The 57,671-nt window shown below is 71.9% G+C and carries 47 protein-coding genes and 1 pseudogene (2 of these 48 cut by a window edge); 26 read left to right on the top strand and 22 right to left on the bottom strand.

Going from position 1 to position 57,671, the window contains the following annotated elements:
• Positions 1–1,043 carry the 3' portion of a MerR family transcriptional regulator gene (locus KME66_RS02535; protein WP_216318436.1) on the top strand. The gene continues 1 nt to the left of window position 1, outside the view, so only the last 1,043 of its 1,044 coding nucleotides appear in the window; only part of the start codon is in view: it crosses the left edge, with 2 bases visible at positions 1–2; its stop codon occupies positions 1,041–1,043.
• A 151-nt stretch (positions 1,044–1,194) separates the two neighbouring features.
• Here the strand turns inward: KME66_RS02535 and KME66_RS02530 are convergent, their stop codons facing one another.
• Positions 1,195–2,412, bottom strand: a complete 1,218-nt coding sequence (locus tag KME66_RS02530; RefSeq protein WP_216318434.1) for a cysteine desulfurase-like protein — start codon at positions 2,410–2,412, stop codon at positions 1,195–1,197.
• Positions 2,413–3,107: 695 nt separating this feature from the next.
• Between KME66_RS02530 and KME66_RS02525 the strand changes: the two genes are divergently transcribed.
• From KME66_RS02525 to KME66_RS02500, 6 genes are read left to right on the top strand one after another with little or no spacing between them, the layout of a single operon-like run.
• Entirely contained in the window at positions 3,108–4,049 is a 942-nt protein-coding gene (locus KME66_RS02525) for a sterol desaturase family protein (protein WP_216329034.1), read from the top strand.
• A 56-nt stretch (positions 4,050–4,105) separates the two neighbouring features.
• On the top strand, positions 4,106–13,510 hold the full coding sequence (locus KME66_RS02520) for a non-ribosomal peptide synthetase/type I polyketide synthase (RefSeq protein WP_216318430.1): 9,405 nt from the start codon (positions 4,106–4,108) through the stop codon (positions 13,508–13,510).
• The gene (locus KME66_RS02515) at positions 13,500–15,242 is read left to right on the top strand and encodes an NAD(P)/FAD-dependent oxidoreductase (RefSeq protein WP_253208211.1); all 1,743 of its coding nucleotides are present in this window, start codon (positions 13,500–13,502) and stop codon (positions 15,240–15,242) included. Before KME66_RS02520 ends, KME66_RS02515 begins: the two co-directional genes overlap by 11 nt.
• Positions 15,239–16,939 (top strand): NAD(P)/FAD-dependent oxidoreductase, encoded by a 1,701-nt coding sequence (locus tag KME66_RS02510; RefSeq protein ID WP_216318428.1) that lies wholly within the window; start codon positions 15,239–15,241, stop codon positions 16,937–16,939. Before KME66_RS02515 ends, KME66_RS02510 begins: the two co-directional genes overlap by 4 nt.
• Entirely contained in the window at positions 16,936–17,991 is a 1,056-nt protein-coding gene (locus KME66_RS02505; RefSeq protein ID WP_216318425.1) for an NADP-dependent oxidoreductase, read from the top strand. Before KME66_RS02510 ends, KME66_RS02505 begins: the two co-directional genes overlap by 4 nt.
• Positions 17,992–18,041: 50 nt before the next feature.
• A complete protein-coding gene (locus tag KME66_RS02500) occupies positions 18,042–19,232 on the top strand; it encodes a cytochrome P450 (protein WP_216318422.1) in 1,191 nt (396 codons plus the stop codon).
• Positions 19,233–19,271: 39 nt separating this feature from the next.
• On the opposite strand, the gene KME66_RS02495 is transcribed toward KME66_RS02500, so the two are convergent.
• Positions 19,272–19,670, bottom strand: coding sequence for a DUF302 domain-containing protein (locus KME66_RS02495; RefSeq protein WP_216318419.1), 399 nt, complete (start codon positions 19,668–19,670; stop codon positions 19,272–19,274).
• 156 nt (positions 19,671–19,826) lie between these two features.
• Here KME66_RS02495 and KME66_RS02490 point away from each other — a divergent pair, with 156 nt between their 5' ends.
• The 3 genes from KME66_RS02490 (at position 19,827) to KME66_RS02480 (ending at position 22,394) form a co-directional block, all read left to right on the top strand.
• A complete protein-coding gene (locus KME66_RS02490; protein ID WP_073223787.1) occupies positions 19,827–21,191 on the top strand; it encodes a rhodanese-like domain-containing protein in 1,365 nt (454 codons plus the stop codon).
• A 97-nt stretch (positions 21,192–21,288) separates the two neighbouring features.
• Positions 21,289–21,654 carry a rhodanese-like domain-containing protein gene (locus tag KME66_RS02485; protein WP_216318416.1) on the top strand — a complete coding sequence of 122 codons (366 nt, stop codon included), beginning with the start codon at positions 21,289–21,291 and terminating at the stop codon, positions 21,652–21,654.
• A complete protein-coding gene (locus KME66_RS02480; protein WP_216318413.1) occupies positions 21,651–22,394 on the top strand; it encodes a sulfite exporter TauE/SafE family protein in 744 nt (247 codons plus the stop codon). The genes KME66_RS02485 and KME66_RS02480 overlap by 4 nt, the downstream gene beginning before the upstream one ends.
• 24 nt (positions 22,395–22,418) lie before the next feature.
• Here the strand turns inward: KME66_RS02480 and KME66_RS02475 are convergent, their stop codons facing one another.
• Positions 22,419–22,706, bottom strand: a complete 288-nt coding sequence (locus tag KME66_RS02475) for a metal-sensitive transcriptional regulator (RefSeq protein WP_216329032.1) — start codon at positions 22,704–22,706, stop codon at positions 22,419–22,421.
• An 81-nt stretch (positions 22,707–22,787) separates the two neighbouring features.
• On the opposite strand from KME66_RS02475, the gene KME66_RS02470 reads away from it, so the two are divergent.
• Positions 22,788–23,363, top strand: coding sequence for a rhodanese-like domain-containing protein (locus tag KME66_RS02470; RefSeq protein WP_073223784.1), 576 nt, complete (start codon positions 22,788–22,790; stop codon positions 23,361–23,363).
• A 169-nt stretch (positions 23,364–23,532) separates the two neighbouring features.
• On the opposite strand, the gene KME66_RS02465 is transcribed toward KME66_RS02470, so the two are convergent.
• Positions 23,533–23,979, bottom strand: a complete 447-nt coding sequence (locus tag KME66_RS02465; protein WP_178379050.1) for a MerR family transcriptional regulator — start codon at positions 23,977–23,979, stop codon at positions 23,533–23,535.
• A 393-nt stretch (positions 23,980–24,372) separates the two neighbouring features.
• On the opposite strand from KME66_RS02465, the gene KME66_RS02460 reads away from it, so the two are divergent.
• Positions 24,373–25,878: a SulP family inorganic anion transporter gene (locus KME66_RS02460; protein WP_216318411.1), complete on the top strand. Its 1,506-nt coding sequence runs from the start codon at positions 24,373–24,375 to the stop codon at positions 25,876–25,878.
• A 70-nt stretch (positions 25,879–25,948) separates the two neighbouring features.
• Here KME66_RS02460 and KME66_RS02455 read toward each other — a convergent pair whose 3' ends face one another.
• The 4 genes from KME66_RS02455 to KME66_RS02440 form a co-directional block, all read right to left on the bottom strand.
• Positions 25,949–26,986, bottom strand: a complete 1,038-nt coding sequence (locus KME66_RS02455; protein ID WP_216329029.1) for a CdaR family transcriptional regulator — start codon at positions 26,984–26,986, stop codon at positions 25,949–25,951.
• A 225-nt stretch (positions 26,987–27,211) separates the two neighbouring features.
• Positions 27,212–27,511, bottom strand: coding sequence for a hypothetical protein (locus KME66_RS02450; RefSeq protein ID WP_253208210.1), 300 nt, complete (start codon positions 27,509–27,511; stop codon positions 27,212–27,214).
• Between the two features lie 58 nt (positions 27,512–27,569).
• Positions 27,570–28,064: a MarR family winged helix-turn-helix transcriptional regulator gene (locus KME66_RS02445; RefSeq protein WP_178379055.1), complete on the bottom strand. Its 495-nt coding sequence runs from the start codon at positions 28,062–28,064 to the stop codon at positions 27,570–27,572.
• 88 nt (positions 28,065–28,152) lie between these two features.
• The gene (locus tag KME66_RS02440) at positions 28,153–29,157 is read right to left on the bottom strand and encodes a PP2C family protein-serine/threonine phosphatase (RefSeq protein WP_216329027.1); all 1,005 of its coding nucleotides are present in this window, start codon (positions 29,155–29,157) and stop codon (positions 28,153–28,155) included.
• Positions 29,158–29,348: 191 nt separating this feature from the next.
• On the opposite strand from KME66_RS02440, the gene KME66_RS02435 reads away from it, so the two are divergent.
• Entirely contained in the window at positions 29,349–29,852 is a 504-nt protein-coding gene (locus KME66_RS02435; RefSeq protein WP_216318408.1) for a nitroreductase/quinone reductase family protein, read from the top strand.
• Positions 29,853–30,040: 188 nt separating this feature from the next.
• On the top strand, positions 30,041–31,372 hold the full coding sequence (gene nhaA / locus KME66_RS02430) for a Na+/H+ antiporter NhaA (RefSeq protein WP_216318404.1): 1,332 nt from the start codon (positions 30,041–30,043) through the stop codon (positions 31,370–31,372).
• Between the two features lie 63 nt (positions 31,373–31,435).
• On the opposite strand, the gene KME66_RS02425 is transcribed toward nhaA, so the two are convergent.
• Both KME66_RS02425 and KME66_RS02420 read right to left on the bottom strand, forming a co-directional pair.
• Positions 31,436–32,293: an aldo/keto reductase gene (locus tag KME66_RS02425; protein ID WP_216318401.1), complete on the bottom strand. Its 858-nt coding sequence runs from the start codon at positions 32,291–32,293 to the stop codon at positions 31,436–31,438.
• Complete coding sequence (locus KME66_RS02420; RefSeq protein WP_216318398.1) at positions 32,290–32,724, bottom strand: cupin domain-containing protein; 435 nt, start codon at positions 32,722–32,724, stop codon at positions 32,290–32,292. The genes KME66_RS02425 and KME66_RS02420 overlap by 4 nt, the downstream gene beginning before the upstream one ends.
• 628 nt (positions 32,725–33,352) lie before the next feature.
• Between KME66_RS02420 and KME66_RS02415 the strand changes: the two genes are divergently transcribed.
• The 7 genes from KME66_RS02415 (at position 33,353) to KME66_RS02385 (ending at position 39,338) form a co-directional block, all read left to right on the top strand.
• On the top strand, positions 33,353–33,706 hold the full coding sequence (locus KME66_RS02415; protein ID WP_216318395.1) for a hypothetical protein: 354 nt from the start codon (positions 33,353–33,355) through the stop codon (positions 33,704–33,706).
• A 290-nt stretch (positions 33,707–33,996) separates the two neighbouring features.
• Entirely contained in the window at positions 33,997–34,866 is an 870-nt protein-coding gene (locus tag KME66_RS02410; protein ID WP_216318392.1) for an arpA protein, read from the top strand.
• Between the two features lie 60 nt (positions 34,867–34,926).
• Entirely contained in the window at positions 34,927–35,772 is an 846-nt protein-coding gene (locus KME66_RS02405; protein ID WP_216318389.1) for a class I SAM-dependent methyltransferase, read from the top strand.
• 20 nt (positions 35,773–35,792) lie between these two features.
• Positions 35,793–37,598: a choline/carnitine O-acyltransferase gene (locus KME66_RS02400; RefSeq protein ID WP_253208209.1), complete on the top strand. Its 1,806-nt coding sequence runs from the start codon at positions 35,793–35,795 to the stop codon at positions 37,596–37,598.
• 98 nt (positions 37,599–37,696) lie between these two features.
• Positions 37,697–38,326, top strand: coding sequence for a transposase family protein (locus KME66_RS34515; RefSeq protein WP_216318383.1), 630 nt, complete (start codon positions 37,697–37,699; stop codon positions 38,324–38,326).
• A gap of 191 nt (positions 38,327–38,517) precedes the next feature.
• Positions 38,518–38,943 (top strand): aspartate 1-decarboxylase, encoded by a 426-nt coding sequence (panD, locus tag KME66_RS02390; RefSeq protein ID WP_073223771.1) that lies wholly within the window; start codon positions 38,518–38,520, stop codon positions 38,941–38,943.
• A gap of 41 nt (positions 38,944–38,984) precedes the next feature.
• Positions 38,985–39,338 (top strand): GNAT family N-acetyltransferase, encoded by a 354-nt coding sequence (locus tag KME66_RS02385; protein WP_216318380.1) that lies wholly within the window; start codon positions 38,985–38,987, stop codon positions 39,336–39,338.
• 85 nt (positions 39,339–39,423) lie between these two features.
• Here the strand turns inward: KME66_RS02385 and KME66_RS02380 are convergent, their stop codons facing one another.
• The 6 genes from KME66_RS02380 to KME66_RS02355 form a co-directional block, all read right to left on the bottom strand.
• Positions 39,424–40,194, bottom strand: coding sequence for a PIG-L family deacetylase (locus KME66_RS02380; RefSeq protein WP_216318377.1), 771 nt, complete (start codon positions 40,192–40,194; stop codon positions 39,424–39,426).
• 680 nt (positions 40,195–40,874) lie between these two features.
• Positions 40,875–42,317, bottom strand: coding sequence for a diaminopimelate decarboxylase (locus KME66_RS02375; protein ID WP_216318374.1), 1,443 nt, complete (start codon positions 42,315–42,317; stop codon positions 40,875–40,877).
• A gap of 73 nt (positions 42,318–42,390) precedes the next feature.
• On the bottom strand, positions 42,391–43,188 hold the full coding sequence (locus KME66_RS02370; RefSeq protein ID WP_073223766.1) for a family 1 encapsulin nanocompartment shell protein: 798 nt from the start codon (positions 43,186–43,188) through the stop codon (positions 42,391–42,393).
• Positions 43,188–44,288 (bottom strand): Dyp-type peroxidase, encoded by a 1,101-nt coding sequence (locus KME66_RS02365; protein ID WP_216318371.1) that lies wholly within the window; start codon positions 44,286–44,288, stop codon positions 43,188–43,190. The genes KME66_RS02370 and KME66_RS02365 overlap by 1 nt, the downstream gene beginning before the upstream one ends.
• 228 nt (positions 44,289–44,516) lie before the next feature.
• Positions 44,517–45,959: an NADP-dependent phosphogluconate dehydrogenase gene (gndA, locus tag KME66_RS02360; RefSeq protein WP_216318368.1), complete on the bottom strand. Its 1,443-nt coding sequence runs from the start codon at positions 45,957–45,959 to the stop codon at positions 44,517–44,519.
• 186 nt (positions 45,960–46,145) lie between these two features.
• Positions 46,146–46,682: a DUF5709 domain-containing protein gene (locus KME66_RS02355; protein WP_216318365.1), complete on the bottom strand. Its 537-nt coding sequence runs from the start codon at positions 46,680–46,682 to the stop codon at positions 46,146–46,148.
• A gap of 301 nt (positions 46,683–46,983) precedes the next feature.
• On the opposite strand from KME66_RS02355, the pseudogene KME66_RS33775 reads away from it, so the two are divergent.
• Positions 46,984–47,237 (top strand): annotated as a pseudogene (locus KME66_RS33775) (RNA polymerase subunit sigma-24); the annotation flags it as partial.
• 51 nt (positions 47,238–47,288) lie between these two features.
• Here KME66_RS33775 and KME66_RS02350 read toward each other — a convergent pair.
• Positions 47,289–47,948, bottom strand: coding sequence for an MSMEG_1061 family FMN-dependent PPOX-type flavoprotein (locus KME66_RS02350; protein ID WP_216318362.1), 660 nt, complete (start codon positions 47,946–47,948; stop codon positions 47,289–47,291).
• A 10-nt stretch (positions 47,949–47,958) separates the two neighbouring features.
• Entirely contained in the window at positions 47,959–48,249 is a 291-nt protein-coding gene (locus tag KME66_RS02345) for a hypothetical protein (protein ID WP_253208208.1), read from the bottom strand.
• 297 nt (positions 48,250–48,546) lie between these two features.
• Here KME66_RS02345 and KME66_RS02340 point away from each other — a divergent pair, with 297 nt between their 5' ends.
• From KME66_RS02340 to KME66_RS02325, 4 genes are all read left to right on the top strand, one after another.
• Complete coding sequence (locus KME66_RS02340) at positions 48,547–49,689, top strand: S1 family peptidase (RefSeq protein WP_178379049.1); 1,143 nt, start codon at positions 48,547–48,549, stop codon at positions 49,687–49,689.
• A gap of 605 nt (positions 49,690–50,294) precedes the next feature.
• Positions 50,295–51,416, top strand: a complete 1,122-nt coding sequence (locus KME66_RS02335) for a DUF1996 domain-containing protein (RefSeq protein ID WP_216318358.1) — start codon at positions 50,295–50,297, stop codon at positions 51,414–51,416.
• A gap of 127 nt (positions 51,417–51,543) precedes the next feature.
• A complete protein-coding gene (locus KME66_RS02330) occupies positions 51,544–53,310 on the top strand; it encodes a discoidin domain-containing protein (RefSeq protein ID WP_216318356.1) in 1,767 nt (588 codons plus the stop codon).
• Positions 53,311–53,448: 138 nt separating this feature from the next.
• The gene (locus tag KME66_RS02325; RefSeq protein ID WP_073223760.1) at positions 53,449–54,216 is read left to right on the top strand and encodes an isocitrate lyase/phosphoenolpyruvate mutase family protein; all 768 of its coding nucleotides are present in this window, start codon (positions 53,449–53,451) and stop codon (positions 54,214–54,216) included.
• Positions 54,217–54,340: 124 nt separating this feature from the next.
• On the opposite strand, the gene KME66_RS02320 is transcribed toward KME66_RS02325, so the two are convergent.
• The 4 genes in view from KME66_RS02320 to KME66_RS02305 are tightly spaced (at most 20 nt apart) and all read right to left on the bottom strand, a layout consistent with a single transcriptional unit that may run on beyond the window.
• The gene (locus KME66_RS02320; RefSeq protein ID WP_216329025.1) at positions 54,341–55,702 is read right to left on the bottom strand and encodes a GH1 family beta-glucosidase; all 1,362 of its coding nucleotides are present in this window, start codon (positions 55,700–55,702) and stop codon (positions 54,341–54,343) included.
• A gap of 20 nt (positions 55,703–55,722) precedes the next feature.
• A complete protein-coding gene (locus KME66_RS02315; protein ID WP_216318354.1) occupies positions 55,723–56,601 on the bottom strand; it encodes a carbohydrate ABC transporter permease in 879 nt (292 codons plus the stop codon).
• On the bottom strand, positions 56,594–57,607 hold the full coding sequence (locus KME66_RS02310) for a carbohydrate ABC transporter permease (RefSeq protein WP_216318352.1): 1,014 nt from the start codon (positions 57,605–57,607) through the stop codon (positions 56,594–56,596). The genes KME66_RS02315 and KME66_RS02310 overlap by 8 nt, the downstream gene beginning before the upstream one ends.
• A gap of 11 nt (positions 57,608–57,618) precedes the next feature.
• Positions 57,619–57,671, bottom strand: the final stretch of a protein-coding gene (locus KME66_RS02305) for an ABC transporter substrate-binding protein (protein ID WP_216318351.1). 1,258 nt of this gene lie beyond the right edge of the window; only the last 53 of its 1,311 coding nucleotides appear in the window; its start codon lies off the right edge, out of view — the gene reads right to left on this strand; the stop codon is at positions 57,619–57,621.

The raw sequence follows: 57,671 nt of genomic DNA, 5'->3' as shown, positions 1-57,671 counted from the left end.
TGGACCCGGCAGGCGACCCGCTCCTGGAAGCCCCGCCCGACGGGGGTCTGACCACCGGTGCGGTGGCCCGGCTCCTGGGCGTCGCACCGACGACGCTGCGTTCGTGGGACCGCCGCTACGGGATCGGCCCGGCCGCACGCCAGGACGGCCGGCACCGCCGCTGGACCGGGGCGGACATCGCCGCACTGCGCCACATGTGCGCCCTGACCAGCGGAGGTTTGCCCCCGGCGGAGGCGGCTCGCACCGTCCTGGCCGGGACGTCCGGCGCGTCAGCGTCCGGCGTGGGGGTGCCCGGCGGGGAAACGCGGTCCGCGGACTCGCCCGGCGAGGTGACGGTGGGCGCTCGGACGTCCGGCGCCCCGCCCCCGCCCCGGTCGGCGCGCGCATCCCGGGCCGCCGGGCCGCTGCCGGTCGGCCGGGCCCGCCAGGAGTGCCGCGGTCTGGCCCGGGCCGCGGTCCGGCTGGACGCGCCGGCCCTGGACGAACTGCTCACGGCGGTGCTCGACCGCTACGGACTCCCGGCCGCCTGGGACGAGGTCATGATGCCGGTGCTGCACGCGGTGGGCCGGAAGTGGGAGGCGGCGGGGGAGCGGTACATCGAGGTCGAGCATCTGCTGTCGTGGCACGTCTCCGGCGCGCTGCGCGGCGTCGCTGCCGGGCGGGTCCCGGCCCCCGGCGCGGGCCTCGTCCTGCTGGCCTGTGTGCCCGGCGAGACCCACACGCTCGCCCTGGAGGCGCTCGCCGCGACCCTCGCCCACCGGGGACGGCCGGTCCGCATGTTCGGCGCCGCCGTGCCCGTCGCGGCGCTGGAGGACGCGGTCCGGCGCACCGGTCCCGCCGCGGTGGTGCTCTGGGCGCAGTCCCGGAGGACGGCGAGCCCGGCGCTCGTGGCCCGGCTGGACGCCATCGAGTGGGGCGTGCGGGGTGCGCGCAGGAGTCCCGTCGTGTGCGTGGCCGGGCCCGGCTGGATCGGGCGGCAGGCGCCGGGAGCCCGGCACCTGTCCGGGCTGACCGACGCGGTGGACACCCTGGCCGCGCTGTAGGGGTGTCCGGCGGCCCCGCCCCTGATCGGCCGGACGTCCCCGGCCCCCGGCCCCCGGCCCCCGGCCCTCGGCTCCCGACTTCAGGCCCCCGGCCTTCGGCTCCCGGCCCCCGGCTCCCGGCCCCCGGCCTCCGGCTCCCGGCCTCCTGCCGTCAGCCCAGGAAGTCCTTCAGCCCCGTCAGGAGCCGCGCCACATCCTCCGCGTCGTTGTACGCGGACAGCCCGACGCGCAGGCCGCCGCTCTCGCCGAGCCCCAGGTGACGGGAGGCCTCCAGGGCGTAGAACGCTCCGGCGGGTGCGTGTACCCCCGAGCGGGCGAGGGCGCGGTAGGCGTCCGTCGCGTCCCGGCCCTCGAAGGTGAGCAGCAGCGTGGGGGTGCGCTCGGCGGCCCGCGAGTGCACCGTCACCCCGCCCAGATCGCGTACCCCCTTCTCGACGCTCTCCCGCAGGGCGCTCTCGTGGGACTCGATCGCCGCGTACGCCGACACCAGCCGCTCACGACGCCCGCCGCGGCGGTGCGCCGTGTCCGCGTCGGTGCCCAGGCCGGCGATGAAGTCCACCGCCGCGTGGGTGCCCGCCATCAACTCGTACGGGAGCGTGCCGAGTTCGAAGCGCTCCGGCACGGCGTCGGTGGACGGCGCCAGTTTGTCCGGGTGGAGGGTGCCGAGGAGTTCGGGCCGGGCGGCCAGCACGCCGTGGTGGGGGCCGAAGAACTTGTACGGGGAGCAGACGAGGAAGTCCGCCCCGAGCCGCTCCAGGTCCACCGCGCGGTGCGCCGTCAGGTGGACCCCGTCCACGTACGACAGGGCGCCCGCCTCGCGGGCCAGTCGGGCCACGGCCGGGATGTCGGGCCGGGTGCCGATCAGGTTGGAGGCGCCGGTCACCGCGACCAGCCGGGTCCGCCCGGTGATCCGCGCGCCGACGGCCTCCGGGGGCAGTTCGCCGGTCGCCGGGTCGAAGTCGGCCCACCGCACGACCGCGCCCACCCGCTCGGCCGCCTGCACCCAGGGGCGGATGTTGGCGTCGTGGTCCAGTCGGCTGACCACCACCTCGTCCCCCGGCTTCCACGTCCCGGCCAGGGTGCGCGCGACGTCGTACGTGAGCTGGGTGGCGCTCCGGCCGAACACGATCCCGCCCGGGTCCGCGCCCAGCAGGTCCGCCATCGCCTGCCGGAAGCCCCGGACGATCTCGTCCGCGTTGACCTCTCCGGGCAGAGTGGAGCCCCGGTTGGACAGCGGACGGCTCATCGCCTCGCCGATCGCGGCCACGACGGATTCGGGGGTCTGGGTGCCGCCGGGGCCGTCGAAGTGCGCCGTACCGGATCGCAGGGCGGGGAACTGTGCGCGCACCGCTTGGACGTCGTACGACAAGGGAGCTCCTCGGGTCGCTCATGGCTGCCGGATCTCGGCGCGATCATCGCAGGGCGGTGCCTTGCGGCGGAAGGCGCCCTCGGGCCTGATTCCCCCTCTGCCCGTACCGCTGAGCAGGCCGCGCCACTGGGCAGCCCGCGGCGCCCGTGCCCCTGAGGAGCCCCTGCGCCGCCCGTACCGCTGAGAAGTCCGGGCCGCCCGTGCGGGCGACGGGAAGGTGCGTCGCCGGCACGGGGGAGGCGCACGTCCGGGCAGCGTTCGCGCGCGGGCGCACGGGATTCCGCTCCGACGCACGCTCGGGCGCGGGAATTCTCCTCCCGGTGCATCAGAATGCGCCGTCGCCCGGTATCGCGATGATCCTACGAAGTAATTCTTTGCCTCGCCATCGCACATGTGGAGTCTCGCTCGGTTGTGCGATCCTTTTCGTATTCCTTTCCCTGGAAAGGCGTCGGTCGATTTCTCTGGGTCGGTCGTGATTAAAGCCGTGGGATCGGGAAATAGATGATCTGGGCTGATGGGGTCGGGGGCATCAGTTCGCGCCACGGCCGAATTTCGTCGAGGCCGGGTGTGGGAAAGGCGTCAGCGCGGGGCCACGGCAGCCCGTGGTTCTCGGAGATCCTCCAGGCCGGTCCGGCCTGCGCTGATGCGGAAGAACTGGTCTCTCTCCCGGTTGCGTTCCCTGGTTGGGGGTCACGTTGAACGAGCGCGAGCGCGCCGCCGATGGCGAAATTCATTCGGTCGAATACGCGGTTCCCGGGAGGGGGGTGACCGGGAATTCCGCGTCCCGCATTCTCTGTGCCGTCGCCTACCCCGTTCTCCTGCTCGCGGTCGTGTGCGTTGCGGCGTCCGCCGTGCTTCTGCGATGGGATCCGGCATGGGTCAGCCCCTTCTTTCTGGTTGGAGTGATCGCCTATCTGGCCCTCCTGGAGCGGCTGATTCCTTACGACCGGAACTGGCACCCGGGAAGGGACGAATGGCGTTGGTACGGCATCTACTTCCTGCTCACCATGGCCGGAAGCGGACTGGCGCAGTTGCTGGTCGCCCTGGCCGTCGGCCGGATCTCGCCCGAGGAGCCGGTCCTCCACCTTTGGGCCGAAATCCCGGGAGCCCTCCTCACCGGATCGCTGGTGAGCTACGCGGTGCACCGGCTGGGCCACCGGAACGCCCTGCTGTGGCGCCTGCACGGAGTGCACCACGTACCCCGGAAGGTCAACGTCGCCAACAACGGGGTCAACCACGTGCTGGACATCGTCCTGGCGCAGAGCCTGGTCCAGCTGGCCCTGGCCGTCGTCGGCTTCTCCCGCCCCGCCGTGCTGGTGGCCGGACTGTTCGTCGCCGCCCAGGGCTACTTCGTCCACGCCAACATCGACGTCCGCATCGGCCCGCTCAACCATCTGCTGGCCAGCCCCGAACAGCACCGCCTGCACCACAGCACCGAGCTGTCCGAAGCCGGCCACTACGGCTCCGACCTGTCCTGCTGGGACCACCTGTTCGGCAGCTTCACCTGGCACCCCGGCCGGGAACCGACCGCCGTGGGCCTCCACGACCCCGCCTCCTTCCCCGGCACCGGCGAGATCCTCGCCGCCTTCCTGCACCCCTGGCGACGCAGCCCCGCCCCGCGCCCCGGCCCGGAGTGACCGCCGCCGGCCCGTGCTTCACCACGACTCGACGCACCACGACCTGAGGAGTTCGAATGGCCGACGCGAACAGCCGGGCGTTACGGAACAAGGTGGCGATCATCGGGATGGGCTGCCGCCTGCCCGGCGGCGCCTCGGACCACCGCGCGTTCTGGCGGAACCTGGTGGAGGGCAAGGACTGCATCACCCCCACCCCGCCCGACCGGTACGACGTCCGCACGCTCGGCAGCCGGTTCCGCGACAAACCCGGGCGCCTCGTCGGCGGCCGCGGCGGATACATCGACGGCTTCGACGAGTTCGACCCCGCGTTCTTCGGCATCAGCCCCCGCGAGGCCGACCACATGGACCCGCAGCAGCGCAAGCTGCTCGAAGTGGCCTGGGAGGCACTGGAGGACGGCGGCCAGCGACCCGCCGACCTCGCCGGGGACAACGTCGCGGTCTACGTCGGCGCGTTCACCCTGGACTACAAGATCCTGCAGTTCGCCGACCTGGACTTCACCTCGCTCGCCGCCCACACCGCGACCGGAACCATGATGACGATGGTCTCGAACCGCATCTCGTACTGCTTCGACTTCCGCGGCCCGAGCCTGTCCGTCGACACCGCGTGCAGCTCCTCCCTGGTCGCCGTCCACCTGGCGTGCCAGGCGCTGCACAACGGGGAGACCGACCTCGCGCTCGCCGGCGGCACCCTGCTCCACATGGCCCCGCAGTACACCGTCGCCGAGACGAAGGGCGGGTTCCTCTCGCCCGAGGGCCGCTCGCGTACGTTCGACGCCGCCGCCGACGGCTACGTGCGGGCCGAGGGCGTCGGCCTGGTCGCGCTGAAGCGGCTGGACGACGCCGTGCGGGACGGGGACCGGATCCACGCGGTGATCCTGGGCAGCGGCGTCAACCAGGACGGCCACACCAACGGCATCACCGTGCCCAGCCCCGACGCGCAGGTCGACCTCATCCGCCGGGTCTGCGCCGAAGCGGGTGTCACCCCCGGCGACCTCCAGTACATGGAGGCGCACGGCACCTCGACCCCGGTCGGCGACCCGATCGAGGCGAACGCCCTGGCCCGCGCACTCGCCATCGGGCGGGCCCCGGGCGCCCGTGCCTATGTCGGCTCGGTCAAGACGAACATCGGCCACACCGAATCCGCCGCCGGGATCGCCGGGCTGATCAAGACCGTGCTGAGCATCGAACACCGCACGATCCCGCCCCACATCAACCTGGAGAACCTCAATCCCGCCATCGACCCGGCGGCCCTGCCGTACGAGATCCCCACCCGGCCCACCCCCTGGCCCGCCCATGAAGGGCCCGCCCGCGCCGGGGTGAACTCCTTCGGCTTCGGCGGAACCAACGCCCATGTCGTCCTGGAGGAAGCGCCGCCGCCCGTTCCGCCCGCCCCCGGGAGCGGCGCGGCCGCCGGGCGGCGCTGGACCATCCTGCCGCTCAGCGCCCGCCGCCCCGACGCCCTGGCGGAGCTGGCGGCCGGGATCCGGGCCGAGCTGGCGGGCGGCAACGGCCCGGCCGTCGCACTCGACGACCTCGGCCACACCCTCGCCCACCGCCGCCAGCACCTGCCCGAACGGCTGGCCGTCGTCCACTCCGACCGCGCCTCCCTCGACGAAGCCCTGGCCGCCCACGAGCGCGGCGAGCCGCACCCCCGCGTCGTGCACGGCCGGGCCCGGGACACCGCCGACCGCGGACTGGTCTGGGTCTTCACCGGCATGGGCCCCCAGTGGTGGGGCATGGGCCGTCAGCTCTTCGCGGAGGAACCCGTCTTCCGGGACGCCGTCACCGCGTGTGACCGCGCGCTGCGGGAATTCGCCGACTGGTCCCTCGTCGAGGAGCTGACCGCCGCGGAATCCGACTCCCGGATGGGCGAGACCTGGCTCGCCCAGCCCGCGAACTTCGCCGTACAGGTCGGACTGGCCGCCCTGTGGCGGTCCCACGGGGTGCGCCCGGACGCCGTCGTCGGCCACAGCACCGGCGAGATCGCCGCCTTCCACGCGGCAGGCGTCTACTCCCTGCGGGACGCGGCCAGGATCGCCGTGCACCGCAGCCGCCTCCAGCAGACCCTGGCCGGCACGGGCACCATGCTCGCCGTCGGCCTCACCGAGGACGAGGCCGAGCGCCGGGTGCGCCCCTACCGCGACCGGGTCTCCGTCGCCGCGGTCAACAGCCCCACCGCGATCACCCTGGCCGGGGACGAGGCGGCGCTGACCCTGCTGGCCGAAGAGCTGCGGGCCGAGCAGCGGTTCGCGAAGTTCCTCACCGTGGAAGTGCCCTACCACAGCGTCGGAATGGAACGCATCAAGACCGAACTGCTCACGGAACTGGCACCGTTGGAGCCGCGCGCGGCGCAGGTTCCGCTGTATCCGACAGGCGTCGAAGCGACCGTCCGGGGCGAGGAACTCGACGCCGCGTACTGGTGGAAGAACGTCCGCGACCGGGTCCGCTTCCGGTCGGCCGTCGACCGCATCGCCGACGACGGCCACCGCGTCTTCCTGGAGATCGGCCCGCACCCGGTCCTCGGCCACGCGATCCGCGAGTGCCTCGACGCGGGCGGGAGGTCCGCGCTCACCCTGCCCTCGATCCGCCGCCAGGAGGACGAGACCGAGCGCTTCGCCGCCTCCCTCGGCGCACTCCACACCCTCGGCGTCCCCGTCGACTGGGACCTGCTCCAGCCCGCCGGCAGGCCCGTCACCCTGCCCCGTCACCCCTTCCGGCGCGACCGGCACTGGACCGAGCCCCGCCCGGTCGCCCAGGTCCGGCTCGGCCACCGCGACCACCCGCTCCTCGGCCGCCGCACCGACGCCACCGCACCCACCTGGCGGGCCCGCCTGGACCCCGAGGACCAGCCCTATCTCGCCGACCACCGCATCCAGGACACCGTCGTCTTCCCCGCCGCCGGCTACCTGGAGATGGCGGCCCAGGCCGTCCTGCGGCTCACCGGCGGCACCACCGCCGTCCTCGCCGGCATCGACCTGCGCAAGGCGCTCTTCCTGCCCGACGGGGAGGACCGCACCGTTGAGGTGTCGCTCTCCCTGGACAACGCCGCCTTCACCATCGCCTCCCCGGCCGGTGAGGACGGCGAACCGGCCGTCCACGCGAGCGGAATCGTCCGCACCGGCCAACGCCGCCGCACCGCCCCGCCGCTCGACGCCCCGGCGATCCGGGCCAGGGCCCACCGCCACCTCGAAGGACCCGCCTGCTACACCGCGCTGGCCGCCCTCGGCTACCAGTACGGCCCCGCCTTCCAGGCCGTGCAGGAGGTCTGGATCGGCGCCGACGAGGTCCTCGCCCGGATCCGGCCGCCCCGGGCGATCGGCGACGACGCCGCCGGTCACCACCTCCACCCCGTCCTGCTCGACGCCTGCTTCCAGACGCTCCTGACCCCGCTGATCCCGGCGGCCCCCGGGAAGACCGCCCCGGCCACCGGGATCAGGCTGCCGCTCTCCCTGGACGAGGTGGCCCTCGAACCCGTCGGGGACCAGCCCTTCTGGGCCCACGCCACCCTCCTCACCGGCGACGCGGACACCACCCTCGGCGACATCGCCCTGTACGCCGACGACGGCACGCCCCTCGGCCGCATCGCAGGCTTCCGCGCCGCCGACGTCGAGAAGGCCGCCACCGCCGTCGCCCGCACCACGATCGACTCCTGGCTCGCCGAACCCGTCTGGACCGACTGCCCGCCGCTCCCGGCCGAGGGCGCCGCGGTCCCGCCCGGGGACGTGAGCTGGCTGCTCCTCGCCGACGACGCCGGCCTCGCGGACTCCTTCGCCGCCCTGGCCGACGCCCGGGGCGAACGCTGCCGCCTGGTGCGCCGGGGCGCGGCCTACACGGCCCCGGCCGACGGCCGCACCTACACCGTCGACCCGGCGTCCGACGCCGACCTGCGACGCCTCTTCGCCGACCTCGACCGCGACGGCGGGCCCTTCCGGGGGACCGTCCTGCACCTGTGGAACCTCGACGCCCCCGCCCTCGCCGCCTGCGACCGGACCGCCCTCGGCGTCCACACCGGCGCGGGCGCCTACTCCCTGATCGCCCTCGCCCGGCTGCTGTCCGCCCGGGGCGAAGGAGGACGTCTGCACATCGTCACCCGGGGCGCCCAGCCCGCCCTGCCCGGCGAAGCACCCGAACCCCTCGGAGCCCCGGCCTGGGGCATCGGCCGCGTACTGCGCCACCAGGAACTGACCGGGCACCCCGGCAAACTCATCGACCTCGACCCCCGGCGAAAGACCGGACCCGACGGCGACCGGGCCGAGGCCGCGGCGCTCCTGGCCGAAGCGCTCAGCGACGACGAAGCGGAGATCGCCCTGCGCGACGGCCACCGCCGCACCGGCCGGCTACGCCCCGCCGCGAGCCTGACCCGGCCGCTGCCGCTCCGCCTGCGGGCCGACGGAAGCTACCTGGTCACCGGGGCGTTCGGCGCGCTCGGCCGGCTGCTGTGCCGCACCCTCGCACGCCGGGGAGCCCGCCGGATCATCCTCGTCGGACGTACCCCCGTGCCGCCCCGGGAGAAGTGGGCCGGAGCCGACCCCGGCAGCGCCGAGGGCCGGGCCGTCGCCCTGCTCCGCGAACTGGAGGCGCTCGGCGCGCACCCGGTTCCGGCGACGTTCGACATCACCGACGAGGACGCCCTGACCGGCTGGCTCGACGCCCACCGGCGCAGCGGAGCGCCGCCCGTACGCGGGGTGTTCCATCTCGCCGGCCAGGTTCGCGACACCCTCGTCGCCGATCTCGACCGGGCGGCCTTCGACGCCGTCCACGACCCCAAGACCGTAGGCGCGCATCTCCTCCACCGGCACCTGCGCGACGAACCCCTCGAACACTTCGTGCTGTTCGCCTCGATCGCCTCCCTGCTGACCACGGCGGGACAGACCAACTACGCGGCCGGGAACGCCTTTCTGGACGCCCTCGCCCACCACCGCCGCGCCCAGGGTCTGCCCGCGCTCAGCCTGGACTGGGGCCCCTGGGCCACCGGCATGATCGAGGAACTCGGCCTGGTCGAGCACTACCTGCACAGCCGGGGCATGAGCTCGCTCTCCCCACAGACGGGTATGGCCGTCCTGGAGCGGGTCATCGGCCAGGACCACGCGCAGCTCGTCGTCGCCACCGTCGTCGACTGGCCGGTCTTCCTCGGCTGGTACCCCTCCCCGCCACCGCTGGTCGCCGACCTCGCGGCCACCGCCACCCCCCGCGCGGAGACCACCTCCTCCGGCGGGTTCCTCGACACCTTCCGCGCCGCCGCCGAGGAGGACCGCGGCGCCCTCGTCGCCGAGCGCTTCGCCGCCCTGGCCGCCACCGTGCTGCGCACCGGCGCCGACCGCGTCGACCCCGCCACCGGACTCGGTGAACTCGGACTCGACTCGCTCCTCGCCATGGAGCTGCGCGCCCGGATCCACGCCGAACTCGGGGTCGCCCTGCCCGTGGTCGCCCTGCTCAGCGGCACCCCCGCCGGAGAACTCGCCACCCAGCTCCACGACGCACTCACCGCGCTGGCCTCGGCACAGGACCCCGCGGGGGCGGCGGGCGCGGTCCACCTCCACAGTGACGAGGGGCAGTACCCCCTCACCCAGAACCAGAAGGCGCTGTGGTTCCTCAAACACCTCAACCCCGACGGACACGCGTACAACATCGGCGGAGCCGTCGAGGTGAACGTCGCCCTCGAACCGGACCTGATGTTCGAGGCCGTCCGCCGGCTCATCGCCCGCCACCCCGCGCTGCGCACCAACTTCCTCCTGGTGGACGGGCAGGCCGTGCAGCGGGTCGCCGACGACGCCAGGACCGACTTCGCCCTCTTCGACGTCCGGGGCGAGGACTGGGAGACCATCCACGCCACGATCGTCGAGGAGTACCGCAGGCCCTACGACCTCGCGCACGACCCGCTGATCCGCTTCCGCCTCTTCCAGCGGGGAACGGACCGCTGGATCATCATGAAGGCCGTCCACCACATCGTCTCCGACGCCATCTCCACGTTCACCTTCATCGAGGAACTCCTCGCCGTCTACGAGGCGCTGCGCCGCAACCGGGAGCCCGAGCTCCCGCCGACCGAGGCCCGCTACCTGGACTTCCTCAACCAGCAGAACACCTTCCTGGCGGGACCCGAGGCCACGGACATGCTCGGCTACTGGCGGTCCCACCTGCCGGCCGAGGTCCCGCTCCTGGACCTCCCCGCCGACAAACCGCGTCCGGCGGTCCAGACCCACAACGGGGCCTCGGAGTTCTTCGTCCTCGACGACGCGCTGAGCGCCCGCGTCCACGCCCTGGCCCGGACGCACGGCGTCACCCCGTTCATGGTGCTGCTCAGCGCCTACTACCTCCTGCTGCACCGCTACTCCGGGCAGGACCACATCGTCGTCGGCAGCCCGGTCACCGGCCGCACCCGGCAGGACTTCGCCTCCGTCTACGGCTACTTCGTCAACCCGCTGCCCCTGCACGTGGACCTGTCCGACGACCCGACCGTCGCCGAACTGCTGCAACAGGTCCGGCGGACCGTGCTGGGCGGCCTGGACAACCAGGAGTACCCCTTCGTCCTGCTCGTCGAGGAACTGGGCCTCCAGCACGACCCGAGCCGCTCCGCCGTCTTCCAGGCCATGTTCATCCTGCTCACCCACAAGGTGGCCACCGAGCAGTACGGCTACCGCCTGGAGTACATCGAACTTCCCGAGGAGGAAGGGCAGTTCGACATAACCCTGTCGGCCTACGAGGATGAGTCGGAGGGCCGGTTCCACTGCGTGTTCAAGTACAACACCGACCTCTTCCTCCCCGAGACCGTGCGACGCATGGCCGCCCACTACACCCGCCTCCTCGACCGGATGACCCGCGCACCGGGCGAACAGCCCGCCTCCCGGCTGGCGATGCTCGGCGACCGGGAGCGGGAGCGGCTCGTGGGGGAGTGGAGCCGCCCCGCCCTGCCGTCTGCCGGTCACCGGGACGGCGACCCGTTCACCCCCGTCCACGCGCTGATCGCCCGCACCGCCGCCGAACGCCCCACGGCCGTCGCCGTCACCACACCCTCACCGCACGGCGGATCACACCGGCTGACCTACGCGGAACTGGAGCGTCGAGCCACCGACGCCGCCGCCCGCCTGCGGACACTCGGGATCGGCGCAGGCTCGGTCGTCGTCCTCCGCCTGGACAAGTCGCCCGAGCTGATCGTCGCCCTGCTGGCCGTGCTCAAGGCCGGCGCCGCCTACCTCCCGCTCCGGCCCGACCAGCCCGCCGACCGGCTCGCCCACCTCGTATCGGCCACGGGAGCGCAGCTGGTCCTCGTCGCCGACGACGCCGGGCCCGGGGCGCCGGGGGCGCCCGGGGCGACGGCCGTGCCCGCCGCCCCGACGCTCACCCTCACCGACCTGGCCCGCACCGAACCCCACCCGCGAGGACCGGCGGCCCCGGTCGCACCGGACGCGCCCGCGTACGTCATCACCACCTCCGGCTCCACCGGCCGCCCCAAGGCCGTACGCGTCAGCCACCGCAACCTGGCCTCCGCCCAGGCCGCATGGCGGCAGGCGTACCGGCTGGACACCGACGTGACGACGCACCTCCAGATGGCCGAACCCGCCTTCGACGTGTTCACCGGCGACCTGGTACGCGCCCTGTGCTCGGGCGGCACACTCGTCCTCGCCGACCGCGACCTCCTCTTCGACACCACCCGCCTCTACCGCACGATGCGCCAGGAGCGCGTCGACTGCGCCGAGTTCGTGCCCGCCGTCGTGCGGGGACTGATGGACCACTGCGAGCGGGAGGGGCTGCGGCTGGACTTCCTGCGGCTGCTGGTGGTCGGCTCGGACGCCTGGAGCGTGGCCGAGTACCGCAGACTGGCCGAGCTGTGCGGGCCCGGAACCCGCCTCGTCAACTCCTACGGCCTCACCGAAGCCACCATCGACAGCGCGTACTTCGAAGGCCCCGTCGACGACCTGGAACCCGGCGCGATGGTCCCGATCGGCCGCCCCCTGCCGAACAGCGCCCTCCACATCCTCGACGCCCACGGCGAACCCGTGCCGCCCGGAGTGCCCGGCGAACTCTGGATCGGCGGCGACGGCGTCGCCCTCGGCTACGCCGGGGAACCCGGGCAGACCGACGAACGCTTCGTCACCCGTACGCTCTCCCGGGCCGTCGGCGCCCGCGCGGAACGGCTCTACCGCACCGGCGACATCGCCCGCTGGGACGCGCACGGCCGGGCCCGTCTGCTCGGCCGGACCGACGGCCAGATCAAGCTGCGCGGCCACCGCGTCGAGCTCGGCGAGATCGAGGCGCACCTGGCCCGGTGGCCGCAGCTCGCCCGTGCCGTCGTCATCCTGCGCACCGACACCCCGGCGGACGCGGCCCTCTGCGCCTACTGCGTACCCCGGGCCGGCGAAGCCCTGGACGTCCGGGCGCTGCGCCGCCACCTCGCCCGCTCCCTGCCCTCGTACATGATCCCGGCCCACTTCACCGAGCTGCCCGCCCTGCCGCTCACCGCCAACGGCAAGGTCGACACGGCCGCCCTGCCCGCCCCGCGGCCCGAGGCGGACGGCCGGCCGCACGAGGAACCCGTGACGCTGTACGAGAAGAGCGTCGCCCGCCACTGGACGACGCTCCTGGGGTGCGAACAGCCCGGCCTGGAGGACGACTTCTTCGAGCTCGGCGGCAGCTCGATCAAGCTCATCGAGCTTCTCCACCTGCTGCGCACCGAGTTCGGCGTCGGGGTCCCCGTCAGCAGGCTCTACCGGGCCACCACCCTGCACGGCATGGCCGCCACCGTTCAGGACGTCCTGCTCGGGGCGAGCGCCGAGGAACTGCCCAGCCTGACCTTCAACGACGGACAGCACGCCACCCTCTTCTGCTTCCCGCCCGCCGGCGGCCACGGGCTCGTCTACCGGGGCCTGGCCGCCCAGCTCCCCGACCACCGCGTCATCGGCTTCAACTACCTCCCCGGCGACGACAAGGTCGCCCGGTACGCCGACCTGATCGAGTCCGACCGGCCCGACGGGCCCTTCACCCTCCTGGGCTACTCCCTCGGCGGCAACCTGGCCTTCGAGACCGCCAAGGAACTGGAGCGCCGCGGCCGGCAGGTCGCCCACGTCGTCATCCTCGACTCCCGCCGCATCCTCACCCCCTACGAACCGGACGCCTCCGGCATCACCGCCTTCGAGGCCGAACTCGCCGACCACGTACGCAAACACACCGGGTCCGACGCCGTCACCCGGGAGACCCTCGCCCACGCCGCCGAATACCTCGCCTTCTGCGGGCGCACCCCCAACGCCGGCACGGTCGCCGCGACGGTCACCGTCATCACCGACGAGGAGAAGGCCGCCCTCTACGCGGCGGGGGAGCACGGCACCTGGCACGGCAGCTCCACCGGCGCCACCGCCGTCCTGCGCGGCTCCGGCGTCCACGCCGACATGCTCGACGCCAAGCACCTGCCCCGCAACGCCCGCCTGGTGCGCTCGGTCATCGCGGGGGAGGCGTCCCATGACGGATGACGGAACGTTCACGACCACGGCCACCGGCGCGGCCGGCCCGGCGGAGCCCGGCGACGCCCCCGACCGCTCCGACTGGACGACCAGGGAGCGCACCCCCGGCACTCCGCCCCGCGTCATCGTCGTCGGAGCCGGCGTGGCGGGCCTCTCCACCGGCTGCTACGCCCAGATGAGCGGCGCCAGGACCCGCGTCTTCGAGAAGCACGTCCTGCCGGGCGGCTGCTGCACCGCCTGGTCGCGGGAGGGCTACCTCTTCGACTACTGCATCGAATGGCTCATCGGCACCGCCCCGGGCAACGACGCGCACCAGGTGTGGGCCGAACTCGGGGCGCTGGACGGCAAGTCCGTCACCAACTTCGAGCTGTTCAACAAGGTCGAGGACGCGGACGGCCGGTCGGTGACGTTCTACAACGACCCCGACCGCCTGGAGGCCCACCTCCTGGACATCTCACCGGCCGACGCCCCGCTCATCCGGGCCTTCACACGGGATCTGCGGCGCTTCACCGCCATCGAGCTGTACCCGTTCCTGACCGCGCCCGCTCTGCGGACCGTACGGGAACGGGCCCGCACCCTGCGCACGGTCCTCCCCGCCTTCCGGCTGTTCTGGCGGACCGCGGCGACGCCGATGCACGTGTTCGCCGACCGGTTCGAGGACCCGCTGCTCCGCAAGGCGTTCCGCAACATCTTCTTCCAGGATCCCGGAGGTTTCCCGCTGCTGCCGTACCTCTTCAACATGGCCGCCGCCCACCACGGCAACGCGGGCTTCCCCCAGGGCGGTTCGCTCGGCCTCGCCCGGTCGATCGAGGAGCGCTACCGGAGCCTGGGCGGCACGGTCACCTACCGGGCACGCGCAGAACGGATCCTGGTCGAGAACGGCCGCGCGATCGGTATCGAACTGCGCGGCGGAAAGCGGTACTTCGCCGATCACGTCGTCTCCGCCTGCGACGGGCACACCACCGTCTACGGGCTGCTGGGCGGCCGGTACACCGGCCCCCGCATCGACAAGCTCTACACCGACCTCCTCCACCGGCCCGGCACCCTCTTTCCCGCCGTCGTCTCCGCCTTCGTCGGTCTGCGCGGCGACCTGGATCCCGGCGAGGCGCACAGCACCACCCACCTCCTCGGCCCGGACGACGCGGACCACCTCCCCGGTGCGCTGCAGGACAGCCTGGTCGTGCAGGCCCGCTCCCGCTACTCGGGAGGCTTCGCACCACCCGGCTGCTCCGTCCTGCACTGCACCTACTTCAGCGACTACGCCCACTGGAAGGACCTGCGCACCAGGAACCGCAAGGAGTACCGCCGCCGCAAACGCGAAGTCGCCGACTTCGTCCGGGACTTCCTGGAGCGGCGTACCCCCGGCATCGCCGACCGCATCGAGATGGTCGAGGTCGCCACCCCCGCCACGACCCACCGCTACACCGGCAACCTCGGCGGCTCCATCCTCGCCTGGAAGGCCTTCTCCGACGCCGACGACGTCGCCGCGCGCCTGGTCGGGAAGGACCGGATGCGACTGCCCGGACTGAGCGGCTTCTCCATGGCCGGCCAGTGGGTCGGCATGGGCGGACTGATCCGCGCCGCCTCCACCGGCCGCTTCGCCGTCCAGTACCTCTGCCGCGAACTGGGCCTGGAATTCCGGGCCTGGGAGAGCAAGGGCGACGAGCCGTGGCACCCCGGGAAGCTGGGGCACCTGCCCCAGCTCGACCGGTGGGCGGCACGGGAGGGCGAGGGCTCATGACGGGCCGCGGGAACACTCCCCGGAAGACGATGATCATCATCGGGGCCGGGCTCGGAGGTCTCTCCACCGGCTGCTACGCCCAGATGAACGGCTACCGCACCCGCATCCTGGAGATGCACGAGATCCCCGGCGGCTGCTGCACCGCCTGGGAGCGCGGCGGCTTCACCCTGGATGCCTGCGTCAGCTGGCTCCTCGGCAGCGGCCCCGGCAACGAGATGCACCGGATCTGGCTGGAGCTCGGCGCCCTCCAGGGCAAGGAGATCCGCCACTTCGACGTCTTCAACATCGTGCGCGGCACCGACGGCCGGGCCGTCCACTTCTACTCCGACCCCGACCGCCTCGAAGCCCACCTCATCGCCATCTCGCCGGCCGACGCCCGCCTCGTACGGAAGTTCTGCGGTCAACTGCGCAGCTTCCGGAAGGCGCTGGCGGTCTACCCCTTCCTCAAGCCCGTCGGTCTGATGGGGCGCCGGGAGCGTTGGCGGATGCTCGCCTCGTTCCTGCCGTACGTCAACGCCGTACGCACCACGATCACCGTCCTGATGACCGACTTCTCGGCCCGCTTCCAGGACCCTCTCCTGCGGGAGGCCTTCAACTTCATCCTGTACGAGAAGCACCCCGCCTTCCCTGTCCTCCCCTTCCACTTCCAGCTCGCCTCGCACGCCAACCTCTCCGCCGGCGTCCCCGAGGGCGGCTCGCTCGGTCTCGCCGAGTCGATCGAGGCCCGCTACCGGCGGCTCGGCGGCGAGGTCGCGTACAACACGAAGGTCGAGTCCGTGATCGTCGAGGACGACCGGGCGGCCGGCGTCCGCCTCAGCGACGGCGGCGAACTCCGCGCCGACATCGTCGTCTCGGCCTGCGACGGCCACACCACGATGATGAAGTTCCTCAAGGGCGCCTACCTGGGTGAGGACTACCGCAAGCTCTACACCGAGACCATCCACGAGCCCGGCATGGTCTTCCCCGGCTACTTCACCCTCTTCCTCGGCCTCTCCCGCCCCTTCCCGGAGGGCGACCCCTGCACGACGCACCTCATCGACGAGGCGCTGGCGGCCGAGCTGACCGGAATCCGGCACCCGAGCATCAACGTCCAGTTCCGCAGCCGCCACTACCCCGAGCTGTCCCCGGACGGCACCACCGTCGTCTACGCCACCTACTTCTGCGACATCGCCCCCTGGCGCGCCCTGGACGAGGGCCCCGAGCAGGTCACCCGCACCCGCGGCGGCCAGGAGCTGCACACTCTGCCCGTCCGCCACGGGCGCGGCTACTACGCGGCGAAACGCCGGGCCCGCGAGGCGCTCGTCGGCTTCCTGGAGCAGCGCCACCCCGGCCTGCGGGACGCGATCGTCGTCCGGGACGTCTCCAGCCCCCTCACGCAGGTCCGCTACACCGGCAACTACGACGGGACCGTGCTCGGCTGGCAGCCCTTCGTGGAGAGCGGGGAGAAGCTCGAAGAGCTGATCAAGAAGCACGGGCCCGGCCTCCCCGGGCTGCGCGACTTCTACCAGTCCGGCGTCTGGGCCACCACCGGCGGCCTCATCCGCGCCGCCGCCGCCGGACGTCACGTCATGCAGTTCGTCTGCCGCGACGACGGCAGACCCTTCACCGCGTCGGTCGACCGCACCGCACCGCCGCCGACCCACCGGGTGATCCCCGTACCCGTCCGGCCCGCCGCACCGACGGAGAGGAAGCCATGAAGATCGCGAAGTGGGTGGTCCGCGCGCACATGGAGGGCGTCCCCGACGTGGACCGCGTCTACGAGAAGGTCGTGGAGCACGTCGACGTCACGCTGGCCCCGGACGAGATGCTGCTGCGCACCCTGTTCGTCTCCGTCGACCCCTACCTCCAGGGCATCGCCCTGGACACCCCCATCGGCCGGCACATGGGAGCCGACTCGATCATGGAGGTGGTGGAGGCCGGACCGCGCGCCGCCCACCGCGTCGGCGACCTCGTCCAGGGCTTCGGCGGCTGGCGCACGCACCTCGTCTCGACCGGCGCTGAGGAGCTGTGGCAGACCGGCACGTTCCCCATGGTCTTCCCGGCGTACCGCAGGCTGGACCCCCGGTGGTACGACGACGCCCTGCCGCTGTCGACCGCGCTCAGCGTGATGGGCGGCCCCGGCATGACCGCGTGGGGCACGCTCTCCAAGTACATGACGGTCAGCCCCGGCGAGACGCTCGTGGTCAGCGGAGCCTCCGGTGCGGTGGGCGCCCTCGTCGGCCAGCTCGCGGCGCTGGCCGGAGCCCGGGTCATCGGTACCACCTCGTCCCCGGAGAAGGCGGACTACCTCACCGGACTCGGCTTCGACGCGGTGATCGTCTACCGTCACGGGGACGGCGCGGACACCGTGCGCGAGGCACTCGCGCGGGCGGCTCCCGACGGCGTCGACCGGTACTTCGACAACCTCGGCGGCACGGTCACCGACGCGGTGTTCCCCATGCTGAACGTCGGCAGCCAGGTCGCGGTGTGCTGGCAGTGGGCGACCCAGGTCGGCAACGACGGCACCGGACCCCGCCTCCTGCCCTATCTGATGTTCCCGCGCGCCACGGTCCGCGGCATCTTCTCGCTGGAGTGGTTCACCGAGCGCAACTGGCAGGACCTCCACACCGAGCTGGGCGGCCGGGTCCGGCGCGGCGAGGTGGTCTGCGACCACACCCTGCACCAGGGCTTCGACGCCATCCCCGCCGCCTACGGCAGCCTCTACGGCGACCGGGCGGCCAACCGCGGCAAGGTGCTCGTCGAACTCTGAGCGCGGCCCTCCTCTTCCGCTCGCTGCAACGACCCGTTCCCGGAGGCACGTTGATGACCATCGACCCCACGGAACCGGCTCCGGAGCCGATGCACCGGCTGCGCTTCGAGGAACCTGGGCCGCCCTGTCGCACCGAACTCCCGGGCGGCACGCCCGCCTGGCTGGTCAGCCGGTACGCCGATGTCCGCCAGGTGCTCTGCGACCCGCGCTTCGGCCGGGCAGGGCTGTACGCCCCCGACGCCCCGGCCCTCTCCGGCGTACCGGAACTCGTGAACGACCCGGACCTGATGTTCAACCAGGACGGCCCCGACCATCTGCGGCTGCGCCGCACCCTGCGGCGGGCGTTCACCCCGAGGGCGGTCGCCCGCTGGCGGCCGTGGATCGCCGCGATCGTCGAGGAACTCCTCGACCGGCTGGAGGAGCGACCGCGACCGGCGGACGCGGTGGCGGAGTTCGCCCTCCCGCTGCCGGTGGCGGTGATCAGCCGGCTGATGGGCCTGGACGCGTCCACGGGGGACCGGCTGCGGCACTGGAGCGAACACGCCTTCTCCGACGGCACCCAGGAGAGCGAACAAGTCGGCGGTGTGCTGCAGGAGTTCGGCGCTTTCGGTGCGGAACTCCTCGCCGAGCGGCGCCGGGCTCCGGGGCAGGACCTGGTCAGCCGTGTCGTCGCGGTGGCCGACGAGGAAGGGGGCGTTACCGAGGCGCAGCTGGTCAGTCTCGTGTGCGGGCTGGTCGTCGGCGGCCACGACAGCACGATGACCATGCTCGGCAACGCGCTGCTCTGCCTCCTGGGCGAACACTGCGAGATCTGGCCCCTGCTCGGGGTGGACGAGGACGCCGCGGGCCGGGTCGCGGACCGGCTCGTCCACCTCGTGCCGCTGGGCGACGACCGGGGCAGCACCCGGTACGCCGCCGCGGACGTCGAGGTCGGCGGGGTGACGATCCCGGCCGGTGCGATCGTGCTGGCCGACTGCGGCATGGCCAACCGCGACCCGGACGTCTTCCCGCCCGACACGCTCCACGACCTCCTCGCCCCGCTGGAGGCCCCCACGCTGTCCTTCGGCGCCGGACCCCACTACTGCCTCGGCGCCTGGCTGGCCCGTACGGAGCTCCAGCTCGCCCTGCACCGCCTGGCGACCCGCTTCCCGGATCTGCGCCTCGCTGATCCGGTGGACGCGACCGTGTGGCGGACCGGCACGACCTCCCGCAGTCCGCGGTGGCTCCGGGTCAGCTGGTAGTCCGCCGGGGCCGGGTGGGCGGCGCCGGCTCCCGGCCCCTCACCCGCCGGTGGCCGTGAGCGACGCGAGAGCCGCGTCGAGAAGCCGTGTGGCCTCCTCCGCGACGGGTTCCATGGCGTCGAGGCCGGTGAGGGTGACCATCGTGCCGGGGTCGACGGCCTGGACGACCACATGGTCGCCTTCGGACCGGACGACGACGTTGCAGGGCAGCAGCAGCCCGATCGAGCGGTCGGCCTCCAGGGCCCGGTGAGCGAGGGGCGGGTTGCAGGCCCCGAGGATCAGGTAGGGCTCCATGACGTGGCCGAGCTTGGCCTTGAGCGTCGCCTGTACGTCGATCTCGGTCAGGACGCCGAACCCCTGGTCGGCCAGGGCGCGACGGACGTCCTGCTGCACCTGGTCGAACGGCGCCTGCACGGTCACGGTGCGGTCGTAGGACACGGAACTGCCTCCTCGGCTCGCGTCAGCGTGCGTTTCCGGGTACCCGGTCGGTACCCGCGCTGTGACGGCTGCCACGGAAATATACCCCCCGGGGTAAGGGTGTTAGAGTCGTTTGCATACCCCAGGGGGTAATTTTCTCGCGGAAGGAGCAGCACGGTGTTCTTCGTTGACGTGATCGACCTGGAGGGTCTGGGCAATCGCAGCTACCTCGCCGGCGGCGCCTCGTCGGCGGTGGCGGTGGACCCGCCCCGTGACATCGACCAGGTGCTGGCGGCCGCCGCGCGGCGGGGGGTGCGGATCTCGCACGTGGTGGAGACCCACATCCACAACGACTACGTCACCGGCGGTCTTGAGCTGGCCCGGATCACGGGCGCCGTCTACCTGGTCCCCGCCGGTGCGCAGGTCTCCTTCGCCAGGACTCCGGTCTCCGACGGGGACGAGATCGACATCGACCCGGGCGCCGGTCTGAGCCTGGCGGCCGTCGCCACGCCCGGGCATACCCCGCACCACACCGCGTACGTGCTGCGGGAGGCGGACCGCCCCGTCGCCGCCTTCACGGGCGGCTCCCTGCTGATCGGTACGGTCGGCCGCCCCGACCTGGTCGAGCCGAGGCTGACCGAACAGCTGGCCCGGGCCCAGTACGCCTCCGCGCGCCGGCTCGCCGACGCCCTGCCCGACGACACACAGGTGCTGCCCACCCACGGGTTCGGCAGCTTCTGCTCCTCGGCGCAGGCGGACGGGGAGACCACGACCATCGGCAAGGAGAAGGCCGGGAACACGGCCCTGACCGTGGACGTGGAGACCTTCGTCGCCGACCTGCTCGCGGGGCTGGAGGACGTGCCCGCCTACTACGCGCACATGGGGCCGGCCAACGCCGGCGGACCCGACCCGGTCGACATGACCCCGCCCGCCGTCGCCGACCCGCACGAGATCGCCGCGCGCCTGGCGGCGGGGGAGTGGGTGGTGGATCTGCGCAGCCGGATCGCCTTTGCCGAAGGCCATGTGGCGGGCTCGTTCAACTTCGAGGCGGACGGCAAGCTGGCCACCTATCTGGCCTGGATGATTCCGTGGGGGAAGCCCGTGACCCTGCTCGCCGAGACGGCGGAGCAGCTGGCGGCGGCACAGCGTGAGCTGGTGCGGGTCGGCATCGACCGGCCGGCCGCCGCGGCGACCGGCTCTCCCGCCGCGTGGCTGCGCGAGGGCGAGAGCCCGGCCTCGTTCCCGCGGGCGACGTTCGCGGACCTCGCGGACCAGGACCACGACGGCATCGTGGTGCTGGACGTACGCCGCGACTCCGAGCGCGCCGACGGCTGGATCGCCGGCTCGGTCCACATCCCGATCCACCAGGTGCACCGGCGCCTCGGCGACGTGCCGGACGGCACGGTCTGGGTGCACTGCGCCGGCGGCATGCGCGCCGGCATCGCCGCCTCGCTGCTGGATGCCGCCGGCCGCCGGGTGGTCGCCGTGGACGACGGCTTCGACGCCGCCGGCCGGGCCGGGCTGCGTGTCGTCACCGGCTGAGTGAACCGCCGGGGCCGCTGTGCCGGACCCGCAGCCCCCGGGGCCGTCCGCCCCGGGGCCGTATCAGGGCGAACGACGAGAGAAAGGCGAGTGCACGATGTTCCTCTTCCCAAAGGGCCCGAGGCGCGTGTCCGTGGACGAAGCGCGTACCCGCACCGGCGGTGAACCGCACGGAGCCGTCCTGCTGGACGTGCGGGAGACGCCCGAGTGGAAGGCGGGGCACGCCCCCGACGCGGTGCACGCCCCGCTGACGGCCCTGGCCGCGGGCGGGCCCCTGCCCGCCGCCGCGCAGGGGCGTCCCCTGGTGGTGATCTGCCGCAGCGGTCACCGTTCGCAGCAGGCCGCGAAGCTGCTGGCCGAACGGGGCGCGGACGTGGCGGACGTGAAGGGCGGCATGAACGCGTGGGCCGCCGCCGGACACCCGGTCGTCGACGAGCGCGGGAACAGCGGCTCGATAGCGTGAGCACCCTCGTACTCGCCCTGACCGCCGGGGCCGTCGTCGGTCTGGCCCTCGGCGCCCTGGGCGGCGGCGGCAGCGTCCTCGCGGTCCCCGCCCTGATCTACCTGCTCGGCTTCTCCCCGGCATCGGCGACGACGGCGAGCCTGATCATCGTGGCCGCGACCTCCGCCACCGCGCTGCACGCCCACGCCCGCGACGGCAACGTCGCCTGGCGCACGGGCGCGCTGTTCGCGGCGGCCGGCATCGTGCCGGCCTTCCTCGCGGGCGCCGTGGCGGGCCGGCTTCCGGCCCAGGTGCTCACCGGAGCCTTCTCCGTCGTCGCCGCCCTGGCCGCCGTGCGCATGCTCCGCCCCTCCGGCTCCGAGCCTCCGGAGCGGATACGCCCCGCCAAGGCGCTCGGCGCCGGGGCCGGGCTGGGAGCGGTGACCGGGTTCCTCGGCGTCGGCGGCGGATTCCTCGCCGTCCCGGCCCTGGTGGACGTGCTCGGCCTGCGGATGAAGCAGGCGGTGGGGACCAGCCTGCTGGTCATCTCCGTCAACTCGCTGGCGGCGCTCACCGCACGCACGGGGGCGGGCGGGGACCTGCGGTGGGAGGTGATCGCCCCCTTCGCCGGCGCGGCCATCCTGGGCGCCTGGGACGGCAGGCGTCTCGCGTCGAAGATCACCGGCGAGACCCTGCAACGCCTCTTCGCCGTCGTCCTGCTGGCCGTGGCGGCCGTGATGCTCATCGACGTGTTCGTCTGACCGCCCGCCGGCGTCGTCCCGCGGTCAGGCCAGGGACAGGAACAGCTTCTCCAGCCGGCCCCGCATCTCGTCCTGGTCCTCGGGGGTGCGGCTGCCGCCCTCCATCTCGGTCATGCACTGCTGGAGACCGGTGGCGATGATCGCGAACCCGGCCCGGTCCAGTGCCCGTGACGCGGCGGCCAGCTGTGTGACGACCTCCTCGCAGTCCCGGCCCTCCTCGATCATCCGGATCACCCCGGAGATCTGTCCCTGCGCGCGGCGCAGCCGGTTGAGGACGGCCTTCAGCTCCGCACCTGCCAGATCAAGCTCCATCATCACTCCTCATCACATACCCCCAGGGGTAATATACTCCCCTTTTCCGGGGGCCCGCCGAAAGAAAAGGATGACTCTGCCATGACCACGCCCACCACCCTCGGCGCCGGTGAGGCCCGTACCCGGCTGCACGACCTGACCGTGATCGACGTCCGCACCCCGGGCGAGTTCGCCGGCGGTCACGTGCCCGGCGCCCTGAACATCCCGCTGGACCAGGTCCAGCGCGCGCTGCCCGACATCCGCCGGGCCGCCGAGCACGGTGACGTCCTGGTCGTCTGCGCCTCCGGAGCCCGCTCCGAGAAGGCCTGCCGCATGCTCGCCGACCACGGCGTCGCGACCGCCACCCTCTCCGGAGGCACGGGCGCCTGGGCCGCCGACGGCCACGACCTGCACCGTCCCGAGGGCTCGGCCCGTGCCGTCTGGGGCATGGAGCGCCAGGTCCGCTTCACGGCCGGCACGGTCGTCCTGCTCGGCCTCCTCCTCGGGGTCCTGGTGCACCCGGCCTTCCAGATCCTCTCGGCGGGCATCGCCGCGGGCCTGGTCTTCTCCGCCCTGACCAACACCTGCGGCATGGCCGCCATGCTCGCCCGGCTGCCGCACAACCGCCCCCGCGTCGCCGACCTCGACGCCACGCTGGCCGAGCTCCGCAACCGCTGAGCCGGGGGCGCGGACCGGCCCGACCGGCCGGCCCGCGCCTCCGGAGGCTTTGGCTCCGCGCACCGGTCCGTCACCGGAGCAGACCCCGGACGCACCCGCGTCCGGGGTCTGCCGTGCCGACGCGGGGCCCGGCTCGTGCCGCCGTACAGGGTGATCGTCCGGTGAGCCCTTACGGCAGCGAGCGGGAGGCGGCGCCGAGATCGTGGGCGTGGACGGGGGGAGCGTTCTGCTCCAGTCGGGCGCCCAGGGTGTCGGCGAAGTCCTCGGCGCGGGCCAGCTGGACGCGCAGCTTCTCCACCTGCTCGGCCGCGGCCTGCCGGTAGCCGCGCACCCGTTCCAGGAGCGCCTCGCGCTCGTCGCCGTCGAGCGCCTCGTCGCCGTCGAGGCGATCGGTGGCGTCCAGGAGGTCGCGCATCTGCTCCAGGGTGAAGCCGAGCGGCTTCATCCGGCGGATCACCATGAGCCGGGCGACGTCCGTCTCGGTGTAGAGGCGGAACCCGCCCTGGGACCGGGCGGAGGGGATGACCAGGCCGGTCTCCTCGTAGTGCCGGATCGTGCGCAGCGACAGCTCCGTCCGCGCGGCGACCTCGCCGATCTGCATCTGCCTGTCGTCCACGCCCGTGTCCCTGGCCCTTCGTCGGTGCCGGGCCGCGTCCCGTGCGACCCCACCGGCCCTACTCTAACGTTAGGGTAGAGTTGCTGGTGGCGAGGGCGGCCGGGCTGCCCCGCCGATGCCGTTCCGGGGCCGACGACGCCCCCGGCGAAGATCCGATTCCCGCAGGAGAGAGCGTGCGCGAGCCCATGACGCCGATCGCCGCCGCCTGCCCGCCGTGACTCCTCGCCCTCGGACATGACCCGCCCGCCCGGGCGCCACCCGGGCTCGCGGGCATCCCCACGACCTCCCGGTCCGACCTGGGCCGCCTGCGGGACGCCGGCCGGTCTCCCGTACCCCCTCCGCCCGCCTGCGGCCCGACCGCGGTGTGCCCGAGCACGACAGGTACACGTCTCCTTGTCTTCTGCTGCTGTGACTCCCGCCGCGCGACTGCGCGGTCTCAAGCCCGACTGGCTGAACAACCCCAAGGTCTGGCGTACCGAGGTCCTGGCCGGACTGGTCGTGGCCCTGGCCCTGATCCCCGAGGCGATCTCGTTCTCGATCATCGCCGGTGTCGACCCCGCGGTCGGTCTGTTCGCCTCGTTCACCATGGCCGTGGTCATCTCGATCGTCGGCGGCCGCCGCGCGATGATCTCCGCCGCCACCGGCGCGATCGCCCTGGTCGTCGCCCCGCTGAACCGCGAGCACGGCTTCGGCTACCTGGTCGCCGCCGTCATCCTCGCCGGTGTCATGCAGGTGGCTCTGGGCGCGCTCGGGGTGGCCAAGCTGATGCGGTTCGTCCCGCGCTCGGTGATGGTGGGCTTCGTCAACGCCCTCGCGATCCTGATCTTCATGGCCCAGGTTCCCGAGATGCACGACGTGCCGTGGGCGGTGTACCCGCTGATCGCCGGCGGGCTGGTGCTGATGGTGTTCTTCCCGAGGATCACCAAGGTGATCCCGGCCCCCCTCGTCTCGATCGTCGTCCTGACCGTCATCACGGTCGCGGCCTCGATCGCGGTGCCGACGGTGGGAGACAAGGGCGCTCTGCCGTCCGCCCTGCCGGTGCCGGGCCTGCCGGACGTCCCGTTCACGCTGGACACCCTGACGACGATCGCCCCGTACGCCTTCGCGATGGCGCTGGTCGGGCTGATGGAGTCGCTGATGACCGCCAAGCTCGTCGACGACATCACCGACACCCACTCCTCCAAGACCCGCGAGTCCGTCGGCCAGGGCATCGCCAACATCGTCACCGGCTTCTTCGGCGGTATGGGCGGCTGCGCCATGATCGGCCAGACGATGATCAACGTGAAGGTGTCGGGCGCCCGCACCCGCGTCTCGACCTTCCTGGCGGGCGTGTTCCTGATGGTCCTGTGCATCGTTTTCGGGCCGGTCGTCTCCGACATCCCGATGGCTGCCCTGGTCGCCGTCATGGTGATGGTGTCGTTCGCCACGTTCGACTGGCACTCCATCGCCCCGCAGACGCTGAAGCGGATGCCGGCCGGCGAGATCGCCGTCATGGTCATCACCGTGATCATGGTGGTCGCGACCGACAACCTCGCCATCGGCGTCGTCGTCGGCTCCGTCACCGCGATGGTCATCTTCGCGAAGCGGGTCGCCCACATCGCCCGTGTGCACAGCGTCCTCGACCCCGACGGCACCACCGTCGTCTACCGGGTCACCGGCGAGCTGTTCTTCGCCTCCTCCAACGACCTCGTCGGCCAGTTCGACTACGCGGCGGACCCGGACAGGATCGTCATCGACCTCTCCGAGGCCCATGTCTGGGACGCCTCCTCCGTGGCGGCCCTCGACGCGATCGAGACCAAGTACGCCCAGCGCGGCAAGAGCGTGGAGATCACCGGTCTGAACGACCTGAGCGCCGACCTCCACGGAAGGCTCACCGGAGAACTCACCGGCAGCCACTGACCTGGGTCCTCCGCCCACCGCGCAGGCCCCCGGGCCGGCCGTGCCGACGGCCGTCCCGGGGCGGGGCCGCTCAGCGTTTCTGTTCCGGCCAGTTCAGGATCCGGGCGCCGATGACGGCCGTCTGCAGGGCGTAGCGGTGGCGGGGGTCGGTGGGGTCGGATCCGGTCAGCTCGTGGATGCGCTTCAGGCGGTAGGTCAGGGCGCGCACACTGATGGCGAGGTGCCGGGCGGCCTGCGTGGTGACGCACCCCGAGTCGAAGTAGGCCGTGAGCGTCTCCAGATGCGGCTGGGGACCGTTGCGGGTCTTCAGCAGCGGTCCCAGCGTGGTCCGTACGAGGTCGGCCATGGCCTGGCGGTCCCGGGTCAGGACGGGGTAGACGAGGAGATCCCCCGCGTGCAGTACGGGGTCCTCCAGGCCGAGACGGTCCGCCAGGTGGAGCGCCTGGAGGGCTTCGTTGTAGGAGTGGACGACACCGCCGGCCCCCGGGTGGGGCCGCCCGATCGCCACACGCCCCCCGTCGGTCCGGTCGTGCGCGTGCTTGGCGAAGTAGGCGAGGACGTCGCGCTGGTCCCCGGGCGCGATGCAGACCAGGCGGCCGTCCTTCGTCGTCAGCAGGATGCTGCGTTCGCCGAAGCGAAGCGTCACGGCCTTCTCCACCGCACGGGGAACGGCGTCGCCCTCGGCATAGGGAGCCGGCCCCTCGGCGACGGCGACCGCATGGGCGAGAGACAGGCGCAGCCCGAACTGCTCCGCCCGCTCCACCAGGGGCCCCAACTCGCTGCGCCCGTACAGAAGGTCGTCGATGAATTCCCGGCGTGCCGCCTCCTGGTGGCGGACAGCGAGCTGCTGCGCCCGCTCGTGGCCTTCGCAGAGCGCCTCGACAGCACGTTGTACCGTCCGCAGGACCTGCTCGGCGCTCGGCGTCTTCGCGGGCCAGGCGGTGCGGGTCAGGGCGAGGTGGTCGACGACCAGAGCGCGGAGCGTGACCCCGTCGGCGGCTGATCGCTCACCGAAGGACCGAAGCCGCTCCAGTTCGCTCTCGTCGAGTGTCCGGCCGGTCGACGCGGCAGCAGCCAGAAGAGCGTTGAATCCGGTGAAGGTCTGCATCGCGCGGTCCCGTTTCGTGTCCACCGGAGATCATCGGGCGGAATGAGACGTGTGTCCCACCCTCGCGCTCTCCGGTGTCCGCCTGCCGAAAGGACGGCTGTCCCGTCGACGCCGACCAGCCTTCCCGGCACACCAGCGCGCCGTGCGACGCGTTCACCGCATCCTAGTGGCACGAGGCACGGGCGTCCGAGGCGAACCCGGCAGGAGCGCGGGCCGGGGCTTCCGTCACCAACGGTCGGGTCCTCCGCCCCGCCACTCGATCAGGGCCGGTGTGGCGATCTCCTCGACGTCGAGATCGATCCCCACCGAGCACAGGAGATCGATGACCTCGGAGACCGAACGGGCCAGACCGAGTTGCTTGCCCCGAACCGTGACATACCGGCCGCCGTCCTCGTGTGCGGTGTGCACGATCACGGGAGGCGGCAGATCCGCTCCGGCCCCGGCCGCGGTCGATCGGCGGGCGACGCCCTGCGCTCCTCGCGCCCGGCCCCATCGTGCGGACGAGCCCGCGGGGGGACGATTCATGCTGTCCGGATCTCCTCTCGTCGCGCAGGCGGAGCAGCACACCCGATGACGCTCCTGGTCAGCCTGCTGCTTCGCCCCAGCCCAGCGGATGGAGGCCGGGGCCCTCGTCCGGCAGCGGCGCCGGCTGCTCGCCGCCCGCCTCGTTGAAGTCGGTGAGCGCGTCGATCAGCGCCGTGCGCTGGCGCGGCGCGAGGCGCGAGACGATCGAAGCGATCTCCCGGCGCCGGCGTGCCGTGACGTCCTCCACCGCGCGGCTCCCTTCGGCAGTGAGCCGCAGCAGGGTCTCGCGCCGGTTGTCCGGGTTGGTCTGACGGTCCGCGAGTCCCGCCGTGATCAGCCGGTCGACCATGCGCATCGCCGTCGAGGGCGCCACCCCCAGCAGCTCCGCCAGCGTGACGAGCTTGGTCGCCCCACGCGAGGAGAGGACCACCAGCATCCGGAACTGCGGCAGCGTCACCCGCTCCTCGACCTCCGCCAGCGAGCGCGCCGACACCGCGACCAGCAGTCGCGAAGCCGTCAGCACCGCCTGGGTCACCGCGTCCACATCGTCCATACGCTCCGCCGGAGCCACTTTCCTGGCCATGGCACCTTTCTATCCTGCTCTCGACGCGGCGCGTACCACGCACCCCGGGGCCCATGCCTCACCGCCTCCGGTGGCGCAGGAGGACCATCGCCGCGTCGTCGTGGAGGGGGCCGTTCGCATGACGCACGACGTCCGCGCGCAACGCTTCGAGGCCTTCCCCGGCGTCCGAGGTGCGCAGCAGCCCGGCTCGCTCCCCGAGGGGGTAGAAGTCTCCGTCGGCGCCACGGGCTTCGGTGACCCCGTCGGTGTAGAGGAGGAGGCGGTCGCCCGGAGCGAACTCGCACCGGTGCGGCTGGGGGGTCTCACCGCCGTGCATGCCCAGCCCCAGCGGCAGTGCGTAGGCGGGAGGGCGGGGGAAGTCGACGGAACCGTCCTTGCGGACGATCATCGGCGGGGGGTGGCCGCAGTTCAGGAAGACCGCGGACCGCTGCTCCGTGTCGATCTCGGCGAGGATGGCGGTCACGAACTTCTCTCCGTCCGCCTCGCGGGCCACGGTACGCTCCAGCCGCGCCGCGACCATGGCCAGATCGGGCTCCTCGTACGCAGCCTCCCGGAACACACCGAGGACGGATGCCGCCGTCTCCACGGCGGCGAGACCCTTGCCCTGGACGTCCCCGACGATGACGCGGACGCCGTGCGGAGACGCCACCGCCTCGTACAGATCGCCGCCGATGCGTGACTCCGCGACCGCGGACGTGTACGAGACAGCCACTCTCAGCCCGCCGACATGGCGGGGCACGGGCCGCTGCAGCACGCTCTGGGCCACCTCGGCGATCGAGCGCACCCCGGCCAGCTCCGCCTCCCGGCGCATCCGCGACCCGGCGGCCAGGACCCCGGCCAGCGTCACCCCGGCCACCGAGGCCATCGCCGTGTAACCGCGACGCGTGTCGAACAGCCCGTCGTACAGGCCCAGGCCGACGCACAGCAGCAGCGCGACGCAGCCGATGAGAGCGGTACGCCGCCAGGTGCCGATCAGCCCGGCGAAGGCGGGGCCCAGCGACACCAGCGGAAGGAAGCCGCCCTCCGGACCGGCGGCGAGGTCCACCGCGGCCACGACCGCCATCACCACGATCGGCAACCAGGACAGCACCAGCCTGCTCTCCCTTTGCTTCTCAGTGATCACTGCACTCCCAGCGGAACGACAACATCTTGACGACTGAGCTTTAGATTATGCAAAGATTGCTCAAGCTAAAGGTCAGGTGCGGCTTCCGTTACGCAATCGGTTTCCCCTGAGCAGCCAGAGGAGGCGGCTCGATGACGTCAGCACGAAACAGTGGCCTCCGTGCCCCCCTTCCGCGCGACGGCTGGCGCGGATGGCTCGCACGGTTGCCCGTGGCCCTGTACCGCGTGGGTCTCGGGCCGGTTCTCGGCCGCCACCACCTGCTCCTGCACCACACCGACCGGAGCAGCGGCGACATCCGGCACACGGCGCTGAAGGTCATGGCGTACGACGCGAAGCGAGGCCACTGGCTCCTGGCCTCCACGCCCGATGCGGCCTGGTACCAGGACCTCGACGCGCTGCCCCTGACCACGATCCAGGTCCGCAACCGCCACTACGCCGTCACCGCCCATCTTCTCGACGACGACGAAGCCGAGAAGACCATGACGGGGACCTCCCACCAGCCGCCCCGCGCCGGGCGACGGCTCCGCCGCACTCCGGGAACCCCCGGCCCCGACGTTGCCCCCGCGGACCCGGGGGCAGGGCCTTCCCTCACCCTCGTACGCCTGGACGCCGCCCCCGGACAGCGCCTGCCCTGACCGGGGGCTCACCCGCTTCTCGTGGTCCCGTGCAGCAGGTCCGGCCGGGGCGTCAGGAGCGCTGCCGCTCGCGCGGCCCGGGTTACGGTGTGAGGAATGAGTCAAGAGTTGCCTGGTGAGGCGGGAAGTCCGGGGGTGTGGAGAAGAGCTCCACGCCCCCGCCGTCTCGTCCACTCGGAGGTCCTTCTGTGAGCACCGGTCCGCGTCCGCGCTTCCTGGGCGTTCTGCCCTGGCCCGAGCGTCAGGCCATCGCCAGCGCTCTGCGAGCCGAGACCGTCGGCGGGCTCGCCCTGCTCGGCGCCGCCGTGGTGGCGCTGGTCTGGGCGAACAGTCCCTGGCGGGAGGTCTACGAGCAGGTCCGCGACTTCCACTTCGGCGTGCCCGCGCTGGGACTCGACCTGTCGGTCGGGCACTGGACCTCGGACGGCCTGCTCTCGGTGTTCTTCCTGATCGCGGGCATCGAACTGAAGCGCGAGATGGTCTCGGGGGAGCTGCGTACGCCGGCGACGGCCGCCCTGCCGGTCATCGCCGCCGCAAGCGGCATGATCGTGCCCGCGGCCGTCTATCTCACGGTGTCCGGCGCAGGCGGCGGCTCGCACGACGGCTGGGCCGTGCCGATGGCGACGGACATCGCGTTCGCGCTTGCCGTCCTGGCCGTCATCAGCACGCACCTGCCCGCGGCGCTGAGGGCTTTCCTCCTCACGCTCGCGGTGGTCGACGACCTGGGCGCGATCCTGGTCATCGCGGTCTTCTTCACCAGCGACCTGAACCTCTTCGCGCTGGGCGGTGCCGTGATCGGTCTGGTCGTCTTCTTCGTCCTGCAGCGCAGGCGGGTGAAGGGCTGGTGGTGGTACGCGCCGCTGGGAATCGTCGTCTGGGCGCTGACGTACAACAGCGGTGTCCACGCCACGGTCGCCGGAGTGGCCATGGGGCTGATCCTGCGCACCACGCCGGACAAGGGCGAGGAGGCGTCGCCCGCCGCTCGTACCCAGCACGTGCTCCACCCGTTCTCCGCCAGTGTGGCCGTACCGCTGTTCGCCCTGTTCGCCGCCGGTATCGACGTCTCCGCGAAAGCGTTCGCGGACGTGTTCACCCGGCCGGAGACGCTGGGTGTCGTGCTCGGCCTCACGGTCGGCAAGACGGTGGGCATCTTCGCGGGCACGTACCTCGCGGTCCGGTACACGCGGGCGCGGCTCAATCCCGATCTCGCCTGGGCTGATGTGTTCGGGCTCGCGACGCTGGGGGGCATCGGGTTCACCGTGGCCCTCCTCATCGGGGACCTCGCCTTTCCCGGCACCGCGCTGGGCGACGAGGTGAAGGCTGCCGTCCTGCTCGCCTCCGTGCTCTCCGCCGCCGTCGCGGCAGCGCTGCTGCGCCGCCGCAACCGGCTCTACCGGGAACTCTGCGAGGCGGAGGACGTGGACAGCGACGCCGACGGCATCCCGGACATCTACCAGGGCCGGGGGGTCGGAAGTCCGGGCGGCCCGGCCGACGGCGGCAGCCCGGCTCCGAGGGGCTGAAGCGCCCCCGGCTGCCGCCTGCCCCCTCGGTTGCCGCATTCCGGCTTCCGGCGGAGTCCGAGGTCACTTGCCGCTGTAGACGGGGAAGACGCTGTGCTCGCCGTAGTCCACGTCACGCAGGTCGCGAAGGGTGTCCATGTCGTCGCCGGAGATCTCGAAGCCGACCTCGGCGTTGGAGCGCATGTGCTCGGGGTTCGCCGTCTTCGGCAGCGACACGGTGCCCAGCTGGAGGGTGTAGCGGATGCACAGCTGGGGGACGGACACCCCGTACTTCTCGGCCATCGCCCGGACCTCGGCGTTCTTCAGGATCGCGCCGTGGGCGATCGGTGAGTACGCCTCGACGAGGATCCGCCGGCTCTCGCAGTAGGCCAGGAGGTCGGAGGGGGTGTTGCCGGCGTGCACGAGCAACTGGTTGACGTGCGGGGTGACGGTCGCGCCCCGCAGGAGGTTGTCCAGGTCGTGCTGCTGGAAGTTGGAGACGCCGATGGACCGGAGCGTGCCGGCCCGGTGGGCGTCCTCCAGGGCGCGCCAGGCCTCGCGGTTGCCCTCGGCGTAGTCGCCGCCGCGGAAGTCGTTCCACGGCTGCGGGCTGTGGATCAGCATCAGGTCGACGTACTCCAGGCCCAGCTTCTCCAGAGAGCCGTCGATCGCTGCGCGTGCCCGGTCGTAGTCCTTGATCTCCGCCGCGAGCTTGGTCGAGACGAACAGCGCGTCGCGGGAGACCTCCGAGGTGCGCACACCCTCGCCGACACCGCGCTCGTTGCCGTACGCCTGGGCGGTGTCGATGTTGCGGTAGCCGGTCTCCACGGCCGCGCGGACCGCGTCGGCCGCCTTGTCGTCGTCGATGAACCAGGTGCCGAGCCCCAGCTTGGGGATCTCGACGCCGTTCGCCAGGGTGTACGTCTCGTCCAGGATGCTCATGCGTTCGCTCCGTTCTTCGGCAGCCTGCCGTACACCTCGTCGGTGACCGGCTCGAGCCATTCGTTGCTGACGTCCTCGCCCGGCGTGATGAAGGCCAGGTGGGAGAACCACGCGTCGGCCTTCGCACCGTGCCAGTGCTTCGTGCCCGCCGGGACGCGGACCACGGTTCCCGGCTCCATGCCGACGGGATCCTCGCCCTCGGCCTGATACCAGCCGCTGCCCGCCGTGCACAGCAGGATCTGGTCCCCGCCGCCGCCCGTGCCGTGGTGGATGTGCCAGTTGTTCCGGCATCCCGGCTCGAAGGAGACGTTGCTGACCGGGACGCTCCCCGAGGCGAGCGGCGCCAGGTAGCTCTGCCCGATGAAGTACTGCGCGAAGGCGTCGTTCTTCTCCCCGAGCGGGAACATCTGATCGAATTCGTTGGCGGTCATCTCGTTCCTTCCTGTGATCTCGGCACGGCTCCCGCTCGCCACGCGGGGCATCGTCGGGACGCTCCCGTCGGCGATCAGGCGGAGCGCTCGTCCACGATGCCGACCAGGTCCGGCGCCGGCGGCGCGAATGGCTTCTCCTTGAGGTGACTCCCTGTGACGCTGTGAACGCGAAGACGCGCGATGGTGCGAACACGAAGGTGCGGCCTGATCCACTGTCGGTCACCCGGGACCGACCTGCATCCCGCAGGCGAGACCGCGCCTCTTTGGGCAGCCCGCGTCCGCTGTGGTCCCACTCGGGTCAGCGAACGGTAGTTCGTCGGTGACGTGGGTTCTGGGCGAGTGGGCCGCGATCCAGGAGTGGTGATCGGCGTTGTCGCGGACGCGCTGCACGATGGCGGCGAGGACACCGCCGTACCCTGGAGCGGTCTCCGGGTGCCGGTACACCTCTGCCTCACCGAGGAGGTGTAGCGACTGGGCCGCGATCTCCTCGGTGAGCGCGGCCGACCGCTCGGGGGGCCCAGCCGTCGTCGGTGTCGAGGAATGCCTGGTCCTCCAGCCGTACCGCCCCTTCTGCCATCAGTCGGACAGTGAGCCGGGCGGTTTTGCGGTCCACCGAAGTCGCCACCCGGTGGGTGAGAATATGACGATGGGCGGCGTCGCCGTGCGGATCGCTCCATGTCAACAGGCCAGTGACGAGCACGAGTTCGAGCTGATCGTCCTGCTGGGGCAGTTTCTGGTGCCAGTGGTAGACCTGCTCGTACAGCTCGCGCAGGGCCCGCTCGGCCCGCTCCCGCTCGGCTCAGCGGCCCCACCGCGCCAACCACGGTCCGTAGGCCCGCAACACCTCGGCCGCGTCCTCGCGGCGGACGCTGTGGCCGTCGGCCTCCTCCCGCCATTGGCGACCGTCCTCGGCGCGCACCAACTTCTTCCCCGGTTCTTCGCTCGCGAGCGGCGGATCCTCACCGTCTGCGTCCCGGCATAGTCAGGGGGCACCCAGCCGTCCAGCACCTCCGGCAGTGGCGGCGGGGCAGCCTGGGGCACGTGGTCGAGGATGAGCAGGATGCCGTCGGGCCGGTCAACGGGGCGCCGTACGGAGGCCGGCAGGCTGGCGAGCCACAAACGCTGCACCCCAGGGTTCAGTGGGGCGCGTCACAGACAATCCGGCGGCGCTGTGGGAGCTTCAACTCGGTTACTCGTCAGTTCAGTTACTGAAGAGCCGAGGTGGGGGCAGGACACTTCGGAACGGTCTGCCCGCCACGTGGAGAGGATCGAGTGAGCTCTTTGGAAGCCGCAACACTGGACCAGGTCGTCGACACCGCCCGCTACCCCTTGCCGGAACTCGACAGCGCCGAGGGCCGCGCCGTGGTGTCCCGCGCCCGGCGTGAACTGTCCGCCCTCGGCTGCACCGTGCTGCCCGACTTCATCCGTCCGTCACTGCGCGACACGCTGAGTCGCGAGTGCGCGGCCATCGCGCCCCGGGCGCACTTCGACACCGAAACGGTCAACGTCTACAACATCGCGGTGGACGTTGAACTGCCGGACGGCCATCCGGGCCGGAAGACCTTCGAGCGCGGCAACGCCTTCGTCGCCCGGGACCGCATCCCCGACGACGCCGTCATCAGCCGCCTCTACTCCGACGAACTGTTCCACCGTTTCGTCGCACTGTGCTTCGGACTTCCGGCGCTCTATGAACTCGCGGACCCGCTCTCCGGGCTCGTACTCAACGTCGTCGCGCCGGACAGGGAACACCCCTGGCACTTCGACACCAACGAGTACACGGTCAGCATGCTCACCCAACAGGCCGAGGTCGGCGGTGACTTCGAATACTGCCCGGGCATCCGGTCCGCGCACGACGAGGGATTCGACGACGTCCGGGACGTGCTCGAAGGCCGGGGCGGGGCACTCGTCCGCAGCCTTCCCCTGCAACCGGGTGACCTGCAGCTGTTCAAGGGCCGCTACTCGCTGCACCGGGTCAGCCCCGTCCGGGGCGGCGTCGCACGCCACTCTGCGATCTTCGCCTACAGCGAGCGCCCCGGCGTCGTCGGCAGCGTGGCCCGCACCCGGCAGCTCTTCGGCCGCGTACTGCCCGAGCATCTGGCGGCCGAGGGCCGGGCCGTCCGGGGCGACGCGCTGCTGGACTGACCGACCCACTGATCGGCACAGCCGCCGCCCCCACTCTGCGATCGACGAGGAGTAAGCCCTGTGCGTTTCGACGCGACCGGGAAAGTCACGCTCGACCACATCTACACGCAGCCCGATCCCCGGGCCTACTTCCGCCTGCTGCGCCCCCTCGGCTACTGCGTTCCACAGCAGGCGAAGCCCTACTTCGCGAAACTCGTGAAGGAGTACCGGGAGGCCCGGCACGTCACCGTGCCCCACATCGTGGACATCGGCTGCTCGTACGGAATCAACGCCGCACTTCTCAAGTACGACGTGACCGTGGACGAGCTCTACGCCCGCTACGGCGACGAGGGCCTCGACGGGAAGAGCCGGGAGGCTCTGCTCGTCCGCGACCGGAAGCTGTCCCGCTCGCACCAGCCCGCCCAGCGCATCCGTTTCACCGGCCTCGACACCTCCCGCCAAGCACTGTCCTACGCGCAAGAAGCTGGGTTCCTCGACGACGCGGTGCACGCTGACCTGGAGATGAACGAGCCCACGCCGCGACAGCGCGCCCAGCTCGCCGGGGCGGACCTGGTGATCTCGACAGGCTGCCTCGGCTACGTCACCGAGCGGACACTCGTTCGGATCGTCGAGGCGCAGGGCCCCCGGCGGCCCTGGATGGCGCACTTCGTGCTGCGCATGTTCCCCTTCGACCCCGTGGAGCAGGCACTGGGAGGACTGGGCTACCGCACCGTCCGCGTCGACGAGGTGTTCAAACAGCGCCGATTCGCCTCCCCGCAGGAACAGGGGCTCGTGCTCGAGAGCATGTCGGCCGCCGGAGTGGATGCGAGGGGCCTCGAAACGGAAGGCTGGCTCTACGCACAGCTCTATCTTTCCCGCCCGCACGACGCCCCAGGTATCGACGATCCGAATCGAGAGCAGAATTGAAGACCAGTCAGAATGCTGTGGTGAACACGACCTTCGCCCGGGAGGCCGACCTGCCGCGGGTGCCGCTGCCCACCTTGGAAGCCAGCTGCGAGAAATTCCTCGCCTGGTGCGCGCCGCTGCTGACGCCGGACGAGCGGGCGGCGACCGAGGCGGAGGTGGCCGTCTTCCTCCGACCCGGTGGCCCCGGCCGGGTTCTGCATGCTGCGCTGGAGGAGTACGACGCCACGGAGGGTGTGCACAGCTGGCTCGACACCTTCTGGCCCTACCGTTACCTGGGCCGCCGGGACCGGATCGCTCTGAACGCCAACTTCTTCTTCTTGTTCAGGGACACGGGCCGCCCCCAGGTGGAGCGAGCGGCCGGGCTCATCGCGGGGGCCCTCGACTACAAGCGGCAGCTCGACGACGGGCTCATCGCGCCGGCGGTGCAGCGCGGAGCACACCAGTCGATGGTGCAGAACAAGTTCCTGTTCTCCACCACCAGAATCCCCGGCGCACAGCAGGACACCGTCCGCGCCCCGTACACCGACGCCTGGCCTGGTCCGTCCGACGCCCCTCACATCGTGGTGTTCTTCCGTGGCCGGATGTTCCGGCTCGATGTCATCGGTCCCGACGGCGTCCCGCACGCCCTGGACGAACTTGAGGCGGGGCTGCGCGCGGTGATGAAGGCGGGCGACGAGCGAGCCGGCGAGGACACGTCGGTGGGTCATCTGACCACCATGGCCCGTGCCGAATGGGCCGCCGCCCGGGCCTCTCTCGTCGCAGTCCACCCAGGTAACGCCGCCGCGCTCGACACCGTCGAGACCGCACTGTTCTGCGTCTGTCTGGAAGACTTCGCACCGGAGAGCACTCAGGACGCCTGCGACCAATTGCTGTACGGCGACCGCGGCAACCGGTGGTTCGACAAGGCCGTGTCGTTCGTCGTCTTCGCCGACGGGCGCGCCGGCATCAACGTCGAGCACTGCGAGCTGGACGGCACCACCATCCTCAGCTTCACCGATGCCCTGCTCACGAGCCCCGCCGAGGAGTTCTCACGCCGGTCCGGGGCCCGCTCTCAGGGACAGCCCGTACTGGAGCCGGTCGTGTTCGCGCTCGATGACGCGCTGCGCACGCAGGTGCGCGCCGCCGCCGCCGCATTCGCCGCGTACGGGCGGAACACCGCGACCAGCACGGTGTCCTTCGAGGACTTCGGCAGCAGTGCGGCCAAGGCGCTGGGGGTTTCGCCGGACGCGTTCGTCCAGGTCGCCTATCAGCTGGCCCACCAGCGGGCGAAGGGCCGGCTCGGTGCGACGTACGAATCGATCGCGACGCGGCAGTACCAGCACGGGCGGACGGAGGCGATGCGCGTCGTCACTCCCGAGATGCTCGCGTTCGTCGCCGCGATGGACGACCCGTCGACGGACACCAACCTCCGGCACGTCGCTTTCCGTGCCGCCGCCGACGCCCATGTGGCGCGTGCGAAGGAGAGCCAGGCCGGCCAGGTGCCCGAGCAGCACCTGTGGGAGCTGGAGCTGATCCAGCGCCGCCGGGGGGCGGAGCTCGGAGTGCACGAGCAGCCCTCCCTGTACCGAACGCCGGGCTGGCTGACGATGCGGGACGACTACCTGAGCACCAGCTCCGCGCCGTCGGCCAACATCCAGTTCTTCGGCTTCGGCTCCACGAGCAGCCGGTGCATCGGCGTCGCGTACGTGCTGTTGCCCGAGCGATTCAACATCTATTTGAGCACCCCGCTGCCGGTCGCAGACCAGATGCACGCCTTCGCCGGCCACCTCCGCGAGGCGGTTGCCGAACTGCGCGAACTGCTGACGTCCGTGCGGTCCGAGGGCTGACCGGCACACGGACAGGACCGTCGGCCGTGCCCTCTGGGGGGGGAAGGGCACGGCCGACACCGACATTGGCCTACTCGGCGATCGCACCGCGTATCCCCATGGGCGGTCGGGTCGTCACGGGGCTCCAGGCGGCGAAGTCCCGTAAGCCATCGGCCGCGGCCCGGCCCGTTCCCGGCAACTTCTTGGACGCGAGGGCATGGCGGGACTCCGCCCTGGCCCAGCACTGGGAAGGCGTGACCGTGCCGGCCGTCGGCGCGTACATCCATTCCGGCCTCCTCGTCCCGTACCGCGAACGCCTCGGACGAGCCCTGCTCTCCGGCGAGGAAGAAGGCAACGCCGAACACCGACGGGTGCGGGTCCGCGGCGAGTGCGTCTTCGCCCATATGAAGCGCTACAAGATCCTCCGAGGCTGCCGGCAGCGCGACATCGGCCTCGAACCGGGGCGCCGGAGCGGCCGGCCCAGCCTTACTTCCGGCGCGCCGGCCAAGACGAGGTCAACCCGGCCGAGTGGATCGAGCACCTGGACAAGGCCCTCATTGCGGCGGGAGTCCGCCATCGGGGCGAACCCTTCGCCAGTGCCGGCACGGCCACACCCAAGCCGACACCTCCCCAAACAGCGAGGAGACGTCGAGCATCACTGGGCGGTGCCGCTGGGCCTTGACGAGCAAGATGCCGTCCAGTACCCAGCAGGACGAAGCCTTCTTCAGGCACTCGCTGTTGCCTGGTAGGGAGAACGTGCCGAGCGCAAAGAGCGCGTGCTCGTGCGACTGGCGTGGCGTCAGAAAAGTCAGCAACGGGTCCGTGTGAGTCCTGCAACACCGGACGACAGCTGACCGCACATGCGAAACGATGTAGCCTCCCAAGACCGCCTTTGACCTGCAGGAAGCAGGCAGGGAGCAGACATTTCGGGAGTTTTTTCATGTTCCGGACAATGTTCAAGTCCAAGATCCACCGGGCCACCGTCACCCAGGCTGACCTGCACTACGTCGGGTCCGTGACGATCGACGCCGCTCTGATGGAGGCCGCCGACCTGCTGCCCGGCGAGCTGGTCCATATCGTTGACATCGACAACGGCGCCCGCCTGGAGACGTACGTCATCGAGGGCGAGCGCGGCTCCGGGGTCATCGGGATCAACGGCGCGGCCGCACACCTCGTGCACCCCGGTGACCTGGTCATCCTGATCAGCTACGCGCAGGTCGACGACGCCGAGGCCCGTGCCCTGGTGCCGCGGGTCGTGCACGTGGACGCGGACAACCGGATCGTGGCGCTCGGCACCGACGCCTCGGAGCCGGTTCCCGGGAGCCGTACGGAGCGGAGCCCGCAGGCCGTCGTCGCGGGCGGCTGAGCGCGTCGGCCGCGTCCAGGAACAGGAGAGGGCGGAAGCCGATGGCGGAGAACACAGCTGTGGACATCAGGGACGACCGGGAGCACGGCAACCTCGTGGCGTACGAGGGCGGTGAGGCGGCCGGGACCATCGCGTACTTCGTCATGGACCCGGCGTCCGGTGCGCTCGTGGCCGTCCACACCGTCGTCCGGCCCGAGCACGAGGGCAAGGGCATCGCGGGCGCGCTCGTCAGGGAGTTCTACGCGATCGCCGCCCGTGAGGGCGTTCCCGTCGTTCCGCTGTGCCCGTACGCCGCGAAGTGGGCGAAACGCCACCCCGACGAGGCGCCCGAGGCGTCGGCCGATCTCGTCCAGGAGGCGCAGCGGCAGCTCAGGAACCACCCCGAGATGTTCTGACCCGCTGACCCGCTGACCCGTCCGCCCCCGGCCTGCCGACCCGTCCGCCCCCGGCCCGCGACGGCTCCGCCCCGGGGCCGGGCGGTCACGCGCTGAGTTCCGTGGCCGATCCGCCCCGGCGCGCCAGGTTCTCGCGGATGTACCACTCGGTGCCCAGTACCTCGCGGCGGACGGCCGGAGTCAGAGCGGCGATCCGGCCGGGCGCCGCTCCCCGTTCCACCTCGCTGCGGTGCGCGAGGATCGCGGCCAGCTTCTGCGGAAGCCAGGGGCGTACGTCGACCGTCGTGGTGATCCAGGCGTCCTCCGAGCAGTACAGCGACGCGGCCGGGGTGCCCGGCCGGGCCATCCGGCTGCCCACCGTGACGGCCGCCGAGCGGGGGTGCGTGGCGAGGTACAGGGCGCTCGGCTGCCAGGGGGCGCCCGTGCCCGGCGCGAACCCGGGGAGACCGGAGGCCCGCACCGCCAGCGCGGTGATCCGGTGGGCGTGGACGTGGTCGGGATGTCCCGTCATGCCCCCGTAGGCGTCCGTCGTGATCACGATCTCCGGGCGTACGTCACGGATGTGCCCGACCAGGGCCGCCACGGATTCGTCCAGCGGCGCGTCCAGGAACCGGGGCCTGCCCGGCGCCGACTCCGGTACGCGGGCGTCCGCGTACCCGAGCAGCCGCGGGGTGCCCGCGCCCAGGGCGTCCAGGGCCCGGGCGAGCTCTGCGGCCCGGTGCGTGCCCGGTGCCCAGGTCGCCGTGACCACCGCCGTACGGGCCCCGGCCGCCGCGTGCCGGGCGAGGACGCCCCCGCAGAACAGGGCTTCGTCGTCCGGATGGGCGTGGACGGCGAGAACGCTCGGCACGGGCATGGGGACACCTTTCGCGACGGGGCGACGAGCGGATCCGGGCGGCTTCGGACGTCGTGCCCGGAGTCCTGCCCACTCCGGGCGGCCTCGCACCTCGCCCCCGTGGTCTGCGGTCACCGCGCGCATATGTGTGGACTCGGCAGGCGCGGGCAGCCGCACCGGGAGACGGTGGAGGAAAGCTCCATCTGTCCTTTTCGTGCCGTTGTGGAGGATCGCGATGACCCACCCGTACCCCGACCCCGTTCCGCCCTCGCCGACCCCTCCGCCCGTGCCGGGCCCGCCCACGCCGGTGCCCAGTCCGCCGCCCGTACCGCCGGGGCCCGGGCCGATGCCGCCCGGCCCCGCGCCCGACCCGATCCCGCAGCCGCCGGCCCCCGGCCCGGATCCCGTACCGGACCCCGAACCGGAGCCGCAGCCGGCCGGGACGTGACCGGAGGAGCCCTCGGGGGACGACATGCGTCCCCCGAGGGCTCGTCGGTGATGGGCGGCATCCGGGGGATCGTCGGCGATGGGGGGTGGCGTATCGGTGTCCATCGCCCCCGTTCATGGGCCTGCTCAGCTTCCCCGCGCATCCCCTCCTGAGCTTCCTCTCGACCTCCCGCTTCCTCCGCTCTCCCTTCCCGCCCCCGCCGCTCCTTGAGCCGTCCTGCACGTCCCTCGGGGCCGTCCCGCACACCCCCTCATCAGCCGTCCTGCTCGATCAGGGCGTCCGCATGCGCGAGTCCGCTCTCCGCCGCGATCGCGTCCAGCGACTGCCGCCCCCGTACCGTCGTGAACGTCACCGTCCCCGGGGGCCCCGGATCCTCGGCCTCCCGGTCCGCCGCCACCCGGAATCCGTACACCGCGGGGCGGGGCAGGCTGTTGTACGCCCACGGCGTCGAGAAGTAGTACGCCCCCGTGTCGTACAGCACCACCACATCGTCCTCGGCCAGTTCCGGCAGCTCCCTGCTGTACGCCACCACGTCCCCCGCGAAGCAGCAGGGGCCCGCGATGTCCTGTGCCAGCACCGGGCCGTCCTTGGGGACGCCGTCCGCGTCGAAGGCGCCGATGCGCAGAGGCCAGACGTCGGGCATCAGGACCGTTCGGGTCGCGGTCTGCGCACCGGCGTGGGTGAGCGCGATGCGGCGGCCGCCGGCGTCCTTCGTGTACTCCACCCGGGCCCCGATGAACCCGTTCTTGGCCAGCAGCGACCGGCCGAACTCCGTGACCAGCGCATAGCGTCCGGAGAAGAGGCCGGGGGCGGCGGCCGTGAGCGCCGCCACGTAGTCCGCGTAGGTGGGGCACACGGTCTCGTCGGCGAAGTTGACCGGGAGTCCGCCGCCGATGTCCAGGCTCGTGATCTGCCGGACGCCCAGCGCCGCGTTGATCTCCTCGGCCAGTTCGTGACACCGGGCCACTCCAGCCGCGATCAGCTCCAACGGGCAGCCCTGGGAACCCACATGGGCGTGCAGCCGGGTCAGCCACGGCCGCTGCCGGAAGGCCGCCACGATCGCCTCGCGGGCCCCCGGGTCGCGCAGCGCCACCCCGAACTTCGACGTGTCCGTGGCCGTGCTCATCGGCCCGATGGACCCGCCGCCCACCTGGGGGTTGACCCGCAGTCCGAGCACCGAGGAGGTGCTCGGGTTCCGGAGGGCGTCGATGCGGCGCAGTTCGGCGAGGCTGTCGGCGTTGACCGCCACGCCCAGGGCGAGCGCCAGCCGGATCTCCTCGCGGGTCTTGGCGGGGGAGTCCAGGACGATGCGGGACGCGGGGAACCCGGCCTCCAGGGCCAGGCGCAGCTCACCGGGGCTCGCCACCTCGCACCCCATGCCGCAGCCGGCCAGCAGCCGCAGCACCGGGATGAGGGAGCAGGCCTTGGCCGCGAAGGTGTGCAGGACCCCGGGCGTACCGGCGAAGGCGTCGTGCAGGGCCCCGACGGAGGCGCGTACCCCTTCGGTGTCGATGAATCCGGCGACCGGATCGCCCTCGTCCAGCAGCCCCTGCCCGACCGCCGCCCGGACGACGGCGTCGTAGCGGCCGAACGTCCCGGCGGCGGCTTCGGAAGGGACGTCGGCGAACGTGTCCGGGCGGGCGGCGGGCGCTGCCGAGGCCTCGCCCTCGTGGTGTGCGGAAGTCGTCTGCGTCATGGGGCCGGAGTCTCCGATGGCTGCCCCCGGGGCTTCGGATCGGCCGGACGAGGGCTGTCGGGCGTTCGGGCGGTCAGGCGATCAGGCCGACCACGGCCTCCGGTGTCAGCATCCGGAAGGTGAACGCCTGATGGAAGTAGAGGTGGACGCCGGTGGCGTCGTGGTCGGTGTAGCCGATCGACAGGTCCTGCCCCAGGCAGAGTTCGAAGTCGCCGCCCCGCGTCGACAGGAGCACACCGCCCTTGACCGCGGGCGCCCACAGGATCTCGTCGTCCACCAGTCGGCTCAGGTGTGTCTTGACCGGGTAGCCGTGGTCGGAGGTCTCTGCCGCCTCGGTGAAGGCGTCCGCGCCGAGCAGCAGCCGGTAGGGACCGTCGACACCGGCCAGCCGCAGCCGCGTCACGGCCTGGCTGACCGCCACCGGATAGTCGCGGGCGTCGGCGGGCAGCGGCAGCGGTTCGTGCGAGGAGCCGTCCCGCAGCCCGGTGATGCCGGCCGCCCCGTACCCGTCGATGATCGCCATGTCCTCGGCGAACGCACAAGTGCGCGCCGCGTCCTTGACCGGCTGCCAGTCGCTGTCGGCGGAGCCGCGCTCCACGTCGTCCACGGCCTGGCGGCTTACCGTGAACGGCACCCGCCACTCGATGACCGGCATCGACGTGCGGGCCCGGGCCAGCACGTCCGGGGTGGGCGGATCGATCTCCCGCAGATGGCCGTCTCCCACGGCGGCCAGCGTCGGACCGTCCGGGTCGGATACGTCGACGACGCGGCGGCCCGCCACATGGCGGCGGAAGGTGCGCCGGGCCTCCTCCTCGATCTCGTCCCAGGCGGACGGGGTGACCGGCGCGAGTTCGCGATGCAGATTGTTCATCACTGGGCACTTTCTTGCAGGCTGCCGATGCGCAGCGAACCGTGGTCGGAACCGGCGGGTACCGGCTCCGGCCGGACGGGGCCGGGTGCCGCCTCCGGCCGGACCGGTACGGATGCCGGTTCCGGCCGGTCCCCCGAGCGGGTCAGGGTGGGCAGGGGCGGCGGGTCGTCCAGGAAGTCGGCGCGGGGCGCGAAGAACAGGGAGCCGGTGACCGCGGTGGAGAAGTCGAGGATGCGGTCGTGCGTCCCGGGCGGATCGCCGAGGAACATGTTGCGGAGCATGCGCTCCGTGACGTCGGGATCGGCGGCGTACCCGATGAAGTACGTACCGAACTCACCCTTCCCGAAGCTCCCGAACGGCATGTTCGCCCGCAGGATGTCGCGTTCGGTGCCGTCCGGGTCGGTGATGGTGTTGAGCGCGAGATGGGAGTCGGCGGGCTTGTCCTCGTCCGGGAACTCCACGTCGTCGAGCTTGGTGCGGCCGATGACGCGTTCCTGCTCCTCCACGGTGAGCGCGTTCCAGGACGTCAGGTCGTGCAGGTATTTCTGTACGACGACGTAGCTGCCGCCCTCGAAGTCCGGGTCGTCGTCCGCCCCGACCAGCGCCGCCGCACGCGCGTCGTCGCCGACCGGGTTCTCCGTGCCGTCCACGAAGCCGAGCAGGTCCCGGTGGTCGAGGTAGCGGAAGCCGTGTGTCTCGTCCACGATCCGCAGGGCTCCGCCGAGCTTGTCGAGCAGCTGGGCCGCCCACGCGTGGCAGACGTCCATCCGCTCGGCCCGGATGTGCAGCAGCACGTCGCCCGGGGTCGCGGGCGCGTGGTGCGACCGCCCGCGCAGTTCCGGGAACGGGTGCAGGTGCGCGGGGCGGGGCCCCGAGAACAGCCGGTCCCAGGCGTGGGAGCCGAACCCCGTCACGCAGGCGAGATCAGCGTTCGGGAACCGGAAGCCGAGCGACCGGGCGACGCCCGCGAGATCCGGCAGCACGTCCCGTACCGTGCTCTCGCCGCCCGGCTTGATCGTGCCGACCAGGATCAGTGCCGCGTTGGTCAGGGGCGCCACGACGGGCTGGACGGAAACGGGGTCCGGGACGGCGTCGGGCATGCGCGCACTCCACTACGAACGGCGAACAGGGCTCGCAGCCACTAACCCACGCCGCGCCCCCGCCCGCACGCCGGGAGCGCCCGGCCGGGTCAGCCCACCTCGGCTTGGGGCCGGCCGTGCGGGGTCAGTCGGCCGCTGCCTCGGACCGGCGGTGCGGGGGCAACCCGCGTCGGCATCGGACCGGTCGTACGGAGGCAGGCGGCCCTGCCTCGGACCGGCCGTGCCGGGTCAGCCCGCCTCGACCTCGGACCGGTCACCGCCCCAGAGCGTGTGGAACGTACCCTCCCGGTCCGTACGCCGGTACGTGTGCGCCCCGAAGAAGTCCCGCTGGCCCTGCGTGAGCGCTGCGGGCAGCCGGTCCGCGCGCAGCCCGTCGTAGTACGCGAGCGCGGCGGCGAAGCCCGGCGTCGGCACGCCCTGGCGCACGGCCTCGGCCACCACCGCCCGCCAGTCCTCCTGCGCCGCGCCGATCTCCTGCCCGAACTCCTTGTCGGAGAGCAGGCTGACCAGGTCGGGCCGGTGGTCGTAGGCGGCGCGGATCCGGTCGAGGAATGCCGCCCGGATGATGCAGCCCGCCCGCCAGATCGCCGCCACGGAGCCCAGGTCGATGTCCCAGCCGTAGGCCTCGCTGCCCGCCCTGATCTGATGGAAGCCCTGCGTGTACGAGACGATCTTGGAGGCGTACAGAGCCTGCTCCACCCGGTCCGCGAAAGCCGCCGCTCCCGCTTCGTCGAGCGGCTCGGGCGTGGGCCCCGGCAGGCCGCGCGCCGCCTCCCGCAGATCGGCGTGGCCGGAGAGCGACCGGGCGAAGACCGCCTCGGCGATCCCCGACACCGGGACCCCGAGATCCAGCGCGATCTGTACGGTCCAGCGCCCGGTGCCCTTCTGCTCCGCCCGGTCCTGCACGATGTCGACGAACGGCTTGCCGGTCGCCGCGTCCGTGTGGGCGAGGACCTCCGCCGTGATCTCGATCAGGTACGAATCGAGCCGGCCGGTGTTCCACCTACGGAAGACGTCGGCGATCTGCGCGGGGGAGTACCCGGCGACGGAGCGCAGCAGGTCGTACGCCTCGGCGATCAGCTGCATGTCCGCGTACTCGATGCCGTTGTGGACCATCTTCACGAAGTGACCCGCGCCGTCCGGACCGATGTGGGCGGTGCACGGCGTGCCGTCCTTCGCCTGCGCGGCGATCCTCTCCAGCATCGGGCCCAGCGACGCGTAGGACTTGGCCGAACCGCCCGGCATGATGCTGGGCCCGTTCAACGCACCCTCCTCACCGCCGGAGATCCCCACGCCGACGAAGTGGATGCCGCGCTCGCGCAACTCCTTCTCGCGGCGGCGGGTGTCCTCGAAGTGGGCGTTCCCGCCGTCGATGATGACGTCGCCCTCCTCCAGCAGCGGCGCGAACTCCTGGATCACCGCGTCGGTGGGATCCCCCGCCTTCACCATGATCACCAGGCGCCGGGGGTGCTCCAGCGCGGCGACGAACTCCTCCGGCGTGTGCGCGGCGACGAAGGTGCCCTCGTCGCCGAACTCCTCCACCAGGGCGTCGGTCCGGGCCGTGGTGCGGTTGTGCAGGGCGACGGTGAAGCCGTTGCGGGCGAAGTTGCGGGCGAGGTTGCGGCCCATGACCGCGAGTCCGGTGACGCCGATCTGGGCAGTGCCGCTCATCTGTGTGCTCCTGGGATCCGGGTGCGAGGGTGCGAGCGCCGCCGCGCTACGGGTGTTGCGCTTCGGCCGGGGGAGAGTGCGCCAGTGGGTTACGGCAGGGGAGTACGGGCGCGGGGACAGCCGCGTTCACGGGCGGACGCGCGACGAGGGACCGCTCAGGCGCGGCGGTCGCGCGCCGAGGGACCCTCAGGGCGCGGCGGTCGCGCCACCTGCGGCGGGACCGGCCCCGGGAGCGCCCGGGGCCGGCGAGGGCTCCAGAAGCGCGTCGTCGTCCCCCGGCTCGGGGATCACGTGCATCGCGGCCTCCTCGGCGGACGCCGCCGCCCCGTCGATGCCCACGTCGCTCGCGGTCAGGGTGGCCGGGACGGTGCCGTCCGCCTGCTGGGTCAGCCGCCCGGCGCGGGCGACGCCCACCTCGTTGTCCCAGGGCTCGCCGTCGCCGTCCACCAGATCGCCGACTCCGTCGCCGAGCGAACCGTCCGGCTCGGGCACCTCCCTCGTCAGCCGCCTTTCGAGGGACTCGCCGGTGTGCCGTTCGCCGGCCGTGGTGCCCAGCCCCTCGACCACCCACGGGCGGTCCGGGGGCGCGTAGCCCTCGTCCAGCGGATCGCCGGTGCCGGACGGGTCCATGAGCGTGTCCTCCGCGCCGAGCTGCTCGGCGGGGTCGGAAGCCTCCGGTTCCTGGGGCTGGTATACCTCGTCCCCCCAGTCGCTGTCGCTCATGGCGCGTCCTTTCCTCCGGAAGTCTCCGGGAGTACCGAATCCGACTGTCCCCTGTACGCAATTCCACTCCGGTCCCGCTCCGGCCGCAAAGGGAAGATCGGATGCGGGTGCCCCGCGCCGGTGGCCTGAAACGGTCCGTCCGCAGGTCGCGCCCCGTTCCCGGTGCGCGGAGACTCGGGGTGTGCCGGACTGCTCGACCGCTCGAACAGTCCGGCACGGGCCGCCCCTCCAGGGGATACGGGCAGCAGTCGCCCGGGTGCGTGCACCACCAGCAGGGGCCAGCTCCGCCGGACGCGGGACGACCGCCGACGGTGGCGGTACGGTGGGGGCCGCCCTGCGGCCGGTCGAGGGCGGCGCGCGCATCGCCCCGTAGATGGTCGCCGTGGCCGACAGGGCCCTGGGCTCGAACTCCTGGAGCGGTCGGTCAACGGCGCGCCGGGCCTGGTGGCCCGGCGTGACGGCGCCGTCATGACCGTGGCCTCGTTCGACGTCACCGACGGCCGCGTCACCCTGATCTGGGCGGTCCGCAACCCGGAGAAGCTGCGGCCGTGGGCCCACCCTCGCACCGGGCACCCCTTAGGGCCTGCCCGGTGCGAGGGTGGGCTCCTACTCGTACCGGTACTTCAGCGATTCCGCCTCGCGCCGCTCGATGTCGGCGATCGTCAGCTCCGGCATCCGCAGCTGCGCCAGGGTCACCTCGGCCGAGGTCGGCTGGGCGTCCGCCGGCAGCCACTGCTCCGGCTTCCAGGCCCCGCTGCGCAGCAGCGACTTCGGGCAGTGCGGGTAGACCTCCTCGATCCCGATCACCAGTGCGCTGGCCGGTGGCTTGCCCACTGCGGTGAGCTGCGACAGCAGCTCCGGGCGGGTGGAGACGCAGGCCCGGCCGTTCACCCGGAGCGTCGTGGTGCGCCCCGGGATGAAGAACAGCAGACCGGCCCGTCCGGTGGCGATGACGTTCTGCAGCGTGTCCAGCCGCTTGTTGCCGGTCGCGTCCGGTATCGCCACCGTCCGTGCGTCCAGGACCGAGACGAACCCGGCCGGGCCGCCACGCGGCGAGACGTCGCAGTTGCCCTCGGCGTCCGCGCTGGCGACCAGGACCAGGGACGAGCACCCGATCAACCGCTGTGTCTGCTCGGTGAGTTCGGTCATCTGCTTGCGGATGGCCGCGGCCCCGGGCAGTTCGTAGGCGCGGCGCAGCGCCTCGGGGTCGGTCACGGCGTCGAGGCGGAGCGAGTCGAAAGCACTGCCTGCAAGGGGTGTCGTCATGCCTGTGACCCTAATAGGGGTGTCGATCCGGGCCGGTGGGGTACGCCCGGCCGGTCAGTACGGCGGCAGCCGCAGCCCCCGTGCCCTCGCGGACGTCATGGACGAGCCGGATCTTCCCCACCGGACTGCCGCGCTCGTCCGTGGTCACCAGGGCCGCGTCGTCGGCGTTGACGCACCGCCCGCGCACCCCCGGCTCCCGGCAGAACAGGACGCAACCGGTCCGCCGGTCCACCCGGCCCGGCTCCAGCCGCCGGATCCACTGGTAGTCGCTCACCACTACCCGGGGGTAGGTGGTGCGCAACTGCTCCTCCACCTGCGTTCTGCCATCGGTCCTGCCACCAGGGTCAGCCCGTGGTCCTGTGACGGTAGGGCCGGTTCTCGTCGGCCGGATGAGTACGCCTGCTCAACCCCCTGGCGCACGGCGCCCCCGAACCTCCGCCGCGAAGCTGCTGTGATTGGCATGGACCTGACTTCGGAACTTCGCTACAGTCCGGGAACGGCACATCTGAGAGCGCTCTCACAAGCACGATCGGATCGCGCTCCCGGACGCCTCCCGTTCCACCCCCACGTCGTTGGAACAACAGGAAGGGTCACTCCCTTGAGACACGCAACTCTGCTGCGGACCGGTCTGTCCGCGCTGCTGGTCGTCGGGGCCTGGACCGCCGCCGGTCCGGTGTCCGCCTCCGCCGCGCCCGCCCCCGCCGAACCTCCCGCCTCCGCCGCCCTGCTCTCCGCGATGCAGCGCGACCTCGGGCTCACCGAGCAGCAGGCCGTGACCAGGCTCGCCGACGAGAAGGCCGCCACCGCCCTGGAGAAGAAGGCGCAGCGCGCCGCCGGCTCCGCCTTCGGGGGATCCTGGCTCGACGCGGAGACCGGCAGGCTGACCGTCGCGGTCACCACCGCCGAGAAGGCGGAGGCCGTACGGGCGACCGGTGCCGAAACCCGGCTCGTGGAGCACTCGGCCAAGAGTCTCGACGCCGCCAAGGCGCGGATCGACGCCCTGAAGGCCCCTTCAGGGGTGAGCAGTTGGCACGTCGACCCGGCCACCAGCCGCGTCGTCGTCAACGTTGTCGCCGCCGACCAGGCTGACAACGATGTCCGCACCTTCGTCGCCAAGGCCCGCAAGGCCGGTCCCGTCACGGTGAGGACGACGGCCGAGACCCCCCGGACCTTCGCCGCCGGAACGGTCGGCGGCGACCCGTACTACACGGGCAACGTCCGCTGTTCCATCGGGTTCTCCGTGCACGGAGGCTTCGTCACCGCCGGTCACTGCGGCGGCGTGGGCCAGCAGGTACGCGGCTGGGACAACTCCTACATCGGCAACTTCCAGGGTTCGTCCTTCCCCGGCAACGACTACGCCTGGGTGAACGTCGGCAGCGGCTGGTGGACCGTCCCGGTGGTGCTCGGCTGGGGGACCGTTCCGGACCAGCTCGTCCGTGGCTCGAACGAGGCCCCGATCGGCGCCTCGATCTGCCGCTCCGGTTCGACCACGCGCTGGCACTGCGGCCGCGTCCTGGCCAAGAACGAGACCGTCAACTACAGCCAGGGCGCCGTGTACCAGATGACCAAGACGAGCGTCTGCGCCGAGGGCGGCGACTCCGGCGGCTCGTTCATCAGCGGTGACCAGGCCCAGGGCGTCACCTCCGGCGGCTGGGGCAACTGCTCCAGCGGCGGGGAGACCTGGTACCAGCCGATCAACGAGATCCTCAACCGCTACGGGCTGAGGCTGCACACCGCGTGATCCCGGGGAGCCGTCCCGCCGGCCTGTGCGGCGGAGCGGCTTCCGGCCGTACGTCGTACGGCCAGTCAGCGGCCCCGCCGGTGTGCGGGGCCGCTTTCTCGCGTTTCTCGCGCGGGCGGACCCCGACTGTGCGGCGACCCGGATGCGCGGCGACCCGGGCGCGTGGCCCTCTCGGCTGTGCGGCAAACCCGGATGCGCGGCGTCCCGGCTGTGCCGCGACCCGGACGTGTGGCCCTCTCGGCTGTGCGGCGGTCCGGGTGCGCGGCGGACCCGGCTGTGCCGTGACCCGGCCGCGCGGCGTCCCGGCTGTTCGGCGGACCCGGCCGTGCCGTGATCCGCGCGACCCCGGCGTACGGGCCCCGGCCGCCCGTCCCCGCACCGCTCAACAGCCCTCGGGCAGCGCATCGTTCACAAGCTATTGACACCCTCTCAGCCTCGGCGCAACACTGGCACCGCTTTGGAGAGCGCTCTCCCGCAGGGATCCCGGGGGCCGCCGGCCTCGTGACGCGCAGGGTGGAGTCTCTTCCCGGCCGTACTGTCCAGCTCCCCCTTTCCCCCCACCGTGCACCCGATGTGCGGGGATGAAGAGCGGCATGGAGGTCCCCATGGTGACAAGACTCAACCGATCGACCCTGGTGTCCGCGCTGGTCGTGGCCACTGCCCTGGCGCTGGTCGCGCTCGGGCTGTCCGCGATCGCGAACGCCGGGCCGGCCGCCGCCGATGCGGCCCCGGACGCGGCCCGGAAGCCCGCCGCGGTCTCGCACGTCCTGCAGGGCCACGCGATGGCTCCCGCCGAGCCCGTGCCCTTCGGGGACGACCCCGACGGCGACGGCTACATCCCCGCGGACCCGCCGGTCACGGGCGTGGAGCCGTCCGACGAGATCCCGCCGCACCGCTATTTCCACGAGTTCCAGGCCAACTGCTCGGTGAGCCACACCGCGCCGGACGATCCGATCGTCTATCCGGGCCGGGCCGGCGTCTCGCACAACCACACGTTCCTGGGCAACGACACGACGAACGCGGACAGCACCACCGCCTCCCTGAGTGCGGGCGGCACCCGGTGCCTGGCGCCCGGTGACCGGTCCGCGTACTGGATGCCGACCCTCTACAACGGGGACGAGGAGGTCCGCCCGACCGGCCCCCAGACCATCTACTACAAGGCCGGCGTCACCGACTACCGCACCGTGCGGCCCTTCCCCAAGGGGCTGCGGTTCGTCGTGGGCAGCCCCACGCAGACCGTCGAGGAGTTCCGGGACCACCCCGGTGCGGTCGAGGGATACGAATGCGGTGAGAGCTACCACAACTACGACTTCCCGGCCGCCTGCCCGACCAGCCGGGACACTCAGCTCAACCTGCGGATGCAGGCGCCCAGTTGCTGGGACGGCAGGTACCTGGACACCCCCGACCACAGGGCGCACATGGCCTACCCGGTCGTGACGGGGGCCAACCAGGACGTCTGTCCGCCGAGTCACCCGGTCGCTCTGCCGATGATCGAGTTCAAGATGGCCTGGCCGGTCAACGGTGACATGTCGCAGCTGAGGCTGGCCAGCGGCACCGGCCACTCCTTCCATTACGACTTCTTCAACGCCTGGGACGACGCCACGCTCGACGCCCTGGTCGGCCACTGCATCGTCGGTGCGCTCCAGTGCAACGCCCGCGGCTACGACGAGAGCCACCCGGGCGAGGGCGCGGTCCTGGACGAGAACTACGAACTGCCCCGGCCCTGATCCCTGGCCCCCCGTCGCGCCTCCCTCATGGGTGCAGTCCGCCCATGAGGGAGAGCGCTCTCCCATCCATGGCCGTTCCCCGGCGCCCCCACCCGCACCCCGACTCCCGTGAGGAGCTTCTCCCCCCATGATCACGTTGCGCTCTCGACGACCGGCCCGCCCCCGTGGCCGTACCACCGCACGCCTCGCCGTCGCCGGACTCCTGGCCGCCACGGCGGCCGCCCTGCCGGTGCCCACCGCACAGGCCGCCGGAAGTGTGGTGAAGGTGACCGGCTCCCAGGGGGCCTGGCAGCTGACCGTGGACGGCGCCCCGTACACCGTGAAGGGCCTGACCTGGGGCCCGTCCGTCGCGGACGCCGGGCGGTACCTGCCCGACGTGAGGACGATGGGCGTCAACACGATCCGTACCTGGGGCACCGACGCCACCAGGAAGCCCCTGCTGGACAGCGCGGCCGAGAACGGCATCAAGGTGATCGCCGGGTTCTGGCTGCAGCCGGGCGGCGGTCCCGGCAGCGGCGGCTGTGTGAACTACCTGACGGACACCGCGTACAAGAACGACATGCTCGCCGAGTTCCCGAAGTGGGTGGATGCCTACAAGGACCATCAGGGCGTTCTCATGTGGAACGTCGGCAACGAGTCGGTGCTCGGCCTGCAGAACTGCTACACCGGCGACGAGTTGGAGCGGCAGCGCGACGCGTACACCACCTTCGTCAACGAGATCGCCAGGAAGATCCACGCGGTCGACCCGAACCACCCGGTCACCTCCACCGACGCCTGGACCGGGGCCTGGCCGTACTACAGGAAGAACGCGCCCGACCTCGACCTGTACGCGGTCAACTCCTACGACGCGGTGTGCGACATCCGCGCCACCTGGGAGAGCGGCGGCTACGACAAGCCCTACCTCGTCACCGAGGGCGGGCCCGCCGGCGAGTGGGAGGTCCCGGACGACGCCAACGGGGTCCCGGACGAACCCTCCGACGTGGCGAAGGCGGCGGGCTACCAGCGCGCCTGGGACTGCGTCACCGGGCATCGAGGGGTGTCGCTGGGGGCCACGCTGTTCCACTACGGCACTGAGTACGACTTCGGCGGCGTCTGGTTCAACCTGCTCCCGGCGGGCCAGAAGCGGCTCTCGTACTACGCGGTGAAGGAGGCGTACGGGGCGGACACCTCCGGTGACAACACCCCGCCCGTCATCAGCGGCATGGCCGTCGACCACGCCTCCGCCGTCGAGGCGGGCAAACCGTTCACGTTCAGGGCGTCCGTCTCCGACCCCGACGGCGACGCTCTCACCCACCAGGTGCTGCTCAACTCCAAGTACATCGACGGCAGCGACCAGTTGACGGACACCGGCTTCACCGACCGCGGCGACGGCACCTTCGAGGCCACCGCGCCGGACAAGCTCGGCGTCTGGAAGGTCTACCTCAAGTCGGCCGACGGGAGGGGCAACGTCGGCATCGAGACGCAGTCCTTCACGGTGGTTCCGCCGAAGGTCGACGGGGTGAACCTGGCCGCCGGCAAGCCCGCCGGTGCGTCGTCGTTCCAGCCGGACGGCGCCGGCTGCCCCTGCCCGGCGGCCAACGCCGTCGACGGCTCCCTCGACACCCGCTGGGCCAGCGAGTGGGCCGACCGGCAGTGGATCCAGGTCGACCTGGGCGCGACCACCTCCTTCGATCACGTCCAGCTGGTCTGGGAGGCCGCCTATGCCAAGGCGTACACCCTCCAGACCTCGGACAACGGCCAGGACTGGCACACGGTCCACACCGAGACGGCGGGCGACGGCGGCATCGACGACCTCCGGGTCGCCGGCAACGCGCGCTACGTCCGGGTGAGCGCCACCGAGCGCGGCACCCCGTGGGGCTACTCCCTCTACGAGTTCGGCGTCTACCGGAGCTGATCCGACGGGGCCCGCAAGCCCTCCGCGCCGTCCCATCCCCGCTGTCGGCGCGGCGGGAGCCGGCGGCGGCCACGGACCTCCGTGGCCGCCGCCGGCTCGTCACGTTGCTCCCGGGAGATGCGGGGTAGCGTCCTCGGCATGGACTTGCGAACCACTGTCGAGCGCGCCCAGCGCCTCAAGCAACTGCATACCGAACACAAGCCGCTCGTGCTGCCCACCGTCTGGGACGTCTGGTCCGCGCGGACCGCGGCCGCCGCCGGCTTTCCCGCGCTGACGATCGGCAGCCACCCGCTGGCCGACTCCCGGGGGGCCGAAGACCAGGAGGGCCAGACCTTCGAGGAGGTGCTCGCCGCCGTCAGGCCGGTCATCGCGGCGGTCGACGTCCCCGTGTCGGTGGACCTCGAATCCGGCTACGGGCAGAAGCCCGCGGATCTCGTGGCCGGTCTGATCGAGGCCGGCGGTGCCGGTCTCAACATCGAGGACACCGTCCACTCGGAGGGCGGACGCCTGCGCGGCACCCAGGAGCACGCGAGCTATGTCGCGGGTCTGCGCGCGGCGGCCGACGACGCGGGGGTCCCGGTCTGGGTCAACGGGCGCACCGACCTCTTCGTGCACGCGGAGAAGCCCTCCGACGTCCTCGGCGACGTGATCGAGCGGCTGCGGGCCCTGGAGCAGGCCGGCGCCGACAGCGTCTACCCGGTGCGGATCCAGGACGACGACGAGCTGCTCGCGGCGGTCATCGCGGCCGTCGGCGTTCCGGTCAACACCACGGCGCATCCCGTGAAGCACGACCTGGAGCGGTTCCGCCGCCTCGGTGTCGGCCGCATCACCTATGGTCCGCTGCTGCAGTTCGCGCTGACGGACGCGATGAAGGACATGCTGAAGCCGTGGGCGTCCTTGTCCTAGGACGGGGTGTCGCACGGCGGGCGGACAGAGCGACGACAGGCCCGGAGGCCGCCCGGCCGTGCGAAAGCCCTCCGGCGGCGGCGGGGATCCGCCGCCGCCGGAGGGGCGGCCATGCCGGGAGAGGTCAGGCGGCCGTCCGGCCGTCGCGGCGGGCCGCGTGCTCCCGGACCAGCTCCGCGTACCGGAGCCCGCTGCTCTTGACCGTACGGCGCTGGGTCGCGTAGTCCACGTGAACCAGGCCGAACCGCTTGGCGTAGCCGTACGCCCACTCGAAGTTGTCCATCAGGGACCAGGCGAAGTACCCGGCCAGCGGGGCTCCCCCGGCGACCGCGCGGGCGCAGGCGGCGAGGTGCTCCTCCAGATAGCGGACGCGCTCCGGATCGTGCACCGATCCGTCCGCCGCGACGACGTCCTCGTACGCGGATCCGTTCTCGGTGACGTAGATCCGCTGGACGCCGTACTCCTCGGTCAGCCGGAGCAACAGCCGCTCCAGGCCCTCCGCGTGGACCTCCCAGTCCATGTGGGTGAGCCGGGCGCCCGGGACGGGGACCTGCCGGGCGTGCGGGGCGGTCCCGTCGGGGTCGGCGGTGACGATCTGCCGGAAATAGTAATTCAGGCCCAGCCAGTCCAGCGGGGCCGCGATCGTCTCCAGGTCACCTGCTCGGAGGGGGAGTTCGACGCCGTACTCCGCCACCATGTCCTGCGGGTAGCCGCGCCCCATGACCGGGTCCAGCCACCAGCGGTTGATGTGGCCGTCGGTGCGGCGGGCGGCGGCGAGGTCGGCCTCACTCCCGCTCGCCGGCTCGATCGGGCTGAGGTTGTTGACGATGCCGACCCGGGCGTCGGAGGAGGCCGCCCGGATCGCCTGGACGGCGAGACCGTGGCCCAGGTGCAGGTGGCAGGAGGCGCGCACCGCGGCGGTCAGGTCGGTGAGACCCGGTGCCATCCGGCCCTCCAGGTGCCCGATCCAGGCCGAGCACAGCGGTTCGTTGAGCGTCGCCCAGTCCTTGACTCGGTCGCCCAGCCGCTCCACCACACGGGAGGCGTACGCCGCGAAGTGCTCGGAGGTCTCCCGTACGGTCCAGCCGCCCCGGTCCTGGAGCACCTGCGGCAGGTCCCAGTGGTAGAGCGTGGCGAACGGCGTGACGCCCGCTTCCAGGAGACCGTCCACAAGCCGGTCGTAGAAGTCCAGCCCCGCCTTGTTGACCGGCCCGTCGCCGCCGGGCACGACGCGCGGCCAGGCGATGGAGAAGCGGTAGGCGTCCGCGCCCAGTTGCTTGATCAGGCCGATGTCCTCAGGGACCCGGTGGTAGTGGTCGCAGGCGGTGTCGCCGGTGTCGCCGCCGTCGACCTTGCCCGGGGTGTGCGAGAACGTGTCCCAGATGGATGGCGAGCGGCCGTCCTCCGCGACGGCTCCCTCGATCTGGTACGCGGCGGTGGCGACGCCCCAGGTGAAATCGGCCGGGAGCGCGGTGAGGTCGGACACGGACTGCCTTTCTGTGAAGGTCACTTGACGGCTCCGGCGGTGAGGCCCGCGACCAGGTAGCGCTGGAGCAGCAGGAAGCCGACGACGATCGGGACGCTGACGACGAGGGACGCGGCCATGACCTGGTTCCAGTACACGTCGTTCTGCGTGGCGTAGCCCTGGAGGCCGACGGAGAGGGTCCGGGTGGCGTCGTTCGTCATGACGGAGGCGAAGAGCACTTCGCCCCAGGCTGTCATGAAGGAGTAGACGGACACGGCGACGATCCCGGGCACGGCGGCCGGTACGACGACCTGGAACAGGGCGCGGACGGGTCCGCAGCCGTCGACCAGGGCCGCTTCGTCGAGGTCGCGGGGGATGGAGTCGAAGTAGCCGATCAGCATCCAGATGGAGAACGGCAGCGAGAACGTGAGGTAGGTGAGGATGAGTCCGCCGCGCGAGCCGTAGAGCGCGACGCCGGTGCTGTTGCCGATGTTGACGAAGATGAGGAAGAGCGGGAGCAGGAAGAGGATGCCCGGGAACATCTGCGTCGAGAGCACCGTGACGGTGAAGACCCGCTTCCCGCGGAAGCGGTAGCGGCTCACCGCGTAGGCCGAGAACACCGCGATGGTCACCGACAGCACCGTCGCCGAACCCGCCACGATCAGCGAGTTGACGAAGTACTTGGCGAGCGGGACGGTCTCCCAGATGTCGAAGTACGGCTGGACGGTCAGCGTGGACGGCAGCCACTGGAACTTCCCCGACACGTCCTGGAGCGGCTTCAGCGAGCTGCTGACCATGACGTAGACCGGCAGCAGGACGAAGCCGGCGAGCAGGGTCAGGACGATGCGCCGGGTCCACAGGAAGGACCGCGGGGCCGCCATCGGCGACCGGGGCCGGGCCGACCGGGTGAGGCTAGACATCGGCGCCCTTCCTTCCGCGCGTGGTGAAGAACAGGTAGGCGGCCGTCACGATCAGCAGGAAGAGCAGCAGGAGGACGGACATCGCCGATCCGGTGCCGAAGTTCCAGGTGACGAACGACGACTGGTAGATGTGGATCGAGATGAGGTCCGCGTTCTCCGGGGCCGACTTCCCGAACAGCACGAACGGGGTGTTGAAGTCGTTGAACGTCCAGAGGAAGAGCACGAGGACCAGCACCTGGTTGACCGGGCGCAGCGAGGGCAGCGTGATCCGGCGGATCTGCTGCCAGATGCCCGCGCCGTCGATCGAGGCGGCCTCGTACAGTTCGCGCGGGATGTTCTGGAGGCCGGCCATCAGCATGAGGAAGGCGAACGGCCAGCCCTTCCACACCGAGACGATGATCAGGGTGTAGAGGCTGTTCTCGCCGATCAGCCAGAACGAGGGCTCATCCGTGATGCCGAGCTGGTCGTGCAGCACGTGGTTGACCAGTCCGTTGTCCCGCTGGAACATGAACGCCCACGTGATGACGGCCGCGTAGACCGGCAGGGCGTAGGGGACGAGGAAGATCGTCCGCAGCACGCCCCGGCCCCGGAAGCTCTCCTGGAGGAGGATCGCGGCGGCCGTGCCGAGCAGCCAGGCGAGGCCGACGGAGAAGAACGTGAAGACGCAGGTGACGAAGAACGAGTGGAGCAGGGCCTCGCCGATCGGCGCGTCGATGTCGACGGCGATCTTGTAGTTGTCGAGGCCGGACCAGGGCGCGGCGCCCCAGTCGCTGATGAAGAACTGGGTGAGCTGCCGGAAGCTCATCACGATCCCGATGACCATCGGGATGATGTGGATGAGGAGTTCCAGCAGGACGGCGGGCAGCAGCAGGAGGTAGGGCAGTCCGCCTTGGCGGATCCGGTCGGGGATGCGCGGCAGTCTCCCGCGCGCACCCCCGGTGCCCCGGCTCGTTCCCCTGCTGGTCGACGTGTCGGCCTCGGGGTCCGTGATGACGGTGGCGGTCATGGATCAGGGCCTCACTGCTGCATCGTCTGCTGGGCCTTTTCGAGACGCTCCCTGACCGACTCGT

Origin of the sequence: Streptomyces sp. YPW6 (assembly GCF_018866325.1) — a bacterium.
GTDB lineage: Bacteria > Actinomycetota > Actinomycetes > Streptomycetales > Streptomycetaceae > Streptomyces.
The sequence above is the reverse complement of the archived record's forward strand: the minus strand, read 5'-3'. Positions and strand labels throughout refer to the sequence as shown.

What these genes read in the sequence shown, in the direction of transcription:
- KME66_RS02450 (WP_253208210.1), bottom strand. Translation starts at nt 27,511, where the DNA reads ATGAATCGTCCCCCCGCGGGCTCGTCCGCACGATGGGGCCGGGCGCGA.
- KME66_RS02475 (WP_216329032.1), bottom strand. Translation starts at nt 22,706, where the DNA reads ATGGAGCTTGATCTGGCAGGTGCGGAGCTGAAGGCCGTCCTCAACCGG.
- KME66_RS02455 (WP_216329029.1), bottom strand. Translation starts at nt 26,986, where the DNA reads ATGCAGACCTTCACCGGATTCAACGCTCTTCTGGCTGCTGCCGCGTCG.
- KME66_RS02370 (WP_073223766.1), bottom strand. Translation starts at nt 43,188, where the DNA reads ATGAACAATCTGCATCGCGAACTCGCGCCGGTCACCCCGTCCGCCTGG.
- KME66_RS02365 (WP_216318371.1), bottom strand. Translation starts at nt 44,288, where the DNA reads ATGCCCGACGCCGTCCCGGACCCCGTTTCCGTCCAGCCCGTCGTGGCG.
- KME66_RS02520 (WP_216318430.1), top strand. Translation starts at nt 4,106, where the DNA reads ATGGCCGACGCGAACAGCCGGGCGTTACGGAACAAGGTGGCGATCATC.
- gndA (WP_216318368.1), bottom strand. Translation starts at nt 45,959, where the DNA reads ATGAGCGGCACTGCCCAGATCGGCGTCACCGGACTCGCGGTCATGGGC.
- KME66_RS02375 (WP_216318374.1), bottom strand. Translation starts at nt 42,317, where the DNA reads ATGACGCAGACGACTTCCGCACACCACGAGGGCGAGGCCTCGGCAGCG.
- KME66_RS34515 (WP_216318383.1), top strand. Translation starts at nt 37,697, where the DNA reads ATGGGCGGTCGGGTCGTCACGGGGCTCCAGGCGGCGAAGTCCCGTAAG.
- KME66_RS02505 (WP_216318425.1), top strand. Translation starts at nt 16,936, where the DNA reads ATGAAGATCGCGAAGTGGGTGGTCCGCGCGCACATGGAGGGCGTCCCC.
- KME66_RS02470 (WP_073223784.1), top strand. Translation starts at nt 22,788, where the DNA reads ATGACCACGCCCACCACCCTCGGCGCCGGTGAGGCCCGTACCCGGCTG.
- KME66_RS02385 (WP_216318380.1), top strand. Translation starts at nt 38,985, where the DNA reads ATGGCGGAGAACACAGCTGTGGACATCAGGGACGACCGGGAGCACGGC.
- KME66_RS02330 (WP_216318356.1), top strand. Translation starts at nt 51,544, where the DNA reads ATGATCACGTTGCGCTCTCGACGACCGGCCCGCCCCCGTGGCCGTACC.
- KME66_RS02440 (WP_216329027.1), bottom strand. Translation starts at nt 29,157, where the DNA reads ATGGCGGTCGTGGCCGCGGTGGACCTCGCCGCCGGTCCGGAGGGCGGC.
- KME66_RS02335 (WP_216318358.1), top strand. Translation starts at nt 50,295, where the DNA reads ATGGTGACAAGACTCAACCGATCGACCCTGGTGTCCGCGCTGGTCGTG.
- panD (WP_073223771.1), top strand. Translation starts at nt 38,518, where the DNA reads ATGTTCCGGACAATGTTCAAGTCCAAGATCCACCGGGCCACCGTCACC.
- KME66_RS02435 (WP_216318408.1), top strand. Translation starts at nt 29,349, where the DNA reads ATGACGTCAGCACGAAACAGTGGCCTCCGTGCCCCCCTTCCGCGCGAC.
- KME66_RS02445 (WP_178379055.1), bottom strand. Translation starts at nt 28,064, where the DNA reads ATGGACGATGTGGACGCGGTGACCCAGGCGGTGCTGACGGCTTCGCGA.
- KME66_RS02420 (WP_216318398.1), bottom strand. Translation starts at nt 32,724, where the DNA reads ATGACCGCCAACGAATTCGATCAGATGTTCCCGCTCGGGGAGAAGAAC.
- KME66_RS02515 (WP_253208211.1), top strand. Translation starts at nt 13,500, where the DNA reads ATGACGGATGACGGAACGTTCACGACCACGGCCACCGGCGCGGCCGGC.
- KME66_RS02485 (WP_216318416.1), top strand. Translation starts at nt 21,289, where the DNA reads ATGTTCCTCTTCCCAAAGGGCCCGAGGCGCGTGTCCGTGGACGAAGCG.
- KME66_RS02380 (WP_216318377.1), bottom strand. Translation starts at nt 40,194, where the DNA reads ATGCCCGTGCCGAGCGTTCTCGCCGTCCACGCCCATCCGGACGACGAA.
- KME66_RS02315 (WP_216318354.1), bottom strand. Translation starts at nt 56,601, where the DNA reads ATGTCTAGCCTCACCCGGTCGGCCCGGCCCCGGTCGCCGATGGCGGCC.
- KME66_RS02425 (WP_216318401.1), bottom strand. Translation starts at nt 32,293, where the DNA reads ATGAGCATCCTGGACGAGACGTACACCCTGGCGAACGGCGTCGAGATC.
- KME66_RS02510 (WP_216318428.1), top strand. Translation starts at nt 15,239, where the DNA reads ATGACGGGCCGCGGGAACACTCCCCGGAAGACGATGATCATCATCGGG.
- KME66_RS02310 (WP_216318352.1), bottom strand. Translation starts at nt 57,607, where the DNA reads ATGACCGCCACCGTCATCACGGACCCCGAGGCCGACACGTCGACCAGC.
- KME66_RS02355 (WP_216318365.1), bottom strand. Translation starts at nt 46,682, where the DNA reads ATGAGCGACAGCGACTGGGGGGACGAGGTATACCAGCCCCAGGAACCG.
- KME66_RS02350 (WP_216318362.1), bottom strand. Translation starts at nt 47,948, where the DNA reads ATGACGACACCCCTTGCAGGCAGTGCTTTCGACTCGCTCCGCCTCGAC.
- KME66_RS02325 (WP_073223760.1), top strand. Translation starts at nt 53,449, where the DNA reads ATGGACTTGCGAACCACTGTCGAGCGCGCCCAGCGCCTCAAGCAACTG.